Annotated in this window: 48 protein-coding genes (2 of these 48 cut by a window edge); 33 read left to right on the forward strand and 15 right to left on the reverse strand. The window is 53.7% G+C overall.

Going from position 1 to position 57,671, the window contains the following annotated elements; translation table 11 throughout:
* Positions 1 to 1,053 carry the 3' portion of a mechanosensitive ion channel family protein gene (locus IEV97_RS09650; protein WP_188501306.1) on the forward strand. It extends 621 nt beyond the left edge of the window, so the window shows 1,053 of its 1,674 coding nt (coding positions 622–1,674); the start codon falls outside the window, past its left edge; its stop codon occupies positions 1,051 to 1,053.
* A gap of 17 nt (positions 1,054 to 1,070) precedes the next feature.
* Here IEV97_RS09650 and arsB read toward each other — a convergent pair whose 3' ends face one another.
* Entirely contained in the window at positions 1,071 to 2,114 is a 1,044-nt protein-coding gene (gene arsB, locus IEV97_RS09655) for an ACR3 family arsenite efflux transporter (protein WP_188501307.1), read from the reverse strand.
* A 284-nt stretch (positions 2,115 to 2,398) separates the two neighbouring features.
* Between arsB and IEV97_RS09660 the strand changes: the two genes are divergently transcribed.
* Positions 2,399 to 2,656: a hypothetical protein gene (locus tag IEV97_RS09660; protein ID WP_188501308.1), complete on the forward strand. Its 258-nt coding sequence runs from the start codon at positions 2,399 to 2,401 to the stop codon at positions 2,654 to 2,656.
* Between the two features lie 27 nt (positions 2,657 to 2,683).
* Here the strand turns inward: IEV97_RS09660 and IEV97_RS09665 are convergent, their stop codons facing one another.
* Positions 2,684 to 3,382, reverse strand: coding sequence for a hypothetical protein (locus IEV97_RS09665; protein ID WP_188501309.1), 699 nt, complete (start codon positions 3,380 to 3,382; stop codon positions 2,684 to 2,686).
* 109 nt (positions 3,383 to 3,491) lie between these two features.
* Complete coding sequence (locus tag IEV97_RS09670) at positions 3,492 to 4,514, reverse strand: alcohol dehydrogenase catalytic domain-containing protein (RefSeq protein WP_188501310.1); 1,023 nt, start codon at positions 4,512 to 4,514, stop codon at positions 3,492 to 3,494.
* A gap of 175 nt (positions 4,515 to 4,689) precedes the next feature.
* Here IEV97_RS09670 and IEV97_RS09675 point away from each other — a divergent pair, with 175 nt between their 5' ends.
* Positions 4,690 to 5,193: an ExbD/TolR family protein gene (locus IEV97_RS09675; RefSeq protein WP_188501311.1), complete on the forward strand. Its 504-nt coding sequence runs from the start codon at positions 4,690 to 4,692 to the stop codon at positions 5,191 to 5,193.
* A gap of 80 nt (positions 5,194 to 5,273) precedes the next feature.
* On the opposite strand, the gene IEV97_RS09680 is transcribed toward IEV97_RS09675, so the two are convergent.
* Entirely contained in the window at positions 5,274 to 5,885 is a 612-nt protein-coding gene (locus tag IEV97_RS09680; protein ID WP_188501312.1) for a hypothetical protein, read from the reverse strand.
* Positions 5,886 to 6,211: 326 nt separating this feature from the next.
* Between IEV97_RS09680 and IEV97_RS09685 the strand changes: the two genes are divergently transcribed.
* From IEV97_RS09685 to IEV97_RS09720, 8 genes are all read left to right on the forward strand, one after another.
* Positions 6,212 to 6,784 (forward strand): RNA polymerase sigma factor, encoded by a 573-nt coding sequence (locus tag IEV97_RS09685; RefSeq protein ID WP_188501313.1) that lies wholly within the window; start codon positions 6,212 to 6,214, stop codon positions 6,782 to 6,784.
* The gene (locus IEV97_RS09690) at positions 6,771 to 7,517 is read left to right on the forward strand and encodes a carboxypeptidase-like regulatory domain-containing protein (RefSeq protein WP_188501314.1); all 747 of its coding nucleotides are present in this window, start codon (positions 6,771 to 6,773) and stop codon (positions 7,515 to 7,517) included. The genes IEV97_RS09685 and IEV97_RS09690 overlap by 14 nt, the downstream gene beginning before the upstream one ends.
* 236 nt (positions 7,518 to 7,753) lie before the next feature.
* Positions 7,754 to 9,316 (forward strand): GAF domain-containing protein, encoded by a 1,563-nt coding sequence (locus IEV97_RS09695; RefSeq protein WP_229733882.1) that lies wholly within the window; start codon positions 7,754 to 7,756, stop codon positions 9,314 to 9,316.
* Between the two features lie 34 nt (positions 9,317 to 9,350).
* On the forward strand, positions 9,351 to 13,463 hold the full coding sequence (locus tag IEV97_RS09700) for a chemotaxis protein CheB (protein ID WP_188501316.1): 4,113 nt from the start codon (positions 9,351 to 9,353) through the stop codon (positions 13,461 to 13,463).
* Positions 13,464 to 13,497: 34 nt separating this feature from the next.
* Positions 13,498 to 13,794 carry an antibiotic biosynthesis monooxygenase family protein gene (locus tag IEV97_RS09705; RefSeq protein ID WP_188501317.1) on the forward strand — a complete coding sequence of 99 codons (297 nt, stop codon included), beginning with the start codon at positions 13,498 to 13,500 and terminating at the stop codon, positions 13,792 to 13,794.
* Positions 13,795 to 13,842: 48 nt separating this feature from the next.
* A complete protein-coding gene (locus tag IEV97_RS09710) occupies positions 13,843 to 14,346 on the forward strand; it encodes an ankyrin repeat domain-containing protein (RefSeq protein ID WP_188501318.1) in 504 nt (167 codons plus the stop codon).
* A gap of 33 nt (positions 14,347 to 14,379) precedes the next feature.
* Positions 14,380 to 16,923, forward strand: a complete 2,544-nt coding sequence (gene hrpB, locus IEV97_RS09715; RefSeq protein ID WP_188501319.1) for an ATP-dependent helicase HrpB — start codon at positions 14,380 to 14,382, stop codon at positions 16,921 to 16,923.
* Between the two features lie 197 nt (positions 16,924 to 17,120).
* Positions 17,121 to 17,351: a hypothetical protein gene (locus tag IEV97_RS09720; protein WP_188501320.1), complete on the forward strand. Its 231-nt coding sequence runs from the start codon at positions 17,121 to 17,123 to the stop codon at positions 17,349 to 17,351.
* A 543-nt stretch (positions 17,352 to 17,894) separates the two neighbouring features.
* On the opposite strand, the gene IEV97_RS09725 is transcribed toward IEV97_RS09720, so the two are convergent.
* From IEV97_RS09725 to IEV97_RS09735, 3 genes are all read right to left on the reverse strand, one after another.
* Positions 17,895 to 19,295, reverse strand: coding sequence for a M16 family metallopeptidase (locus IEV97_RS09725; RefSeq protein WP_188501321.1), 1,401 nt, complete (start codon positions 19,293 to 19,295; stop codon positions 17,895 to 17,897).
* Between the two features lie 5 nt (positions 19,296 to 19,300).
* Entirely contained in the window at positions 19,301 to 20,755 is a 1,455-nt protein-coding gene (locus IEV97_RS09730; protein WP_229733883.1) for a M16 family metallopeptidase, read from the reverse strand.
* 183 nt (positions 20,756 to 20,938) lie between these two features.
* Positions 20,939 to 21,496 carry a fasciclin domain-containing protein gene (locus IEV97_RS09735; protein ID WP_188501322.1) on the reverse strand — a complete coding sequence of 186 codons (558 nt, stop codon included), beginning with the start codon at positions 21,494 to 21,496 and terminating at the stop codon, positions 20,939 to 20,941.
* A gap of 102 nt (positions 21,497 to 21,598) precedes the next feature.
* On the opposite strand from IEV97_RS09735, the gene IEV97_RS09740 reads away from it, so the two are divergent.
* From IEV97_RS09740 to IEV97_RS09750, 3 genes are all read left to right on the forward strand, one after another.
* Entirely contained in the window at positions 21,599 to 23,212 is a 1,614-nt protein-coding gene (locus IEV97_RS09740; protein WP_188501323.1) for a class I SAM-dependent methyltransferase, read from the forward strand.
* Between the two features lie 10 nt (positions 23,213 to 23,222).
* Positions 23,223 to 23,672, forward strand: a complete 450-nt coding sequence (locus IEV97_RS09745) for a GNAT family N-acetyltransferase (RefSeq protein ID WP_188501324.1) — start codon at positions 23,223 to 23,225, stop codon at positions 23,670 to 23,672.
* A gap of 381 nt (positions 23,673 to 24,053) precedes the next feature.
* Positions 24,054 to 25,985 (forward strand): M13 family metallopeptidase, encoded by a 1,932-nt coding sequence (locus IEV97_RS09750; RefSeq protein WP_188501494.1) that lies wholly within the window; start codon positions 24,054 to 24,056, stop codon positions 25,983 to 25,985.
* Positions 25,986 to 26,108: 123 nt separating this feature from the next.
* On the opposite strand, the gene IEV97_RS09755 is transcribed toward IEV97_RS09750, so the two are convergent.
* Positions 26,109 to 27,626 (reverse strand): malate:quinone oxidoreductase, encoded by a 1,518-nt coding sequence (locus IEV97_RS09755; protein WP_188501325.1) that lies wholly within the window; start codon positions 27,624 to 27,626, stop codon positions 26,109 to 26,111.
* 302 nt (positions 27,627 to 27,928) lie between these two features.
* Here IEV97_RS09755 and IEV97_RS09760 point away from each other — a divergent pair, with 302 nt between their 5' ends.
* On the forward strand, positions 27,929 to 28,936 hold the full coding sequence (locus tag IEV97_RS09760) for a hypothetical protein (RefSeq protein ID WP_188501326.1): 1,008 nt from the start codon (positions 27,929 to 27,931) through the stop codon (positions 28,934 to 28,936).
* Here IEV97_RS09760 and IEV97_RS09765 read toward each other — a convergent pair.
* Positions 28,933 to 30,465 (reverse strand): sensor histidine kinase, encoded by a 1,533-nt coding sequence (locus tag IEV97_RS09765; protein ID WP_188501327.1) that lies wholly within the window; start codon positions 30,463 to 30,465, stop codon positions 28,933 to 28,935. The two genes, IEV97_RS09760 and IEV97_RS09765, sit on opposite strands and share 4 nt — an antisense overlap.
* Positions 30,466 to 30,479: 14 nt before the next feature.
* Entirely contained in the window at positions 30,480 to 31,634 is a 1,155-nt protein-coding gene (locus IEV97_RS09770; protein WP_229733884.1) for an acyl-CoA dehydrogenase family protein, read from the reverse strand.
* A 394-nt stretch (positions 31,635 to 32,028) separates the two neighbouring features.
* On the opposite strand from IEV97_RS09770, the gene IEV97_RS09775 reads away from it, so the two are divergent.
* The 5 genes from IEV97_RS09775 to IEV97_RS09790 all read left to right on the forward strand — a co-directional run bounded on the left by IEV97_RS09775 (position 32,029) and on the right by IEV97_RS09790 (position 38,141).
* Complete coding sequence (locus IEV97_RS09775; RefSeq protein WP_188501329.1) at positions 32,029 to 34,536, forward strand: penicillin-binding protein 1A; 2,508 nt, start codon at positions 32,029 to 32,031, stop codon at positions 34,534 to 34,536.
* 25 nt (positions 34,537 to 34,561) lie between these two features.
* Positions 34,562 to 34,684 (forward strand): hypothetical protein, encoded by a 123-nt coding sequence (locus IEV97_RS20140; protein ID WP_262890290.1) that lies wholly within the window; start codon positions 34,562 to 34,564, stop codon positions 34,682 to 34,684.
* Positions 34,685 to 34,840: 156 nt separating this feature from the next.
* Positions 34,841 to 35,515 (forward strand): response regulator transcription factor, encoded by a 675-nt coding sequence (locus tag IEV97_RS09780; RefSeq protein WP_188501330.1) that lies wholly within the window; start codon positions 34,841 to 34,843, stop codon positions 35,513 to 35,515.
* Complete coding sequence (locus IEV97_RS09785) at positions 35,515 to 36,789, forward strand: sensor histidine kinase (RefSeq protein ID WP_188501331.1); 1,275 nt, start codon at positions 35,515 to 35,517, stop codon at positions 36,787 to 36,789. Before IEV97_RS09780 ends, IEV97_RS09785 begins: the two co-directional genes overlap by 1 nt.
* A 62-nt stretch (positions 36,790 to 36,851) precedes the next feature.
* On the forward strand, positions 36,852 to 38,141 hold the full coding sequence (locus IEV97_RS09790; RefSeq protein ID WP_229733885.1) for an SdiA-regulated domain-containing protein: 1,290 nt from the start codon (positions 36,852 to 36,854) through the stop codon (positions 38,139 to 38,141).
* 39 nt (positions 38,142 to 38,180) lie between these two features.
* Here IEV97_RS09790 and IEV97_RS09795 read toward each other — a convergent pair whose 3' ends face one another.
* From IEV97_RS09795 to IEV97_RS09805, 3 genes are all read right to left on the reverse strand, one after another.
* Positions 38,181 to 39,002, reverse strand: a complete 822-nt coding sequence (locus tag IEV97_RS09795; protein WP_188501332.1) for a phosphatase PAP2 family protein — start codon at positions 39,000 to 39,002, stop codon at positions 38,181 to 38,183.
* Between the two features lie 122 nt (positions 39,003 to 39,124).
* Positions 39,125 to 39,985: an aminotransferase class IV gene (locus IEV97_RS09800; RefSeq protein ID WP_188501333.1), complete on the reverse strand. Its 861-nt coding sequence runs from the start codon at positions 39,983 to 39,985 to the stop codon at positions 39,125 to 39,127.
* Complete coding sequence (locus tag IEV97_RS09805; RefSeq protein WP_188501334.1) at positions 39,969 to 41,105, reverse strand: DmpA family aminopeptidase; 1,137 nt, start codon at positions 41,103 to 41,105, stop codon at positions 39,969 to 39,971. The genes IEV97_RS09800 and IEV97_RS09805 overlap by 17 nt, the downstream gene beginning before the upstream one ends.
* A 157-nt stretch (positions 41,106 to 41,262) precedes the next feature.
* Between IEV97_RS09805 and IEV97_RS09810 the strand changes: the two genes are divergently transcribed.
* From IEV97_RS09810 to IEV97_RS09820, 3 genes are all read left to right on the forward strand, one after another.
* Positions 41,263 to 42,030, forward strand: coding sequence for a S1/P1 nuclease (locus tag IEV97_RS09810; protein ID WP_188501335.1), 768 nt, complete (start codon positions 41,263 to 41,265; stop codon positions 42,028 to 42,030).
* 226 nt (positions 42,031 to 42,256) lie between these two features.
* Positions 42,257 to 42,448, forward strand: coding sequence for a cold-shock protein (locus IEV97_RS09815; RefSeq protein WP_007659836.1), 192 nt, complete (start codon positions 42,257 to 42,259; stop codon positions 42,446 to 42,448).
* A 154-nt stretch (positions 42,449 to 42,602) separates the two neighbouring features.
* Positions 42,603 to 44,261, forward strand: coding sequence for a M1 family metallopeptidase (locus IEV97_RS09820; RefSeq protein WP_188501336.1), 1,659 nt, complete (start codon positions 42,603 to 42,605; stop codon positions 44,259 to 44,261).
* Between the two features lie 288 nt (positions 44,262 to 44,549).
* Here IEV97_RS09820 and IEV97_RS09825 read toward each other — a convergent pair whose 3' ends face one another.
* On the reverse strand, positions 44,550 to 45,650 hold the full coding sequence (locus IEV97_RS09825; RefSeq protein ID WP_229733886.1) for a hypothetical protein: 1,101 nt from the start codon (positions 45,648 to 45,650) through the stop codon (positions 44,550 to 44,552).
* A 194-nt stretch (positions 45,651 to 45,844) separates the two neighbouring features.
* On the opposite strand from IEV97_RS09825, the gene IEV97_RS09830 reads away from it, so the two are divergent.
* The 5 genes from IEV97_RS09830 to IEV97_RS09850 all read left to right on the forward strand — a co-directional run bounded on the left by IEV97_RS09830 (position 45,845) and on the right by IEV97_RS09850 (position 50,607).
* The gene (locus IEV97_RS09830) at positions 45,845 to 46,366 is read left to right on the forward strand and encodes a DUF2911 domain-containing protein (RefSeq protein WP_188501337.1); all 522 of its coding nucleotides are present in this window, start codon (positions 45,845 to 45,847) and stop codon (positions 46,364 to 46,366) included.
* Positions 46,367 to 46,438: 72 nt separating this feature from the next.
* Entirely contained in the window at positions 46,439 to 47,293 is an 855-nt protein-coding gene (locus IEV97_RS09835; RefSeq protein WP_188501338.1) for a DUF4488 domain-containing protein, read from the forward strand.
* 77 nt (positions 47,294 to 47,370) lie between these two features.
* Positions 47,371 to 48,228 carry a restriction endonuclease gene (locus IEV97_RS09840; protein ID WP_188501339.1) on the forward strand — a complete coding sequence of 286 codons (858 nt, stop codon included), beginning with the start codon at positions 47,371 to 47,373 and terminating at the stop codon, positions 48,226 to 48,228.
* Entirely contained in the window at positions 48,221 to 49,732 is a 1,512-nt protein-coding gene (locus IEV97_RS09845) for a thymidine phosphorylase family protein (protein ID WP_188501340.1), read from the forward strand. The genes IEV97_RS09840 and IEV97_RS09845 overlap by 8 nt, the downstream gene beginning before the upstream one ends.
* Positions 49,729 to 50,607: a ribose-phosphate pyrophosphokinase gene (locus IEV97_RS09850; protein ID WP_188501341.1), complete on the forward strand. Its 879-nt coding sequence runs from the start codon at positions 49,729 to 49,731 to the stop codon at positions 50,605 to 50,607. The genes IEV97_RS09845 and IEV97_RS09850 overlap by 4 nt, the downstream gene beginning before the upstream one ends.
* Here IEV97_RS09850 and ppsA read toward each other — a convergent pair.
* The gene (gene ppsA, locus IEV97_RS09855; protein WP_188501342.1) at positions 50,604 to 53,012 is read right to left on the reverse strand and encodes a phosphoenolpyruvate synthase; all 2,409 of its coding nucleotides are present in this window, start codon (positions 53,010 to 53,012) and stop codon (positions 50,604 to 50,606) included. The genes IEV97_RS09850 and ppsA overlap by 4 nt on opposite strands.
* 311 nt (positions 53,013 to 53,323) lie before the next feature.
* On the opposite strand from ppsA, the gene IEV97_RS09860 reads away from it, so the two are divergent.
* The 5 genes from IEV97_RS09860 to IEV97_RS09880 all read left to right on the forward strand — a co-directional run.
* Complete coding sequence (locus IEV97_RS09860) at positions 53,324 to 53,761, forward strand: CBS domain-containing protein (RefSeq protein WP_188501343.1); 438 nt, start codon at positions 53,324 to 53,326, stop codon at positions 53,759 to 53,761.
* Positions 53,762 to 53,791: 30 nt separating this feature from the next.
* Positions 53,792 to 54,226 (forward strand): NADH-quinone oxidoreductase subunit A, encoded by a 435-nt coding sequence (locus IEV97_RS09865; RefSeq protein ID WP_188501344.1) that lies wholly within the window; start codon positions 53,792 to 53,794, stop codon positions 54,224 to 54,226.
* Between the two features lie 89 nt (positions 54,227 to 54,315).
* Positions 54,316 to 54,954, forward strand: a complete 639-nt coding sequence (locus IEV97_RS09870; RefSeq protein ID WP_188501345.1) for an NADH-quinone oxidoreductase subunit B — start codon at positions 54,316 to 54,318, stop codon at positions 54,952 to 54,954.
* Positions 54,955 to 55,506: 552 nt separating this feature from the next.
* Entirely contained in the window at positions 55,507 to 57,255 is a 1,749-nt protein-coding gene (gene nuoC / locus IEV97_RS09875) for an NADH-quinone oxidoreductase subunit C/D (RefSeq protein ID WP_188501346.1), read from the forward strand.
* Between the two features lie 43 nt (positions 57,256 to 57,298).
* Positions 57,299 to 57,671, forward strand: the 5' portion of a protein-coding gene (locus tag IEV97_RS09880) for a hypothetical protein (protein WP_188501347.1). It continues 155 nt past the right edge of the window; 373 of the gene's 528 nt are visible here — the first part of the coding sequence; its start codon is at positions 57,299 to 57,301; its stop codon lies beyond the right edge, outside the window.

Raw genomic sequence — 57,671 nt, forward strand, 5'->3', positions numbered from 1 at the left:
CATTGGCTGGGGTTACTGCTGATAGGAATTGTCTCCTATCTGCTTGCATGGGGCATCACTTCGGGGTTGATTTTTGTGATCGGCTACATCTGGCGCAGAACCCGCAACGAGCCGACGTATGGTTTTATCAGCGCCTTCTCATTGCCGGTGCGGCTATACCTGGCCGCTCTCCTGTTGGTATACCTGAGCCAGCGACTGGGCATTTCGTTCGTGCTGCGACAACGCTTCAGTGAGTTGACCATCATTATCGGCCTGATAGCGGTATTGCTGTTGCTTTGGCGCCTGGTGGATGTCATCACCAGTTTCAGTAAGCGACGCCTGGTGGAACGCCACAACATGGGGGGCATCTCCATTGTGCTTTTCCTGCAGCGCGGAGCCAAGATCGCCTTGGTGGTGTTCGGTGTTATTTTCATTCTCAGCACCCTGGGCTTTGACGTGACCACAGGTTTGGCCGCACTGGGTATTGGCGGTATCGCGCTGGCGCTGGGTGCCCAGAAAACGGTGGAGAACTTTGTCGGAAGCGTTACGCTTATTGCCGACCAGCCCATCCGGGTGGGCGATTTTTGCAAAGTAGGTGACACGAGCGGCACGGTAGAGCAGATCGGCATGCGTTCCACTAGGCTGCGCACCACCGAGCGCACCATAGTCACGATTCCGAACGGGGACTTTTCTTCGCAGAAGATCGAGAACTTCGCCCACCGCGACCGCTTCCTGTTCAGCCCTACCCTACGACTACGCTATGACACCACGCCGCCTCAGATACAGGCCGTGTTACGCTCCCTGCGGGAAACACTCTCCGCGCATCCTAAAATAGAGAAAACCAGTGCACGCGTTCGCCTCACCGAGATTACGGCAGATGCCCTGAAAGTCGAGGTGTTTTCATACATCCTGACCAGAGACTTTAACGAACACCTGGAAATCAAGGAAGGACTCCTCATTACCATGATGGATGCCGTCAATAGCAAAGGCAAGGGCTTTGCACTGCCTGTTCAGCAACTGCTGGTCAGCAATGATGGTGCAGGTATGGAAGAGGGAAAAGATAAGGCCTCTTGAAGACGGGCTAATGAATTCTAGAACTTGTTTTTGTTCGCATAGGCCACCAGCGAGAGCATAACCGGCACTTCCACCAGCACGCCCACCACGCATACCAGCGCAGCCGGGCTGTCGAGGCCGAAAAGCGCGATGGACACCGCCACGGCAAGTTCAAAGAAGTTACTGGCCCCCACCATGGCTGCTGGCGCGCACACGGCGTAGCCCAGTCTGAGCTTACGACCGCTGTACCAGGTCAGGAAAAAGATGAAGTAGGTCTGCAGGATAAGCGGTATGGCAATGAAAACGATGATGAGCGGATTGTTGAGAATGTTAACGCCCTGGAAGGCGAAAAGCAAGATCAGAGTGAGCAACAGGGCGAGCACGCTCATGGGCTTGAGCCGGGGCAGAAACTCCCTCGTAAACCACTCCTCCCCTTTCGATCTGATCAGGGTACGGCTCGTCAGAAAACCCGCCACGAGCGGCACCACCACATAAATGACGATGCTCAGAAACAGCGTATCGTAAGGCACCGTTACATCCGTAATACCCAGCAACAGGCCCACGATCGGCACGAAGGCCACCAGGATGATCAGGTCGTTGACAGACACCTGCATGAGGGTATAGTTCGGATCGCCGTCGCTTAGGTAAGACCACACAAAGACCATGGCTGTGCAGGGGGCCGCCCCCAGAATGATGGCACCTGCTATGTATTCCCCAGCCTGCTCTGGCGTGATGAAGGCGGAATAGAGGTTGGAAAAGAAAAGCCAGGCAAAAAAAGCCATGGTAAAAGGTTTGATCAGCCAGTTCACGATCACGGTGAGCACAATGCCGGTTGGCTTGCGACCGATGCGCTTGAGGCTGGTGAAGTCAATCTGCAGCATCATCGGGTAGATCATCAGCCAGATCAGGATGGCGATGGGAATATTCACCTGGTACACCTCCATCCTACTGAGCACCTCCATCTGGTCTCCGGCCACATAACCGATCAGGGTGCCACCCACAATACAGAGGATCACCCAGATGGTGAGGTATTTTTCAAAAAAGGCAATCTGCTTTTTGGGTTGTTGGGTTGGTTGTGCCATGCTGCTGTCCGTTCAGGTATACGCATCGTAATATTACGATAATAAAATCAACTGCAAAAATTATTTAGCAGCTTTTCTTGCCTGACAGAAATTACAGCTATATGGTACCTATCTATGATTGAGTAGGGAAATTTGAAACAATTAGGAAGCGGGCTCCGGTTTTTGAGAAAAATCGTTTTAATTAAAGAAATCAAATTTTCAGATATAGGAGCCTGTTGCTGAACGCGCGCTCCTTTAGCTGATGGTTTGCTTTCTTTAAATGACAACTTTTAGCCGAAGTTTCCATGATCATCACCTCTATTCTTACTTTCATTGGCCTGCTGGGTACGCTGGCCATTGTAGCCTACTTGCGTCAGGTGGAAGACGCGATTGACGAAATGCAGGAACAGTTCGAAGTGCCCGTCTGCCCGGTTTGCCACCTCCCCCACCCGCCGGAGCAGGATGAACGGATGCATACTGGCCAGCTGCACCGCCTCAGCAATTATTACAAGCGCCGCAAACTCGCCTCCAGAGGTATACAGGGTGTACGCCAAGGCATGTAGCAAAAAGTATCTGCCTGAGCAGGGTGCCTATACCTCTCCCGAGAGTTCTTTGGAAGTATACTTGACGTTGTTGCGGAAGAGCTGGCTAAAGATAGCCTGGAAAAGTGGTGTGGGAACGTGCTCTTCGTCGAGCTGCAGCGTGGCCAGCAGGCGCATGACCTCCTGCAGTTTGCCGAGCTTGCATGGCTCGTTCATGTGGTTGAGTTCTTCCTTGCCAAACAGGAAGGTATTGGCCAGGCGATCGTCGGTGCGCTCAATGTAATCCATCACCTCGTATACCCGGGCAGCAAGCTCGGACAGCATCGTGTCGTTGGTCACGCGGTCGAATTTCCAGAGGTAGGGCACGATGGGCGCCCCCAGCTGCTGGCTTCGCTCGATATCGGAAAGTCGCTTGTAAAGCAATAGCGCCAATACCACGTTATTACAGCAATCTTTACGCTGGCCAAGCTCACGGAACAGACCAATAGCCCGCTGTACGGTGCTGAAAACGTGCTCGACTATCTGTTGCTCGTCTTTCCGCCAGTTGCTCATGTGTACCAGGTCGTCGGTCATGTTGAAGTATCCCGGATTCTGGTAAACTGCCTCTTCCACGGACTGCACCATGGCCTCGAAACCAGCGGTAGCTTTGAGCAAGCGGTTGAAGCAAATAAAGTAGGCGATCTGATGGGGGGTCATGGGCACCTGCCGAAAGCGAAGTGTCGTTTTGATGGCCTCAGGAATGTTCATAGAAGTGACCCATTAAAGGTTAACGAATCCACCCGGCAGGAAGGAGTAAATCAAATATAATGCATTCATAATCAGTTATTCAATACCCAGAAGTGGGTATTTTTGGAGCTCATACAGTCACGACCACTTTCCCCACGGTTTTGCCCTGCTGAAACAGGCGGATGGCCGCGTGCATGTCGTCGAACGCAAACGTGTGCCCCACATGCTGCGGTGCCAGTTGCAAGGCCTGCAATCCCTGCAGTAAGTCATGCATCATATCGGTCTGCTCGTAGAGGTAGATCAGGTTAAAGCCCATCAGCGATTTGTTTTCGGTGGGGAGCCTGAGCGGGTCTATTTTTGGGCGGCGCAGGTATTTCCAGAAGAGGCGCGGGTAATTCGGCTTACTGCCGTGGCTGCTGAACGAGGCATTGCCGTAGACCACCATGCGCCCCATCGGCGCCAGCGCCTTCCAGCCCTGCTCAAGTATACGTCCGCCGATGCACTCCATGATCAGGTGGAGGGGGCGACCGTGCAAGCTGTGCATGAGCTTGTCATAGAAGTCACTGTCCCGCAAGATCACATCGCCGTAGTGCTCGTGCTTTCGCAGAAAATCCACCTTATCCGGCCGGCCCACGGTGCCGATGGTATAGGCCCCCACCTTCTGGCAGATGCGGTTGGCCAGGATGCCCACGCCGCCTGCCGCACTGTGTATGAGCACGTTCATGCCCGGCTTCAGGTTACCCAGCTCGGTGAGGGCGTAATAGGCGGTGAGCCCTTGCACCAGGAAGCCGGCACCCTCCTCAAAGCTCCAGCGCTCGGGCAGCGGCAGCACATAGCGGTGGTGACTGTTGATGTGCGAAACGTAGCCACCGAACCTGGTGGCGCCCATCACCCGGTCCCCGACCTGCCAGTCGCCAGCCTCCTCTCCCACCGCCACGATCTCGCCCGCAAACTCCAGCCCAGGTATAAACGAGCCGCTGGGGGTGGCACTGTAGAGGCCCTGCATGGCAAAGATGTCGGCAAAGTTGAGCCCGATCGCCCGCACCTGCACGCAAACCTCATCCGGTCCGGGCGACTCAAGTGATTCCTTTCGCAGCTCCAGGTTACGGATAGAGCCAGCCTTTGTCATGCGGTATACCTGTCGGTCGATCATTGCCTTGTATGAGTTAAAGTTGTCTAAACGCTGCTTACGACAAACAGCCGCCGCCGTAAGGTTAATGAAAAAAATGGATAGGCCGTGTGGAATCCGGGGCTTTGCTGCATCTATTATACAAATGCAGCAGAGGGACTGTCTGCAACGTCAACCCTAATCGGAAAGGAGCCGCACCATGGCACAGGTACAGGAAAAACAGAACCCGGCAAAAGGCAGTAGAAAACGCGCACGCAACAAAGGCTTTCACCTCGACATGACGCCCATGGTGGACCTGGCCTCGCTGCTGATGACATTCTTCATGCTCACCACCACGTTTGCCAGATTTCAGACCTTGGAGATCAATATGCCCACTGCGCAAGGCCCTGACACGCCTGTAGCTGGCAAAAATGCGCTGAACATTGTGCTCGACGAAGCAGACAAGGTATACTACTTCTTCGGCTACCCGGGCGATGCACCCGAGGTGAGGCAAACAGACCTTTCCACTACCGGACTCCGGCAGGTGTTGCTGGGTGAGCAGGTGAAGCGCAATCCGAACATGGTGGTGCTGGTGAAAGCGACGAAAAGCTCCCGTTTCAAGAACCTGGTGGACGCGCTCGACGAGCTGAAGATCACGGACACCCGTAAATACGCCCTGGTGGAGCTGCGCGAAGAAGACAAGGCTTTACTGGCCACCCGGTAAGCAAAAGCCCTGCTGCACTAAGGGGCAGCAGGGCTTTCACAAGATATGCATTACAGGTATACCTTTAACGGAAGTTCCCCTTACTCCGCTGGTCCCGTGGCATAATTGCAGCTAACGGTCGGGTTAAAGGGGAAGTGCATTCCGGAAGGGTTATGCTTCCATACCCAGGCATGCAGCTGGTAATTGTCAAAAGGAAGTGGGTTTGTCGGTGAGTTGATGTACACGTCGAAAACCTGATCGCCCAGCATCGGTGTCGTGCTCTGCCCCCACTCGTCAGCCCGGATGATGAACTCCACCCCAACGAGCTTCAGACGGCCATTTTTCTGCGGTTCGTACAGCAAGGCCTCGGGTTGGCTGGGGTCGAGCACACCATCCAGCAGGAGCGGATTTACATAATGATAGCCCATACCGCCCAGCACCGGATGGCTGACACAAGGACTAAAAGGTACGTAGCCGTCTTCCATGGCCTCTTCGACACGGTGGTAGCGGGCGGTGGCACTGCGAATGTCGTCCAGCACTTTGTTATGCAGGGCCGAATTAGGTCGTTTGGGCCCTGCATTGGCTTCTAGTTGAGCAGCAAGCGGCTCAGGTGTATCCAGACTTTCACTGTCACAGCCCAGGAACAGAAAGGCCGAGACAAATAACAGGAAGGATACCAATGTTTTGAACTGGTGTTGAGATGGTGTGAGCATAGTTTGGAGAGAATAGAACTAAATAATGGTGAAAAGCAGTAATTCCCTACAAAGCAAAAGCAAGACTAAGTCTGGCAGATGCAAGTAGTGCCTTGGTATAAGCAAGCGGGTGATGGAAGGATAGCCGGTATGCTACCCGGGTAGCGGGTGGAGATAGCGTTGTGAATACTTAGAGCGTACGAATAGAAAATAAAGATAGTAACATGTTTTCATTAATAATTTTTATTTAAGCAAAGAGACTGCGGAAAAGCAAACATCCTTCAAATAAATCATGGTGCATTCAACAATATTTACTTTATTGAATATACGTTAAGCCCTCACCTGCTATGTTTTTAAAGTTCTTCTCGAAATCCCGTTCCACTGATGACCTGGAGCTAGTGCGGCAATACCGCCGGACCGGTGACCTGGACGTGATCGGGAAACTCTTCGAGCGGCACACGGAGATGGTATACCTGATCTGCCTGCGCTACCTCGGGGAGGAAGAGGACAGCAAAGACGCCACCATGCAGGTGTTCGAGCAGTTGATCGTGGCCCTAAAGCGGCATGAGGTGAGCAACTTTAAATCGTGGCTGCACTCTCTCACCAAAAACCACTGCCTGCAACTGCTGCGCACCAACCGCCTGAAAGAAAAAGTGAACCAGGCCCTGCCACGCGAGCAACACACCCTGCCCCAAGGCGAAACACCTCAGGCGGACCTCGACTGGCAAGCGCTCGAACACGGACTCGTACACCTCCCCGCCGAGCAGCGCACCTGCATCGAGCTGTTTTACCTGCAGCAGAAAAGCTACCGCGAGATAGAGGAGATAACCGGCTGCGACCTCAAACAGGTAAAGAGTTACATACAGAACGGGCGTCGGAACCTTAAAATTTACATTGAAAAAAACCATGCGCAACGATAAAATACAAACAAGCGAATGGGGACTGGAGGAACACCCCTCCACAGAGCTGCTGCGGCAATACGAGGAAGGCTCGCTGCCGCCGGCTACCAATTACGAACTCGAAAAGCACCTGCTCGACTGCGAGATGTGTGAGGATATACTGACGGGCATGTCGCTCTCTGACCGGAACCGGACAAGCCAGGCTCGCTACCGCATCTGGCAGCGGGTGCGCACCCGCCTGCGTCGCAAGCATCGTCCCAGAACAATCCTTAGCCTGGCAGACTGGCGGGTGGCTGTGGGCGTGCTGATGATGTTTAGTTCGCTGGGCCTTATCCTGTTTTACGCTTACACACGCACGGCCGCTCAGGAAAAAGCAGCCATACATGCGGCCGGGATACTGCCCCCTAGTCCGGAGGAGCTGCTGGCCCGCACGATCGATGCGGCAATCGTGCTCGACATTCCGGCACCGCCTGTCAGTAACAGCGACCTTGAAAACGGCAGTCAGAAAGCCCTGTCTGAGTTTAGTCTGCAAGGGCAGGTGCTCAATGCAAACGGACGAGGTATAGCACAGGCTACCATTCGGGTACAGGGCAGTCCTTGGGAAACCATGAGCGACGACAAGGGCTATTTCAGGCTCTCACTTGCTGCCGGCAGCCATACCTTACTTGTCAGCAGTCCCGGCTTCGCTTCGCAGACCTTTAGTGTTGCAAGTCCTGACAAAACACTTCAGCTGCGCCTCGAAAACAAGCGGTAGATTAACAACCAGCATGCGTAACAACGCATGTCCCTTTTTGCTTTTTCATTAAGTCAAAATCAAACATAGACAGCATTATGATGTAACCCTTCGCGTTTAAATTCAGTATTTCCATCATGATTTTAGGGTAAAAACACTTAAATTACACCCTGAAAACCTTTGCCAGAAGAATATAGACTCCAAGATTGCTTAGATTCATGTTCCTCTACCACCCCTGGCGGAGGACTTGGAATACTATGGAAAATAAAATATCTGCGCTGCAAAACGGTGGCGAAAAAAACTATGATTCTGACTTCTGCGGAAGCATTCCGCTGCACCAGATTAACCTGATACAACCGCACGGCCTGCTGCTGGTCCTGGACAAATCACTACACATCAGGCAGGTAAGTGAAAACAGTGTCGACCTTCTTGGCCTTGCGCCCGATTCGATGCTGGACCAACCGCTTTCCGCTTTCGTACCCGGAAAAGAGCTGGCAGATCTTCAACTCAAAATCACCCGTGAACAGGAGTCAGAACTGGACCAGGTGGACATCCCCTTTTCGCTCACCTTCAATACGGGAGAGAGCAGTAGCGCCTTTACGGCCACCGTACATCCGGAGGCAGAGCAGATACTGATTGAAATGGAGCCAGCCCGGCGTGAGGACGATGTATCCTTCCTGGCTTTTTTCCAGCAGATCAAATACATCACATCCCGCATCAAGCAAGCCGACAGCACCGAGGCGATCGCGCAGATAGTGGCCGATGAGTTCAAGCTTTTTACAGGCTTCGACCGGGTGCTCGTCTACCGCTTCGATCCCCAGTGGAACGGCACCGTAATCGGCCAGGCCAAAACGGAGGACATGAGTGATCTGCTGGGGCTTCGGTTTCCGGCATCTGATGTGCCCAGGCAGGCACGCGACCTCTACTTCAAAAACCCATACCGCCTCATACCTGCCCGCGACTACGAACCGGTACGCCTCCGCCCTATCCTGAACCCCATTACACGGCGCTTTACAGACCTGACCAGCTGCAACCTGCGCAGCGTGGCCGGCGTGCACCTGGAATACATGGGCAACATGGGCATTTCGGCCTCCATGTCGGTACCGCTTATTATGGGAGGCAAATTATGGGGACTGATCTCCTGCCACCACAAAGCCCCGAAATACCCCAGCTACCAGGAGCGCACCGCTATGGAACTGCTTTCCACGATCGCAGCGGTACGGCTGGGTGCCTACGAAAAGGAACAGCACGCCACGATGCAGGCGCATATGCGCGGACAGCACGCCACGATGCTGGAGCAGCTCTTCAACCAGGATTTTTTTGCCGAGGCACTCCTGTTTGGCCAGCCAAACCTGTTAGAACTATTGTCGCTGGGCGGTGCAGCCGTGTTGTATGAAGGCAATGTGCAGACAGTGGGCAACACCCCCCCCGTTCCAAAACTAAAAGAACTTGCATCCTGGCTGCGGCGCAACAGCTCCGATAAAACGTACGTAACCAACTCGCTCCCACAGGCCTATCCGAACAGCAAAGAATACAAGGACCAGGCAAGCGGCTTGCTTGCGCTACCTATTAACCCTGACCAGGGAGAGTACATTCTGTGTTTTCGGGGAGAAGTGCTGCAAACCGTCAACTGGAGCGGCAACCCTGATCAGGCCATCCGGATGGAACCGGACGGCAAAAGCTATCATCCGCGCAACTCGTTTGCACTTTACCAGCAAACGGTGCAGCTAACCTCCCTCCCCTGGGGACAGGAAGAGCTGGAAGCCGCCGAAGCGCTGCGCAGTGCTGTGCTCAGCAAGATCATCCGCGAGAAGTATTAAGAGAACGAATTACCTTTATTACGGCTAACACAGCATGTTGCAGCAAGCAGACAATAAGCAGGAGCAAAAAATAATCCCCAGGCCTGCCGATCATTACCTGATAGGCATAGGCGCCTCTGCAGGAGGCCTGGAGGCGATTCACAAGCTCTTTGACCATTTCCCCGGGAACTCCAGCTTCTCTTTTGTGATCATACAGCACCTTTCGCCTGACCATAAAAGCCTGATGGCCGAGTTGCTGTCCAAGCATACCAGCATGCAGGTGCGGGAAGCGGAAGACAATACGTTTACCCGGCCAAACTGCGTATACGTGCTGCCTAGCGGCAAGCAGCTGAGTCTGCAGAACGGACGCTTGCGCCTGACCGAGAAGCCCCGCAACCGGGAACCCAACTTTGCAGTGGACACCTTTTTTGAGTCACTGGCCGTGGACCGCGGCCCCAATGCCATAGGCATTGTGCTGTCAGGCACCGGAACCGATGGCAGTAAGGGGGTGCGCGCTATCAAGCAGGCCGGTGGGCTGGTGGTGGTGCAGGATCCGGAAAGCGCGAAATTTGACGGCATGCCCCGCAGCGCCATTGACACAGGAGAGGTAGACTTTGTGCTTCCGCCGGATCAGATTCCGCATGAGATCATAGAGTACACCCGCCGTACACCGCTGGTCAAGAGCATCATCCAGAACGGCAAGCAGCAGGAGCAGCTCGATGAAGAAGCAGTGCTGAAAGAGATTCTGGACCTGGTGTGCAGCCACACCCAGATTGACTTCACGCATTACAAAAAGCCCACGCTGAATCGCCGCATCCAGAAGCGGATGCAAACCCTCAAGCTGAACAGCCTGCAGGAATACCTGGACTACCTGCACGCTAATCCGGCCGAGATCAAGATACTTTGCCAGGAATTCTTTATCAACGTGACCAGCTTCTTCCGAGACCCGGAGGCCTTTCATCAGCTGGAGAAAAAGGTAATTCCGGATATTCTGAAATCAAAAGAAGAAGGTGAACCCATCAAGGTATGGATAGCGGCCTGCAGCACGGGCGAAGAAGCCTATACACTGGCCATCCTTTTTCAGGAGGCGTCCCATAAACTAGGCCGCCCGCTGGATGTCAAGCTCTTTGCGACCGACGTAGACCAGCAAGCCCTTCAGAAAGCCTCAAAAGGAGCCTACCCTGCCAACACCATCCGGAAGCAGGTATCAGAAGCACGCCAGCAGCGTTTCTTTCAGAAGACGGGTAACAAATACGTTGTAAGTGATGAGATACGCAAGATGGTGATCTTTGCACAGCACGACCTGCAGAAGGACCCGCCTTTCAGCAAGATCGACCTGATCACCTGCCGCAACATGCTCATCTACCTCAACCCGAGCTTGCAGTACAAAGTACTCTCCCTGTTTCCCTATGCCCTCAACATGGGCGGTTATCTCATGCTGGGCCCAAGTGAGCACATCGGGGATATGCAGGAATACTTTGAGGAGGAAAACCGCAAATGGAATATTTTCCGAAAAGTGAAAGACCGCAGCAGCCTGCAGCGCAGCTATGGCGTTACCGACTACCACACTAACAGCATGCAGCAAAGCCAGGCCAGTCAGTTCAAGACCACGCAGCTAAACCGCTATAACGAGGCATTTATGGATGCCCTGGCAGAGGACTTTAAAGTCACCGCTCTGTACGTAGACACCAATTACCAGCTGCTGCACGGCATAGGCGACATTAATCGTTTTCTAAAATTTCCGGACAAGCGCCTGCACTTCAACCTCATCAAGATGGTGCCGGAAGAACTGGCCGTGGTGCTGAGCGTGAGCATCCGCAAAGCCATCAAGACCAAACGCAGTGTGGTAGGCCGGCAGGTAGCCGTAAAGTTCGGCAAGAAAGAGCGTCTGATCCATACCTCTGTGCGCCCTGTCACGCTCGAAAAAGGCCAGCCGCCGCTTATCCTGGTCTTGCTGCAGGAGATGGGCGAAGTGAGTCCGCAGCCCAGGTTGAGCGAGACGCCGCACCTCTCAGACGCCGACTACTACCAGCAGCTGACGACGCTGGAGACGGAACTGCGCGAGACACGCGAAAGCCTGCAAATGACCGTACAAGACCTCAGTACGGCTAACGAAGAGCTGCAGTCAAGCAACGAAGAGCTGATGTCGAGCAATGAGGAGTTGCAAAGCTCGAACGAGGAAATGCAGTCACTCAACGAAGAGCTGCACACGGTTAACTCCGAGCACCAGCTTAAAATAAAGGAACTGCAGGAACTCAACGAAGACCTGGACAACTATTTCCGCAGCTCCAACGTGGGCCAGCTCTTTGTGGACCACAGCCTGGAAGTGCGCAAGTACACCCCTTCCGTAGAGCAGATCGTCAACATTATTGGTGGAGACATCGGGCGGCCGGTGTACCACCTGTCGCACAGCCTGAAATATGCGCGCCTGTTCGATGATATACGTCAGGTAAACAATACATCGCAGGGGATAGAGCAGGAAGTAGAGACCGAAAACGGACGCTATTACCTGATGCGCATTATCCCTTACCTGAAGCGGGACGGCAACAAAGACGGGGTTGTGATCAGCTTTGTGGATGTCACCACCCTTAAAACGCTGAGCAGTGTGGTACAAGGTGTGCTCGACAGCTCGCTTAACAGCATCATGGCTATGCAGGCCGTGCGCGACAACAAGGAGCAGATCAAGGATTTCAACTGGACCCTGCTCAACAAGAAAGCGGAGGAAATGCTTGGTGAGTCGAGCGCGAACCTGATGCAGGGAAGTGTGACAGCAACTATACCGCATTTGCGCGACACCGGCCTGTTCCGCAAATTTTGCCAGGTGGTGGAAACCGGCAAACCGCTGCACATTGAGCAACTGCTCATTTTAAATGAGCAGAAAGCCTGGTACGAGATTGCCGCCGTGAAAATGGGAACAGGCATAGCCGTTACCATGGCGAACATCAATGACAAAAAGCGCAGCGAGGACCAGACGCTGGCAGCCTACGAAGAACTCAAAAAAGCAGAAGAAAACCTGACCGTACTCAACAACCAGTTGGAGCGCCTGGTGGAGGATCGTACCCGTGAACTGGCAGAGAGCGAAGAGCGCTTCAGGCTGGTGGCCATGGCGACCAACGACGTGGTTTGGGACTGGAACCTGGCTGCCAACGAGATCTGGTGGAGTGATGGGCTTTATAAAATGCTGGGTTTTGACGAACAGGAGATATCGGGTGGGCTGGAAGGCTGGTTCTCCAAACTGCACCCCGATGACCGGAATGAGGTGGAGCGCAGCGTGAACGACGCCATCAACAACGGCAGAAAGCAGTGGAACGCCGAATACCGCATCCAGCACAAAGAGGGCAGCTATACCTATGTTTCGAACAGGGCTTATATCCTGTACAACGAGTACCAGATGCCCTACCGGATGATCGGTTCGTTTATAGACCTTTCGGACCTGAAACTGGCACAGGACGAACTGCAGCAAACCAACGAGCACCTGATGCGCGTGATCGACGACCTGGATACCTTCGTGTACACGGCCTCGCACGACCTCAAGTCGCCTATCGCCAACATTGAAGGCCTGATGCTGGTGCTGGAGGAACAGATACGGGAAGCGGAACCTTTACCTGGGGAACCGACAGATCCGCTCTTCGTTATGATCAAAGACTCGATCATCCGATTCAAAAATGTGATCCGCGACCTGACGGATATCGCCAAAGTGCAGCGCGACGTGGACGGCGAGTCGGAACCACTCCAGATCGAAACAGTCTACAACACGATCTTTGAAGGACTTCGGGGAGAGGCCGAACGCAAACAGGCTATTATCGAAACGGACTTCTCAGAAGCACCCAATATCAGTTTCTCTAAAAAGAACCTGAACAGCATTCTATACAACCTGCTGAGCAACGCACTGAAATACAGCTCCCCCGACCGCAGGCCGCACGTCAAGATCAAGAGCAGCCAAAAAGGGAAAAAACTTGTGCTGAGCATAGAGGACAATGGATTGGGTATCAGCAAAGAAAGCCAGGGCAAGATGTTTACGCTCTTTAAGCGCTTCCACTCCCACGTAGACGGCACCGGTATGGGGCTTTACATCGTGAAGCGCATCATGGACAACTCCGGCGGGCAGGTGCACGTGAAAAGCGAACCAAACAAAGGTACCACCTTCACCCTCACTTTTCAGCAGTAAGAAGGCGGACATCCACCAAATTTAAAAACGAACTATGTATATAGCCATGAGCCAGTTTGAGGTTGCCAACGGAATGGCAGCCGATGTGAAGGAAGCATTTGTGAACCGACCGCACCTGGTCGACCACGAGAAGGGCTTTCTGGGCATGAAGGTGTTCACTCCGCAGGAGAACGAAAACGAGTTTTGGGTGATGACCACCTGGACCGACGAGATCAGTTACAGGGAATGGTACAAGGAGCACATGAAGGCCTCACACGAAGGTATACCGAAAGGCTTGAAACTGGTGCCCGGTAGCCTCAAAGTACGATTCTTTGACCTAGTGAGTGACTAAATCAGATTTTTATCGTAGGAAAGGCAAAGACCAAAAGCCCTTGTCCCGATGACTTTCTACTCTACAAGACCTGTTGACATCCTGTTTGATGCCGCCCGGCGCGGCGACCTCATGCTTCTGAAACAACTGATTGATGAGGGCGTTGACGTAAATGAACCGGGGCCCCGCGGCTTCACGCCCCTGATCATTGCCACCTACAACAACCAGCCCGTAGCTGCCCGCATGCTGCTGGAAGCCGGCGCTGACGTAAACGCACAGGACCTGTCCGGAAATACCGCCCTAATGGGCCAGTGCTTTAATGGATACGAAGGTATAGCCGAGCTATTGCTGGAATACGGCGCGGACCTCGACCTGCAGAACGGCAGTGGCGGCACCGCCCTGATGTTTGCCACTATGTACGGCCGTACCAACATGGTTAAGTTTATGCTCGAGCACGGCGCCAACCGGGAGCTACGCGACATCCGCGGCCTGACAGCCCAGCAAATGGCCGCCCAGGTCGGAAACGAAGAAGCGCTGAAGCTTTTCGAAGCCTCCACAAAAAGCGCTACCTGATAAGTTTATTTATTTTTCGGAAATTGCGGCGACATGTCGCACGCCCTTTCTATACCTGAATTGCCGGAGCTCCCTGTAAAGGAAGCCCTTCCCAGCCTGTTGCAGGCGCTCGCTGCCACCAATCGTGCTGTGCTGGAAGCCCCTCCGGGAGCAGGAAAGACCACACTCGTTCCCCTTACTTTACTCCAGGCAGACTGGCTGCAGGGCGGCAAGGTGCTGGTGCTGGAGCCCAGGCGACTGGCAACCCGTGCCGCTGCCCAGCGCATGGCCGACCTGATGCAGGAGCCGCTGGGCCAGACCGTAGGCTACTGGGTGCGCATGGAGCATGTCGTGTCCTCCCGAACCCGCGTGGAAGTAGTAACAGAAGGCATCCTGACACGCATGCTGCAGGAAGACCCTGCCCTGGAAGGTGTTTCCGCCATCCTCTTCGACGAGTTTCATGAACGTAGTCTGCAGGCCGACCTTGGCCTGGCGCTGGCGCTGGACGCGCAGGCCGTCCTCCGCCCCGACCTCCGCATTGTGATCATGAGTGCCACCCTCGATGCGACAGGTATAGGCAAATGGCTGCAGGCCCCCGTCATCCGGAGCGATGGCCGCCTCTACCCTGTCGAAACGCACTACCTAAGCCCAGCTGAAATTGCCGCAGCCGGCACACGGCCTGCTGAGCGTCTGCAGCAGCTGGTACCCAAAGCCATTTTCAGAGCATTGCGTGAAGAACCTACCGGCGACGTATTGGTCTTTCTGCCAGGTATGGGTGAAATGCGCCGGGTAGCAGAGCAACTGGAAAGCAGGCTGCCAGGCGATGTGGAACTGCACCTACTGCACGGCGATCTGGCGCTTAGCCGTCAGATGGCCGCCATCCAACCCTCCCCTTCCGGCCGCCGGAAAATAGTGCTGGCCACCAGTATTGCCGAAACCAGCTTAACCATAGAAGGCGTTAAAATTGTCGTGGATGGGGGCTTCGCACGCGTGCCTCGTTTCCTGCCCCGTACCGGTCTCACCACGCTGGTCACCACGCCGGTATCCAAAGCAGCCGCCGACCAGCGCCGCGGACGTGCCGGGCGATTGGGGCCGGGTGTCTGCTACCGACTATGGTCCACTGCCGATCAGCTGCAGCTCCCTGAGCGGCAGGACCCTGAAATCTGCGAGGCAGATCTGTCGGGTGTGGCATTGGAGCTGTCCTTGTGGGGTGTAAAAGACGTGACCACCCTGCAGTGGCTGGATGCACCACCCGCAGCAGCCCTTTCCCTGGCACGTGACCTGCTTTTGCGACTGGAAGCCATTGACAGTTCAGGTCAGGCCACAGCCCATGGGAAGGCCATTGCCTCTATGGGACTTACGCCTCGCCTTGGGCACCTGGTGATCCGGGGGCACGAAATGGGTCTGAGCGAAACGGCCTGCACCCTGGCTGCGCTGCTGGCTGAGCGTGACATCATCCGGGCGCAACAGCCCTTCAGCACGCCACTGCCCGATCTGGCGCTGCGGCTTGAGCTACTGGCAGGCAAGCGTCCTCCTATACCTGGCTTTGTGCGCGACGAAAATGCCATACGGCGCGTGCAGGAACAGGCCCAGCACCTGCGCCAGCGACTCCGTGCCCCAAAAGGAAATATCGAAGTGCATGCGGCCGGCCTCCTCACCGCACTGGCCTACCCCGACCGGCTAGCGCAGCGCGAGAGCACGGGCAAGGTACGGCTGATCACTGGGCAAATTGCCTCACTCCCCACCGAGTTATTCTCGGAAGCAGCCTACTACGGCATAGCCCACCTCGATGCGGGGCAACATCCACGCATTCTGCTGGCTGCGCCGCTCAGCAAGGACGAAGTGCTCGAACATTTCGAAGCACAGCTCATAAATACCGAAGAGGTTCGCTGGGACGATGCCGGCGGCCGTGTGCATGCCCGTCGCATCGTCAAACTGGGCGCGCTGGTGCTAGAAGAAAAGCAGTTGACACAACCTGATCCGGAGCAACTGGCAGCTGCTCTCCTACAGGCTTTACAGGACAAAGGTATAGCACGCCTCCCCTGGTCAGATGAAGGAGTTCGCACCCGCCAGCGGATCACGTTTCTACAACAGATTGCACCGGACGAGTGGCCGGATGTATCGGACCAGGCGCTGGAAGAGACTATAGTGGAATGGCTCCTGCCGCACCTGGCAGGCTTGCGCAGCATGGAGCAGGTCAGTCGACTTGATTTCAATAACATCTTACTATCGATGCTAACCTGGGAACAGCAGCAGGAACTGGACAAGCTGGCTCCCACCCATCTGCAGGTACCAAGTGGCTCCCGCATCGCACTGGACTATGCCAACCCCGACACCCCAGTACTCGCTGTACGCCTGCAAGAGGTTTTTGGTCTGCTCGACACACCCCGGATTGCGGCAGGCAAGGTACCGCTGCTCATGCACCTGTTATCTCCCGCTTCACGCCCCGTACAGGTTACCCGTGACTTGCGCAGTTTCTGGAATGCCGGTTATTTTGAGGTAAGAAAAGACCTGCGCGGGCGCTATCCCAAACATCATTGGCCAGAAGATCCGCTGAGTGCTATACCTACCCGCAGCATAAAAAGGAAAGGTAGCTAAACTATACATGGTGGGCTCCTGAAACGGGCGGGAACATTGTGAGTCCTGCTTTAAATAGAACATTATCAAGAACATACAAACTAAAAAGCACTGACTTACAACCTTTTACACCAGCAATACCGTACAATTAATCAATATATGTTCTGCTTAACTTAAAGGCGAACATTGTATTATAACCAAGTTAAAACTATAAGACCATGAAAAAGATATTATATACAGGTTTCGGTATACTGTTTGGCACAATGGCTTTAGTAGCCTGCGATAACACGGACAGGACTGGCACAACAGAAAGTGATACTGAAAGAGTAGTCGACCGGGACTCTGTAGCCACCGAGTATGAAGTGACAGAAACCGTTGTGGATTATGACACTACTAAGAACACGAAAAAGGTGGATGTCGATCGTGATAAGGAACGGGATAACAACTAAAATTAAAATATTTTTTGGGTAAACGTAACCCTGCCTGAATAGCCGCCGTATAAAAGAACGGCTAAAAGTTGAAAAGTTAATTGTTACAGACTAATCTTTTCAATATAGAAGAGCTCCTTTTCGAAGGAGCTCTTCTTTTTTTGTCCGGTCTATACTGCCTCCGTATAGTTCTCCCCGTTTTCACTGATAGCCTTATTCGACAATATACAATATAGGCGCAAAGCTGAATCATAAGCATTTCTATCAGCTGGATGTGATGGATAACAGCTTAAAGCCAACTTCTGCGATATATCTTGGCAAGCCTGGCCTACACACTTAATGACCAAATAAAAAATATTTTTAAGAATTCTGTAACATCCCCAAAACTGCTCCCGTATAAATGAATGGCTAAAAGTTGAAAAGTTAATTGTTTTAAAAACTAATCTTTTCAATAGAGAACAGACTCCTGATAAAGGGGTCTGTTCTTATTTTATACCTACCCCAATCAAAAAGGGGGGCCCTGACTATAGTCAGGCCCCCCTTTTTATGTTATGCCTTGTTTTATTAAAGCGCATTCTTTTTCAATTCTGCCTGGAATTTCTTCAGCTGGGGGTCAATCACTTTCTTATCCCCTACTACCACCAGGGTCATGTTCTTAGGTGCCATGTACTTTTGGGTGGTTTGCTGTACCTGCTGCGGGGTGATGGCATGAATGTTCTGTACCTGGTTTTCCAGGAAAGAATCTGGCAAACCGTGCAGTTTCAGAAAGTTAAGCTGCGACACGATGCCCCAGGGGGAAGAATTACGCAAAACAAACAGGCCAGCTTCGTAGTTCTTGATGCCTTCCAGTTCTTCCGGCTCAGGGGCCTCTGTAGCCAGGCGATTGATCTCATTCAGTATCTCGCGAAGTGAGTTGCCCGTGTGCTCGGTGGTCACGTCGGCTACCTGCGCCCAGTCGCCCACCCGGTAGCGCGCGGCCAGCGTACTGTAAGGAGAGTAGGTATAACCTTTGTCTTCGCGGATGTTGCGGGTGATGCGGGAACCAAAGGAACCGCCCAGCAGGGAGTTTGTCACACGCAGCGCCATGTAATCGGGATGGGAAGGATCCACCACTGGCAGACCAAAAACAATGGTAGACTGCGGGGCTCCCGGCCTGTCGATGACGATCATTTCGCTCTTGGTGACAGGCTTTGCAACGGTGATCTGAGGGGCTGCCCCTTTTCGCCAATCGCTTAGCTGACTGGTAAGCGCCTCCTTCATGGCACCCTGGTCAAACTTACCGGCCACGTATACCGTGGTGCGGTCGGCACCGAACTGCTGCTCGTAAAACTGCTGCACCTGCTCCCGGGTAAAGCCATCAATCATTTTATCAGTCGGGAAATCGCGGCCATAGGGGTGGTTAGGGTATAGCGCGCCTCTAAACTTCGACTGCGCGATGGCGCCCGGTTGCTGGCGCAGGAGATTGTTCTGTCGCTTGAAGTCGTTTTTGATCCGGGCCATCTCGGAGTCCGGGAAAGCCGGGTTTTTGAGCAGATCCGCCATGATCCCGACCAGTTGAGGGCCATATTCCGACAGTGCTGAACCGGAGATAAATGTCTCGTTCGGACCTACGCTCACTGAGACCGAGCCACCCAATCGGGCAACTTCCTGGGCAAGCTGCGTTGCGTTGCGCGTCGCAGTGCCTTCCTGCATCAGGTTGCCTACAATATCGGCCAGACCGTTTTGCTGGGCCGTTTCGTGGACGTTTCCTACCTGTACCACCATGCTGACCACCACTTTCGGTACGTCGCCATAAGGCACCATGACAGCAGACAGGCCGTTGTCCAGCTCAAATTCCTGTTTGGCGGGCAGTTTAAAATCCCGTGGCTTGCCCCCTTCTGGTGGCGTCTGCTTTTGAGCGGCGGCTATACCTGCTGTCAGGGTCAGGATAGCGCTCAAGGCTATTGAGAAGATCTTTCTATTCATGGCGCTTAGCTTTTTGCAAGTGGGTTAACAACAAGAACAGTGCGGTTGGTCGGACGCAGGTACTCCTCGATGGTCTTGCGGAGCAATTCAGGCGTCACTTTCCGGAACTCTGACTCCAGCCGGTTGATGCGGGCCGGATCATCGTCGAACAAAGCAAAGGTGGCCAGCAGATCGGCTTTGCCGAAACCTGAGGAGGCGCTTACCTGATCGTAGAGGGAAGAGCGTATCTTCACAATCGCCAGGTCAATCAACTCCTGGTCAATTCCTTCCTGCTGCAGCTTCTGAATCTCTGCGTCCAGCACTTTCACGATTTCATCGGATTTCACATTCTGGTCATGGATCAGGCTGCCCATCCAGAGCATCGGGCCGTTGTAATTATACATATTGCCCAAAAAGGCGTTGATGCCGCCATCCACAGAAGCGGTATAGCCCCGCTCCTGTACCAGCGCCTGGTACAGACGACTGTCGTTGCCCTGCAACAGGATCTGGTCAAGCAGCCCCATGGCGTAGTACTCCGGAGAGTTGCGCTCGGGCATGTGGTAGGCAAAAGCCAGGGCCGGGCGATTTGCGAGTTTGTCGTCTTTGGTGAAGCGCTGCTCTTTTTCCTGGCGCGGTTCGGTAAGGTCGACGGGTGCCGGTAAGTTGACGGAAGGTATGCCGCCAAAGTACTGCTGAATCCAGTTTTTGGCATCACCCGCCTCAAAGTCACCCACCACGACGAGTACGGCATTGTTTGGAGAGTAGAACGTGTCAAAAAAGGACTGCACATCCTTGAGCGTGGCTGCATCCAGGTCTTTGAGGTCGCCATAAAAGTTATGTGCATTGTACCAGTTCTTGTTGGCATACTGCGGCATGTCGAGCCAGGGAAAGCCACCGTAAGGCTGGTTGAGTACGTTCACCTTCACTTCGTTTTTCACCACGCCCTGCTGGTTGGTCAGGTTCTCCTGGGTGATGTTGAGCCCCTTCATGCGGTCAGCCTCAGCCCAGAGCATGGTTTCCAGCTTATGCGCCGGCACGATCTCAAAGTAGTTGGTGAAGTCAAAACGGGTGGAGCCGTTCAGGATGCCACCGTTTTTCTGAATGAGCTGAATGAACTCCATCTTGCCCAGGTTATCGGAGCCCTGGAACATCATGTGCTCAAACAGGTGGGCGAAACCAGTGCGGTCTTTGGGCTCGTTCCGGAAGCCGATGTTATAGTACACGGCGATGGTAGCTATGGGAGCCGTCTTGTCCTGCGACAACACGACCTTCAGGCCATTGTCCAGGGTATAGTAGTCCACCGGGATCTGATAGGCTGATTCGGTCCCCGTATTCTCCGGGGTTGCGGGGACGCTCTCCGCTGTTGCCGTAGTGGTATCTGGAGACTGGGTCGTGGTCCGCTGTCCGCAGGCACTCCAACTGAGCAGCAATGCCAGGGCGCCCCATCTCACATAGTTTTGAAAAGGTGTGTGATTCATCATGCGCTGATTTTAAGGTGGAAACTTAGATAAGCCTTAATTCAGGAGATAGTACGTAAACGAACTAAAATATATGCCAAAAAATATGGTTAATTTTAAAATAAGCCTTGCACTATATAAAAAAGAAAGCCTGTGCATAAATCTCTTATGCACAGGCTTTACCTTCTTGCTAAGCGATAAAATTCTTTATTCCGGCAACAAGACCTGGTCTATTACGTGAATGATACCGTTTGAAGCAGGTATAGAAGCAATGATCTTGACGCCGTTGACAGTTGGCTGATCGCCTTCCAGACCGAGATTCACGCGACCACCGTTTACCTGGCCAAGCGTCATGTCGTTGTCAAAACGCTCAGCAGGGATAACACCCACGTACACGTGGTATTGCAGGATGTTCCGTAACTTACTGCGGTTCTCTGGTTTCAGAAGGTCGTCTACTGTGCCTGCCGGCAATTTATCGAAAGCGGCATTGGTAGGCGCAAATACTGTGAACGGGCCTGCATTGGTCAACGCATCCACGAGCCCGCCGGCTTTTACGGCGGCTACCAGCGTAGAGTGGTCCTTCGACCCGGCTGCGATCTGCACCACGTTCTGCTGCGACTGGTCATCAGCTACGGCAGACTGGCCTGCGGCTTGTTCGGTTTCTGCTTCAGGGGCCGCTACAGCCGTCTCGGGCTGGCTCTCCGTATTGCACGAGGTCAGCAGACCAAAGGCAATAGCTATCAAGGCAACATGTAAACTTTTCATTTTCGTTAGGTGGTTTAGTTTGATGATACAATATTCCGTAATTTCCATTGTCATAAATATGATGGTGATTAGTCTAAAAGATGATATTGGTTACTATTTTCTATGAGAAGCAAAAATGAACTGCGTGAGACCATTTTCCGTCACCTGGATGGTATTGTAACAGCACCGACGGCCTACACGCTTCACAAGCACGGCGTGCTGGATTACTTGCTGCAACAGCAGAAAGCTAGCCTGGAGGAACTGGCAACCCGGTTCAAGGCAAACGACGGCTACCTGAATGTGGCGCTGCGCGTGCTCTGCTCGCAGGGTTGGCTGGAACAGGAACTGGACAATGCCACCGACCAGGTCACCTACCGCGTGGCCGACCGCGGACGCATGGCTTTTCCACTGGTATACCTGTATGAGGATGTCGTGAAGCTCATGCAGTTATCCGGCAACTACCATCCTCGCAAATTTGAAAAGGAACCGTATCAGCTTTGGGCGCAGGTGGCTGACCGGTACAAAGAAGGGTATGGCCTTAACCTTTCAGACAACCCGGAAGAGCGCACTGTGCAGGAGCAGGTACTGAAGCACATCGAAGGACTGCTGATGGGCCCGACCATTGTGCTGCTGGGCATGAACGGCATGTTTCACAAATACTTTATGGAAAGCCGCTTCAGCCCGGAGGAATTTCACGAAAACCACGAAGACTTCCGCAAGATACTGGACCTGTTCGCCCATTTGGGCTGGTTCCGGAAGGTGCGTGACCAGTATGAGTACACGGACGAAGGCATTTTCTTTGCCAAGCGGGGCAGCGCCTACGGGGTAACGGTCTCTTACATCCCGACTTTCCGCCACCTCGACGAGCTGATCTTCGGCAATCCAAACATTCTCTGGGACAAGCCGGAAGGCGCGCCCGAACTGCACGTGGACCGTGAGATGAACGTGTGGGGCAGCGGCGGAGCGCATGCCACTTACTTCAATGTGATCGACGAGATCATCATCGAGCTTTTTAACCGGCCCATCCACGAGCAGCCGAAAGGTATACTGGACATGGGTTGTGGCAACGGCGCCTTCCTGCAGCACATGTTTGAGGTGATTGAGCGGCAGACCGCCCGTGGAAAAATGCTGGACCAGTACCCGCTCTTTCTGGTGGGGGCCGATTATAACCAGGCAGCGCTTAAAGTGACCCGGGCCAACCTGATCAAAGCCGACATCTGGGCCAAGGTGATCTGGGGTGATATCGGACGTCCGGACCTGCTGGCCCAGGACCTGCGCGAGAATTACAACATCGACCTGAAGGAACTGCTTAACGTGCGCACCTTCCTCGACCATAACCGCATCTGGGAGCGGCCTGCCCAGCGCACCGAAAACAGGCAGAGCCAATCGACCGGCGCCTTCGCTTTCCGGGGCCGGCGCATAAGCAACAATGAGGTAGAGGATAACCTGCTGGAGCACCTCAAAAAGTGGACACCCTATGTGGATAAGTTCGGCCTGCTGACCATGGAACTGCATACCATCCCTCCTGCCCTGGCGGCAGCAAACCTGGGCAAGACAGCAGCCACTGCCTACGATGCAACGCATGGATTCTCAGACCAATACATTGTGGAGGTGGAAGTATTCCATAAAGTAGCAGGGGAAGCCGGCCTGCACCCTGACAAAGGGGCTTTCCGCCGCTTCCCGGACTCTGACATGGCGACCATCAGCATCAACCTGCTGAAAGGCAGAACACAGTGAGGCTATCCCTATGTTGACCATCCGCAAAGCCGAACTGAGCGATCTCAGAGCCATCAAATCCATCGACCAGCTGTCATTCGGTGCCGATAGCTACCCGCTTTTCGTGCTGCGCCAGTTCTACGATATCACGGGCGACTACCTGTTAGTTGCAGAAACGGATGGCGCTGTAGTGGGCTATATGCTGTCGCACCTGGACGTCGAAAAGAAAGCGGGTTGGCTGCTCTCGCTGGGGGTGTTGCCAGCGCACCGGGGCAAGCGCATCGGGGAAAATCTGATGACTGCCACCATGGCCCTGATGGAAGCCAAAGGCGTGAGGGCGCTATACCTGACCGTGCACCCTGACAATGCCACCGGCATCAGCATCTATACCCGTCTTGGTTTTAGCGTGCAGCAGGAAGTTCCGGACTACTATCTCGACAACAGCCCGCGCCTTTTCATGAGCAGACAGGTAAAGCTGTAGCTATACCTGCGGGCTCCCAGGTGAATGGCACCAAAATTGACTCCTAAACTTTAAACCGGCTTATGGTGTTACAGGAAAGCAAGGCCTTAACACGGGCTGTCCAAAAAATAAACATCATTTTTTCGCTTATTTGCCTTATTTTAGGCCATTCAAAAAAGCCCTGTAAGCAGGACTTCTTTTTGAGCATTTTAAAACAATCAATCTAACATGAAAAACACAAAAGACACTACTAATCTGTCTCAGACTAAGGGAGAGTCGTCTGTCTGGAAAAACCGCCTGAGAATCTTACTCTTCGGTGCGGCCACTTTCTGCGCACTGGAGGCTTCGGCCCAGAACGGCGGCAAGCCTGCCGGCCAGGACAAGTTCATCGACAAGTCCAACATGGACACCAAGGTGAAGCCCGGCGACGATTTCTATACCTACGCAAATGGCGTTTGGCTGCAGAAAAACCCGGTACCTGCCAAAGAAACACGCTGGGGTAGCTTCAACCAGCTGCGCGACTTCAACATCATCGCCGTTCGCACGATCCTGAACGATGCCGCTGCCAAAACAAGCGCACCGGCCGGTTCGGTGGAGCGCCGCGTGGGTGACTTCTATGCCGCCGCTATGGACAGCGCAGCGATTGAGAAGCTGGGCTATACCCCTATCAAAGCTGATCTGGAGCGCATCAAAGGTATACAGGATGTGAACGGTGTGCTGCATGAAGTAGCGACACTGCGCAGCACAGGAGCAGCTGCCCCTATGTTTGGCTTCTATGTGGGCCAGGACCGTAAGAACGTGGAAGTGATGATTCCGCAACTGAGCCAGGGCGGCACCACCCTGCCTGACCGCGACTACTACCTGAAGAACGACGCCCGCACCACTCGCATTCAGGATGCCTACAAAACCTACATCACCAAACTCTTCACCCTGACCGGTGTTGATCAGGCTACTGCTCAGAAGAACGCCGAGACGATCTTCAACATCGAAAAGCAGATGGCAGCCGCGCAGATGGCCCGCGTGGAGATGCGTGACCCGCACAAGACCTACAACAAGTTTGCCGTAGCCGACTTCAGCAAAACCACGCCGAATATGGACTGGAAATCGCTGATGGCAAAGATGAAGGTTAGCGGTGAGGATACCGTTCTGGTGAACAACCCGAAATTCTTCACAGAGCTGAACGGCATGCTGACGGCTACCCCGGTAGCTGACTGGCAGACCTACCTGCAGTGGAACGTGCTGAAATCAGCAGCTCCATACCTAAGCTCGGATTTTGTGGACGCAAACTTCGCCTTCACCCAGATCCTCTCAGGCCAGAAGGTGCAGACACCACGCTGGCAGCGTATGTCACAGCTGACAGATGGCACTATAGGTGAGCTTCTTGGCCAGCTGTACGTGCAGAAACACTTTAAGCCGGAAGCAAAGGCGCGCATGGACGAAATGATCGCCAACCTGATCAAAGCCTACGAGATCCGCATCAAAGGACTGGACTGGATGTCTGCCGAAACAAAGGAAAAGGCACTGGCCAAACTTGGTACTTTCCGTCCGAAAGTGGGTTACCCTGAGAAGTGGAAAACGTACGATGGACTGGAAGTGAACCGCAATACCTTCTTCCAGAACGTGCGCAACGCCGGCCAGTGGGGCTACAACGACATGATCAGCCAGCTGGGCAAACCGGTTGACAGAACCAAGTGGGGTATGACGCCTCCGACCGTGAACGCCTACTACAGCCCGGTGATGAACGAGATCGTGTTCCCGGCTGGTATCCTGCAGTTCCCGTTCTTCGACCCGAACGCGGATGATGCGGTGAACTACGGTGGTATCGGTGCTGTGATCGGACATGAGATCTCCCACGGTTTCGACGACTCCGGTAGCCAGTACGACAAAGACGGTAACCTGCGCAACTGGTGGACGGCCGAAGACCGCAGCCGCTTCCAGGCAAAAGCCGATCAGCTGGTGCAGCAGTTCAACGACTATACCGTACAGGACACCATCCATGTGAACGGAAAGCTGACACTGGGTGAAAACATCGGTGACCTGGGTGGCCTGAGTGCCGCTTACGAAGCCTTTAAAATGACCAAGCAGGGCAAGTCTAAGAAGAAGATTGACGGCTTTACGCCAGACCAGCGCTTCTTCCTGGCCTGGGCACAGGTATGGAGAACGAACATCCTGCCCGAGACGGAGGCGCAGCTGATCCTGACGGACACGCACTCACCGGGTAAGTACCGCACCATTGGTGCACCCGTGAACATGGACGCCTGGTACAAGGCCTTCAAAGTGAAGCCGGGTGACGCGCTATACATTGCGCCGGAAGACAGAATCAGAATCTGGTAACCAGCGCATCGCTCAATTCAAAAGCCCTCCCGATCGTCATGATCGGGAGGGCTTTTTTTTGGGAATTTTATGGCCAGTAACCAGCGTCAGCAGGTATAGCGTTATCAGATTGTCAAGCTATACCTACTTATCCACCGTATGCTGCAGGCCAAGCACCTCGCTGGTCCAGCTGCGCACCTTGCGGAGCAGTGCCTCATTCTCTGCCAGCGATTCGCCGTAGGACGGAATCATGCGCTTTAGTTTCTGCTGCCATGCCGCTGACTGCATCTTTTCAGGAAAGCAGCGGTGCAGCAGGCTGATCATGATCGAAACAGCCGTGGAAGCTCCCGGAGAAGCACCCAATAGTGCTGCCAGCGAACCGTCGGCTCCCGCTACGATCTCAGTCCCAAATTCCAGCACGCCCCCGTGCTTCGGGTCTTTTTTGATGACCTGTACACGCTGCCCGGCCACTTCCAGTTGCCAGTCCTCGCTTCGCGCCTCCGGGTAGTACTGCCGTAGTGCCTCCACCCGCTCATCAGGCGACTGCCGTACCTGGTCAATCAGGTATTGCGTGAGCGGGATGTTCTTGATTCCTGCCGATAACATCGGGTGCAGGTTATTTACTTTAAGAGACAGCGGCAGGTCAAAGAACGAACCGTTCTTCAGGAACTTGGTGGTGAAGCCGGCATAGGGCCCAAACAGCAACTCGCGCTTGCCATTGATAAAGCGGGTATCCAGGTGGGGCACCGACATGGGCGGCGAGCCAACTGAGGCTTTGCCGTATACCTTGGCACGGTGCTGCTCTATCACAGCCGGGTTGATGCACTTGAGCCACTGCCCACTTACCGGGAATCCACCGAAGCCATCGCTCTCCGGTATACCTGACTTCAGCAGCAAGGGCAGGGAGCCACCACCCGCACCAATGAAGACGAAATTTCCCCTTACCCTATGCTTCGTACGGGTCTCACGGTGCCGGATGCGGACACTCCAGCGGTTATCGGGGCGTTGCTTCAGCTTGCGCACGTCGTAGCCAAAATACAGGTGTACGCCTTCCATCTTGCTGAGTCGCTCAAACATCGAGCGGGTCAGAGCGCCGAAATTCACGTCCGTGCCCAGGTCCATCCGGGTGGCAGCCACTTTCTCGAGCAGGTCGCGACCTTCCATCACCAGCGGCATCCAGGACTTGAGTACCTCTACATCCTCTGTATACTCCATCCCTTCAAAAAGATGGCAGGCAGTCAGGGCAGTATGGCGTTTTTTGAGGTAGTTGACATTCTCATCACCCCACACAAAACTCATGTGCGGGATGCTTCTGATAAAGCTGTCGGGTAGGTTCAGTTTACTTTCCTGAATCAGGTAGGACCAGAACTGCCGTGAGATCTCAAACGATTCAGATATACTGACAGCCTTCGTGGTGTCGATGCTGCCATCGGCTTTTTCCGGGGTATAGTTCAGTTCACAGAAGGCGGCGTGGCCGGTCCCGGCATTGTTCCAGGCGTCGGAGCTTTCAGCGGCCGCTTCATCAAGCCTTTCAAGTACTGTGATCCGCAGATCGGGTTGCAGCTCTTTTAGCATCATACCCAGCGTGGCACTCATAATCCCAGCGCCTATCAGTACGACATCCGTCTCCGACATATCGGGCAGTCTACGATCTGTTTCCATAAGAACTTCAGTTTAGGGTTTAGTAGCTATACTACGTAACACGTAGTGCAGGGTACGCTGGCCGAAGATTATCCTGCTTTTTTTAAGCGCTATCTAAGTGGCCAAAGTATATGAATCATGGGTAAACAGCATGTAATCAACAGTGAACGATGGAGGACCTACCCCTGCTGCAAGCACTTGACAAGATTTCATAAATTACTTGAACTCAAATACTTATATTACAGTTTCTAAAGCACTGAATTCCAAACCGCGCTGCTTATACCTACTGACAGCATTCCTGTCTGATGAAACAAATGATAAATATGAGTACCATTAATCCGAATATTCCATTACCTCCTTTTGCTGGTTTCAAAAAGCCCTTTTCACCAGCAAACGAGCATGACACTGATATTCTTTCCGTATGTTTTTGCCCGCAGCTAAAGCTGCTCTGCGCCAAATGGGACCGCTTTACTACTTCTGCTGAACTCAGGCAGTCGGTTCGTTTGCTTGCCCGTGCTGCCGCCATTCTCAAAGCAGAGCTTTTGCTGGTAGAGATTCCGGCGCAGTACTATGCGTCGGCGGAGGACCAGCAATGGGCCAAAAAGTTCACGCAGGAAGCCCTTAATTATACCTCCATTCTGCGGGTGGCCCGTGTAGTGCCGGCTGAGCGCAATAGTACGGTGCGGCAGGCACTGCGTTCGCTGGGCGAGATGCCGTATGAAGCGAAGGTATTTGATGACCGGGAAGCCGCCTTACGCTGGCTGCTGCGTGAGAACTACGAGGTAGTCGCGAACGAAAAGTTCATCCAGATTCCGCTACACTTCAACCTCAAACTCATACGTGCCGGGTTGAAGAACCGGGCCCAGGCGACTGTAGCGGCAGCCCCCGCACAACGAGGTAACCCTGCCAGCGAGACTGAAGCCCTGCCGGAACTGTTCACCATCGAAACAGAATTTGTGGCGATCGCGCTGCACAAGACAAAAAACTTGATGAACATACGCTGGAAGAAAGCGCCCCATAGCCGACAGTATCGCTATGGCATGCTGAAGGCGGCGCGCGCTTTGATAGAGCACCGTTTCGAGCGCTTGCTGCTCAATAACCAGCGCATGGGCGTGCTTACGCTGGAAGACCAGGGCTGGCTGATCGCTTCTGCCCAGCAATTGCTCCCTAAAACAAATCTGCGAAAACTGGCCGTGATCACATCGGCAGATGCACTACAGCAGATGAGCAGCGAAAACATTGGTAAAAAATTGAAGCAGGCCGCGCTAAGCCACCAGATCCATTACTTTCTGGCAGAAGAGGACGCGCTCGAGTGGCTGGTGGAGGACTAGTCACGCCTAGGCATAGGCAGTGTTACGGTAAAGGTGGTGCCTTCTCCTTCCCTGCTCTCAACATGTACTGTGCCCCCGCTGTTGCTTACGATGCGCTTGACTATGTAGAGACCAATACCGCTCCCCTGCACGTGCATGTGCATCCGTTTAAACAACTGAAAGACCCTTTCCTGCCGACCTGCCGGAATACCGAGGCCATTGTCCTGCACACTTAGTTGGAAACGATCACCTTTTATAGCGGCACGAATATGAATCCGTAACTGACGTTCCGGATCCTTATACTTGATGGCATTGCTCATTAAGTTGAGCAGCACACTTTTAAAATTCTTTCGTGAAAAAATAATGGCAGGAGCCTGCTCTGTGTCCACTTCGATCAAAGCACCTGCCTTTTCAATTTCGGGCTGAAGCAACTGCTGAATGTCAGCTACCATGTCTGCCACCTTAAGTTCGGTCGCTTCCTGTCCAAAACTGCGCTGAATGCGGGCGACCTCGGTCAGGTCTTCTATGGTGACCTTAAAGCGCTCCACGGAACGGCGGATGTGATCCAGTTCAGGCACCTCTCCCAGTTGTTCCTGGCTCAGGCTATCCTCCAGCAAATTGACAAGACCTTCGATGTTCAGGATAGGCGATTTGAGGTCATGCGACGCTGTGTACACAAAGGTATCCAGGTCCTCGTTCACGCGCTGGAGTTCTTTGTTGAGCTTTTGCAGTTCGTCTATGTGCGCCATCGTGCGCTGCCGGGCCTGCGTGGCCTCCGTCACATCGTTCACAATGGCAATCTTGTAGTGCGAGGCGCTGTTTGCATCAATATCGCCGATCGAAATCTCCAGAAACTTTCGCTTTTCACCTGTTCCCATCTCAAAGATGCGCTTCTGCTTGCTGTGATAGCCATCCGCTATAAAATCCTGCAAGGCGACGCGTTCCAAATCAGGGAAATGCGCCGCAAAGGCAATCCCCTGGATCTCTTTATCGGAAAGGCCCAGCAGGCGCACAATGTAATTGTTGACATTGAGCACGGTGCCGTCTTTTGCCAGTAAAGCGGCTCCGATCGGGGCTTCATCCAGTACGCGGGTCATGTAGCTGACCCGGACCTTTTCCATGTAGTGGGGTGAGAAAGCAGCGGCAGAAGAGCTGGCGGAACGGATGCGCACATAGCTGCGCCTTTGCTCGGTGCGCTGAACCGCATCCTCCAAGATCGGAACCAGGCCGGTGCCGAGTTCGTTCGCCACTGCCTGTATCGTAGGGCCTACAAAGGGAGCGAACTGCAGCGCGCTCTTCACTTTCTGATGGTTTGCCTTGTCGTTGATGAGCAGAATGGAGATGGCTTTGTCCTTCGAATAACACTGTTGCGCTATCCGGACAGGGTTCACGACCTGCTCCCCCATCAGCAGCGTGTCACATGCGGTCAGGTCGACCTTGTTGTCGACAATAGCCCCTTCGGTGATGGGCTGCAACTCAATTTCCACCAGTTGCTTCTGGAAGAGATGCAGGGTATCCTCATGCAGCCCGATGTAGTATACACACTTCATTTTGGCCGGCATCATTAACTATCCAGGATGGGTTGCTCAAGCAACGCCCTTCCGAGCCAGGTATACAAAAGATCGGTGGTGGGTGCCATCACGTGGGCGGCCCGGGCATCGCGCAGTAACACGTCAAGGCGGGAGTTATCACGGTAGGCGATGCCTCCAGCCAGGGTCATGGCCTCGTTCACTACGTCCACTGCACAATTCGCCACCTCTGCCTTTGCCGACAAAATAGGCAGCATTGCCCCCGGATCACCCAGGTCCGACAGTTCGGTGGCATGGTAGATAAGTCGACGGGTGCGTTCTATCTTAGCCCACAGCGTACCCACCCGGTGCTGGAGCAAAGCCAGCTGCGACAGCGACATGCCACTGTGGCGGTGCGTGCGATCCATGAGGTGTTGCCGGACATTGTCAAAAGCAGCCTGGGCTATACCCAGGTAGGTGCCCGACATGGCCGTGAGGAAGTAAGGTGCCACAACCTGAAAAACGTACCAGAGCTGATCGCCATGTTCGCCCAGCAAGTTCTGAGCAGGCACCCGCACGTCATTCATGGTCAGGCTGCGGGAAGAGTTGCCACGCATCCCCAGTCCTTTCCAGTCAGCGCCCCACTCCAGGCCATTGCGATCTTTTTCAACAACCACGCAGGAGAACTCGTGCAAGGTGGCATCGGGCTCTATTCCCATGGTAGACAGGACATAGGAGTCTGCTTTGCCACCGTTTGTCACAAAGGTTTTGCTCCCGCGGATCAGGTATTCGTCATCCGGCTGAAGCAAAAGCTGCGTTTGCGGGAAATAGAAATGCGAACCTGTGCCGGGTTCACTCAAGGCCAGCGTGGTCAGGTGCTCGCCGGCGGCGATCGGCTGCAGAAACTCTTTGCGCTGCTGGTCGGTAGCCTTCGCCGCGATCACTGCCGTTCCGACGCAATGCATTCCAAAGCACAGGGCCGTGGAGGCTGACACACTGCCAATGGTTTCGCAGGCACGCGCCAGTGCGTACAGCCCCTGCCCCATCCCACCTTCATGTGTTGGCACTACCAGCCCGGCAAGCCCATTGCGCTGCATCGCTCTTATGCTTTCCTCAGGCCACATCGCATCCCGGTCCACCCGCGGTGCCTCTTCCCGTATGACGGTCTGCGTGGTCTGGCTTACCAGTTGCAGTATTTGATCTAAATTCATGTAATGGCGCATAGGTTCGTGGTCTTCAGGTATAGCATACAGGGATGCTGGAAGCCATTAGGACAAATTTACCGATAAATTGGGGCTATAACTAATTTGCATCTTCTTGCGGTTAAGCCCATTATTACGCTGCTGCAGGGCCCAAAACACGTACTGCCATTTTTAGAAACAGGTTTACGGAAGATCCCCCTGATCCGATGTGAGCTTATATCCTATCGTCAAATTGAATAATATGCGGTCTGCTGGCGTTGTAATCCGAAACCTTGCGGCAAAACCGGATGTCCTGGAAAGTTTTTTTCTCGTATGGCCTCTGAAAAACAAGGCCAGGTATGGCGTGGTTATTGCCTGCCTTTTGGCTGCTGCTGCGACAGCGGTTGCGCAAAACTAACCTTATATGAAGCGATTGCTTGTAAAGCTAATAAAATTAATCACTTACGGTCTTCTGGTGCCTGTACTCAGCTTTCTGGGGACGCAGTTTCGTCTGTTTTTCAAGAGCCAGCAACCAAAACTCACCGCCACCTATTGGCAGCAGAAAGGGCAGGCGATACGCCAGTTTAACCCCTTTAAGCCCAAGATGTCAGACGTACGGGCCATCCTGCGTTTTGGCTTGAAGAGCGCCCTCTTCCTTGTACTCGCTTTCACCATCTTCTACCTGGCCGTGTTTACAGGTATAGTGGGTGGCGCCATACCTTCGCGCGCGCAACTGAAAGCGATCCAGAACAACACGGCCTCCGAGGTATACTCAGCTGACAAGGTGCTGCTGGGGCGCTATTACATTCAGGACCGCACCAACATCCGCTACGACGACATTGCGACCGTTGCCATCGATGCCCTGGTCGCAACCGAGGACGTTCGCTTTTATAAGCACAACGGTGTGGATGCCCGCAGCATGGCTCGCGTACTCGTGAAGACGCTGCTGATGGGCCAGGAAAGCGCTGGCGGGGGCAGTACCCTGAGCCAGCAGCTGGCCAAGAACCTCTTTCCGCGTAAAGGTCGCCGCCTCTGGGAAATGCCTATTAACAAGCTGCGCGAGATCATCATCGCCCGCAAGCTCGAAAGCATCTACTCCAAGCAGGAGTTGCTGGAGCTATACCTGAATACGGTGCCCATGGGGGGCAACCTCTACGGTATCGAACGGGCCTCCCGCCGCTTCTTCAACACAACCGCCGATTCGCTTAAGACGGAGCAGGCCGCCGTGCTGATCGGTATGCTAAAGGCCACGACCAGCTACAACCCACGCCTGTATCCGGAGCGCTCGCTGCAGCGCCGGAATGTGGTGCTTAACCAGATGGCCCGGTATGAGTATCTTACCACACAACAGGCTGACTCTCTGAAGAAGATACCCCTCAAGCTAAACTATCGCTATACCACCCACAACGACGGGGCGGCACCTTACTTTCGGGAGCAGCTGCGTCAGGAACTGGTGCAATGGGCAGCCACCCAGCGCAAGCAGAACGGCCAGCCTTATAACCTCTACACCGACGGACTGAAGATCTACACCACCATCGACTCACGCATGCAGCGGCACGCCGAGCAGGCGGTGCGTAAAAAAATGGCCCAGCTACAGCAGCAGTTCGACGCGCACTGGAAAGGCCGTACGCCCTGGGGCTCCGATGCCTCAGTCATTCAGCTGGCCATGGAGCGCTCTGATCGCTACAAGAAACTGAAGGCGGGCGGTGCGGATGAAGCAGAAATACTCGAAAACTTCCGGCAGCCCCTCAACATGCAGGTCTTCAACTGGAAAGGCACCACCACCAAGCCCATGACACCGATGGATTCGCTCCAGTATTACCAGCGTTTCCTGAACACGGGACTCCTGTCGATGGAGCCGGCCACGGGGTTTGTGCGTGCCTGGGTAGGCGGCATCGACCACCATGCGTTCAAGTATGACCATGTGCGCTCCCGGCGCCAGGTGGGCTCTACGTTCAAGCCTTTTGTGTATGCGGCGGCGCTGGAGAAAGGTATAAACCCCTGCGAATACTTCCCGAACGAACTGACCACCTACCCCGAATACGAGGATTGGTCCCCGCGAAACTCCAACGGCCAGTACGGCGGGGAGTACACTATGCGGGGTGCTTTGGCGCAATCGGTCAACACCATCTCGGCGCACCTGATCCTGGAGACCGGGGTGGACCGCACCGTGGCGCTGGCCAAGCGCATGGGCATCCAGCAGGACCTGCCCCGCGTGCCTTCGCTAGCCCTGGGCACGGCAGACCTCTCGCTGCTGGAAATGGTGAGCGCCTATGCGGCATTTGCGAACGGCGGCTATAAAACAGCTCCTATTTACATTGATCGGATTGAGGACCGGCAGAGTCGCGTCATTCACCAGCACCGCAGCCGAAGCGGCACCCAGCGCGTGCTCTCACGCGACAACGCGGCCATCATGCTGCACCTGCTGCAAGGCGTGGTGGAAGAAGGCAGCGCGGCCCGCCTGCGGACAGAGTATGGCCTGCGCATGGACATTGCCGGTAAAACAGGAACCTCGCAGGAGCACGCCGATGGCTGGTTCATAGGCATCACCCCGGAACTGGTGACGGGCGTTTGGGTTGGGGCGGAGAGTCCGAAGGTCAGGTTCAGGACGATCGCCGAGGGGCAGGGATCGCGTACGGCCATGCCAATCTGGGGCGAGTACATGCGTCGCGTGGCGCAGGACAAAGCGTTCGCCAGTCTGCGTACCGGCCGATTTGCACCGCTTCCCTCCCACCTGCAGGGTATGGTCAGCTGCCCGTCTTACCGCGAAGGCCCGCCTGAACCGGAAAACATCTTTGACCGGATCGCAGACACGGTTGTGAAAACCTACGAAGACTGGAAAAACCAGGCGAAGAGCAACCGCGAAAGAAAAAAGGAAGAGAAAAAGCGCAGACAGGAAGAGAAAAAGAACCGGAAAATCCGCTGGTTTTAATCCAGGCATGTGGCCTAGACCTGACATGCCTTCACGGGTCATTACTACTTTCAGGACAAGCAGGTATGCTGCTCTGAACCCGGATATGATTGACCTATACCTGTTCAGTTCGCATGCTTGCTCTTCCACAAACGAGGAAACGGTGTAAGCTGATAGTTCTTCAATCTAGGGGCTTTTGCTATACCTTGGCATGGGCTGATTCTGAAAAGGCTATACCTGTGCGTATGCTTCTACCTGCCTGGCAAAAATCGAAACAGATTGTCTTCAGATTCTTTGCGTATAATGCGTGAAATAAGCCAATCAGATGAAACTGCTGATCATAGAAGACGAGAAAGCCCTGAATGCCTCGATGGTGTCCTACCTGCAACAGGGTGGCTATACCTGCGACACAGCCCTGAACTACCACGACGGTTCCCGCATGCTGGCCGACCAGCACTATACCTGTGTGCTGGTAGACCTGACCTTGCCGGGCGGCAACGGACTGGACCTGGTGAGAGTGCTCAAGAAGAACAGTCCGGATACGGGCATCATCATCATATCCGCTAAAAACGCCCTCGACGACAAAATCACCGGACTGGAGTTGGGTGCGGACGATTACCTGACCAAGCCTTTCCACTTGTCAGAGCTCAACGCCAGGCTGCGCTCCGTCATCCGTCGCCGGAACTTCAACGGGCAGAAAGTCATCCGGATCGGAAATCTGGAAGTGTTCCCGGAGTCAGCCGAAGCGCTGGTGCAGGGGCGCAAACTCACCCTGACGAAGAAAGAGTATGACCTGCTGCTCTACTTTGTCACGAACAAAAACAGGGTGCTGACCAAAGATTCTATTGCCGAGCACCTGTGGGGCGACCACATCGAATCACTCGATTCGCTCGACTTTGTGTACACGCATATCAAAAACCTGCGCCGCAAGCTGGTGGAGGCCGGTAGTGAAGACCCGATCACGACCGTGTATGGGATGGGCTATAAATTCAGCATCTGATGCGCATTCTCACCAAGACCAGTCTCTACTACCTGCTGGTTTCCGTTATCGTGTTTTTACTGGGCGGCCTGAGCTTTTACAAGATCCTCCAGACCGAAATATATGACGAGGTAGACGACCAGCTCTTCACCGACAAAGAGAACATCATAGAATACATCCGGAGTCACAACGAACTGCCCAATGTGACGTCCGGTATATCGGAAGCCATTATCGTCAGGGAAACGAGCGCCCATGCCGGCGCCCTCGAAGCGCTGTCGGACACGCTGATCTTCAGCACTTACGATGAAGAGTACGTGCCCTTCCGCAAGCTCACCTTCACCACCTACCAGGACGGCAAACCCTTCGAGTACACCATCCTGAAGTCACTGATGGACTTTGAGGACCTGTTTGAGAGCACCATGCTGGCGATGGCCTGGATCTTTGTGTTGCTGCTCATCGGGCTGGCCGGGGTGAACTACTTCATCAACAAATACAATTGGCGCAACTTCTACGACACCCTCGAGCGGGCCAAGCGCTACAGCCTGACGCAGCGAAAACCCCTGCTGCTGAAACCAACCGATACCCAGGAATTTCAGGAGCTCAACGAGGTGCTGCAAGCCATGACCGGCAAAATCCACAACGACTACCTCAACCTGAAAGAGTTCACAGAGAACGCCTCGCACGAAATACAGACGCCGCTGGCCATCGTGAGCAGCAAACTGGAGCTCTTCATGCAGTCCGACAACCTGACACAGGCGCAGGCAGCCATGCTGGAAGAGATGCATGCTTCCATCAACCGCCTGTCACGGCTCAACCGCTCCCTGATCCTGCTCACCCGCATCGAGAACCAGGAATTTTCAGAGAACGAAATCATCCCTTTGCACGAACTGTTGCAGGAGCAGCTCGACCAACTGCACGAGATGATGCTGATGCATGACATACAGGTAGAGATCGAGGACATGCAGCCTGTTTTTGTGGAGATGAACATCGGCTTATGCGAGATTCTGATCTCCAACCTGCTGCTCAACGCCATCCGGCACAACAGCACAGGCGGCATCATCCGGATCAGCCTGCGGGCAGATGAGCTTTGCATCAAGAACTCCGGTGAGCCCCTGCAGGAAGAGCCCGTGACTTTATTTGAGCGCTTCCGGAGTGGTAACAAGCTCTCCGGGTCGATGGGAATTGGACTGGCCTTGGTCAGCAAGATCAGCGAGCTTTACCAACTCACGCCTTCCTATACCTACGAAGAGGGCCTGCACGTGCTCCGGCTGAGGTTTCAAAAAAATATTACCTAAAATCCGGTTTCTTCAGAATTGCTTCAAATTCGGTCAGTACACCCTATCAGATACACGAACGAATGATGAAGTTAAAAATGAAACATACTTATTTATGGGCGATGGTGCTTGTAGCGGGCACCACCCTAAGCAGCTGCGACCAGATCTGGTCTGCCCGAAACGTGCCGGATGCCGTGAAGGTGAAATTTGTGGAGAGTTACCCTACCATTAAACAGGTGGACTGGGAGCGAATGGACAGCCTGTACGAAGCCGAATTCAAGATCAGCGGCCGGGAGCGGAAAGCCCTTTTCCGGAAAGACGGCACCCTCATCAGCTATACCGAGGAGATCGAAGAACAGTACCTCCCCAAAACGGTAGTGGCGCAACTGCAGCAGGAATTTGACCGCTACAAGATAGAGGAAGTACATCGGGTGCAGGAAGACAACGTGACCAGCTTTGTGGTGGAGCTCGAAAAAAGTGGCCGCGACATCTGGCTGCGATACAACGAAGCGGGTGAGTTACTTGAGCAATCTACGATTCCCAGTTCCAGGATTCTGAGTCAGTCTGCTTCCCTCCTGCCTATGACTAACAAAGAAGCGACAACGGAAGACCTGGGTATGGCAGATACGCGTTGGGAGCTACCTGCTGAACTACGTGAAGTGTCAGGCATCTCGATGCTTTCAGATGGTACTATGGCCTGTGTGCAGGACGAGGAGGGCAAGATTTTCATCTATGACCTGGAACAGGAAGCGATCATCCGGGAGATTCCGTTTGCAGGGCCTGGTGACTACGAAGGTATAGCCATAGCTGGCGAGAATGCCTACATCGTGCGGAGCGACGGCACACTCTTTGAAGTAGCCGGATTTAAGGGCCAGAAGCCGGATGTGAAGGTATACGAAGCGTCTTTTCCAGCAACGATCAACATCGAAGGCCTTGCTTATGACCAGGAACAGAACCAGCTCCTGCTGGCTCCCAAAGGGCACGATCCGAAACTGAAGATGCAGAAGGGTATTTACGCTTTTTCGCTGGACTCCAAAAGATTTGTGTCAGAACCTGTCATCAGCATTTCACTGGATCAGGTAGCGCCTCCGAAGAAAGGTAAAAAACAGAAATCGGACTATGATGTGCTGCAGCCTTCCTCCCTTGAAAAGCACCCGGCTAACAACACGCTATACCTGCTCGATGCGGTCAACAACCGGCTGTATGCGATGGCGAAGGATGGAAAGCTGACCCGAACCCTGGAGCTGGACGAATCGCAGCTCCGGCAGGCGGAGGGCCTCACATTTGACCAGGACGGCGCCATGTACATTGCCAGCGAAGGCGGCAAAAAAGGAAAAGGGGTCATTCTGAAATACACCAAAAGCCTCAACTAACTCATATCGCCCGGCACCTTAAGTGTCGGGCGATTTGCTTTAATGCAGCTGCCATACCAGGGCAATACCGCCGGCCCCGCCACCGTAATAAGGCATCATGACCAGTTTATTTTGTTGCCTGCTGTGAAAACTGCGGTCTATGATTTCCTGAAGTCTGGGGTAAACCAGGTATACAAGCTCTGCCGACAGGATCCCTATACCTGCTCCGGCCAGCACATCGGATAGCCAATGTTTATCGTTGAGAATGCGCAGTGTACCCGTGGCCGTGGCTGCGGAATAAGCCGCTATGCTATACCAGATGCTGCGCCCACCATACTCCTTGTGAAAGAAGGTAGCGTACGCGAAAGCCTTGCTGGTGTGTGCTGAGGGAAAGGCATCGTTGTTGGAGCCATCCGGGCGGTTAATGGCCGTGATGGACTTGAGGTTATTGGTAATGACCCTGTTGATAAAATGCGTCATGCCCAGCAGTAAGGCCTGTTCGGCATAATGGTGCTCCCCTTTTACGCCCGCCAGGTTAAGCCCAACTGTCAGCGCCAGAGGCGTGTGGTAAAGGTAATCATCCACGCGGGTGTTGTAATCGGCGTATCCGCGCTGCACGACCCGGCGCAGGCCGCGGCTCCCTTCGAAAAGCCCTTCATCATCCATGTGGGTCACCCCCAGCCCGATCAGCAAAACCGGCACCGCGGCTTTTCTGGCGAACACGCTGAGCTTTCTTCTGTCAGTCACCTGCGCGGTCGTGTCAGTCAATTGTTCAACAACAGCGGTATCCGGAATGTGGGGAAGTGTGTTTTGGGGCTGGTGAGCGAACACCGGGGGAAGCGCCAGCCAGCTCAGGAAAAAGCAGTAAACGTATTTCTTCATAGCAAAGGCCTTTTCTCTACTATATACCAGCCGATTCTGAAGAAAATCTGATTTTAACTAAAAAAAAGCCGCTGCCTATCAAATAGGCAGCGGCTTTTCAAAGGCATATGCGTTCTGAGCGATCAGTTGCCTCTCAAAGCGGCCACTTGCTCTTCTTCCAGGTCCACCAGATCTTGCAGTAACTGCAGGCTCACCTCCCCCGGCTTGCCTGAGCCGATCAGCACATCATCCACCCGCACGATGGGCAACACGCGTTTGGTCGTGCTGGTCAGGAAACACTCTTTAGCCTGCAGCACTTCCTCTAAGCGGATGTCGCGCACTTCGGTCTTATACCTGCGACCGGCCAGCGTCAGCACATTTTTGCGGGTGATTCCCTTTAAGATATTTTTGGCCGGCGTGACCACGGTATCGTCGTGCGTTACGAGGAAGAAGTTGCAGCGCGGAAACTCAGAAACAATCCCGTTTTTAGCATACAGCACCTCTTCCGCCCCAACGGCCTTTTGCTCCTGCAGCAGGCGTATACCCATGGAGTAGTTGATCGTTTTTACTTCCGGCACCTCCCGCACATAATCGTGCGTCATGATCGTTATACCTTTGGCCACTTTATCGGCGGAAGGCAGGGTGAGTGGAAGCTGCGTGATGAGCAGGTTGGGATTCAACGGTGTAAAGCCGTCCTCGGAGTAGCCGCCGGTCAGGATCATTTTTATACCTGCTTCCGGCAACTGGTTGCGGTCTATCAGATCGGCGATCACCTGCTTCAGCTCTACCCTGGACAAGGGCACCTCCAGGTGCATCAGCTGCGCCGACTGGTAAAAGCGGTCGAGGTAGTGGTCCAGAAAAAGCGGACAGCCCTGCTGCACTTTCACAAAGTCAAACACTCCGTAGCCGCGCTGCACGGACAGGTCACTGATGTGTAGTCGTGCCTCACTCAGTGGTACGATCTGGTCCAGGTTGTAGGCGAAAAGCTTATCGTTTGATGCCATTGTGTTTCTTAAATAGTTTGATAACTGGTTCGATTGGGAGTGCTTCTACCGTATTATTATTGTGGCCCTTCATGGTCTCCGCCCGGAAAAGCGAATTGATGATCGCTTCTTCTGTTGCCTCGACCGTAGCCATAAAGAGCGGTGACATCTCGTCATTCCGGAGGAGCGTGAACGTCTGTGTTTTTTCTTCTGAACTGTAAGGTATACGCAAGCCTTCGTTGGTAGAGAAAGCGATCACATAATCGCCGCTCCCATTGGAAGCGATCCCTCCTGTTTTGGCCAGCCCGAGCATGGCCCGCTTGGCGATGCGCTCCAGGTTGCGGGCGTCTACCGGCGCATCCGTGGCCACCACGATCATGCAGGAGCCGTCCGCACTTTCCAGCACCTGCTTGCTGTATGAAAACTTGCCCAGCTCCTCTCCCACCGGCACACCGTCGATTTGCAGCACACCTCCGAAATTGCTCTGTACCAGCACCCCCACGGTATAGCCGCCCAGACTAGCGGGCAGTTTGCGCGATGCCGTACCGATGCCGCCTTTATACCCAAAACAAACCGTGCCGGTACCTGCCCCCACATTGCCTTCGGCCACCGGTCCGCCTGCCGCCTGTCTGATCGCCTGCAGTACATGCTCTTCTTTCACATGCCTGCCCCGGATATCGTTCAGGTAGCCGTCGTTCGTTTCGCCCACCAGCGCATTCACCGACTGTACCGCCTCGTTACCGGACTGCTGCAAGGTATAGCCGACCACCGCATTCATGGCCGTGCCCACTCCGAGCGTGTTTGTCAAAGTGATGGGAGATTCCAGGTTGCCTAGTTCCTGTACCTGCGTGCTGCCGGCCAGTTTGCCAAAGCCGTTACCAACGTAGACCGCTGCTGGCACTTTATTCTGAAAGAGGTTGCCGTCATGCGGCAGAATGGCCGTCACCCCGGTTCGGATGTTATTTCCCTGCACAATGGTCGTATGCCCCACCCGCAGCCCCGCTACATCGGTAATGGCGTTGTGCGCACCGGGTTGCAGCACACCGATCCGGATGCCGTAGTCACGGGCGCGTTTGCGGTCCTGCCCACTTGCATTTACCAGCACTGCCATCATAAGGAATCCTGTCAGGAGTATTTTCATAGCGGACATCTAAGTCTAAATACGAGCTTTCACAACCGCCACAAACAACCCAAACGAAAGCCAGAAAAGCCATTCCTTAAAAGAAATAAGCTTTAGTCTACACAATTAAGCAAAAAAGCCTTTGTTTTGCAGCATTAAAAATCCAATAATTTTATCGATGAAAAAAATAGTTTGTATTCTGCTATTTATACCCCTTTTTGTATCACAGGCCATGGCCTGGGGGCAAAACGGACACCGCGCCGTGGGCCTGATAGCAGAGCAGCACCTGAAGAAAAAAGCGCAGAAGAAAATCAACAGGATCCTGGCAGACAATTCCCTGGCGGAGGTGTCGGTTTGGATGGATGATATCAAGTCGGACGCAGCCTACAACCACACGCATGACTGGCACTGGGTAACGGTGCCGGGCGGCAAGAAATACGAAGAGACCGAGAAAAACCCGAACGGTGACATCATCATGAAGATCGAGGAGTTGGTGACCGTACTGAAAGCCGGCAACCTGACGGCCAAGCAGGAAGAAGAGTATCTCAAGTACCTGGTGCACCTGGTAGGTGACCTGCACCAGCCGCTGCACGTGGGCAAAGAAGGCGACACCGGCGGGAACGCAGTAAAGGTGCAGTGGTTCGGGCAGCCCTCCAACCTGCATCGGGTATGGGACAGCGATATGATCGACGGCAAGAACCTGAGCTTTACCGAACTGGCCAGATTCGTTGGCACGCCTTCTAAAGAGCAGGTGAAAGCCTGGCAAGCTACGGGCGTGCGCGACTGGGCGTACGAGTCGGTACAACTAAGAGAGCAGGTATACAGCTTGCCGGAAGATGGCCGCCTGGGCTACCGGTATAGCTATGACAATTTCAGCACCGTGGAGCAACGCATCCTGCAAGCGGGCATTCGCCTGGCGGGTCTGCTGAACCAGATCTACGGCTAAACAGTACAACGTTTATACCTTAAAAAAATCCGGCAGCTACTCCATGTTGCCGGATTTTTTTATGCCTTTTTCTGAACGACTATGCAAGCGAGAAACCAAATTGAAAAAAATAATAGGCCTTGAGCGTGCGCAGAAGCATATTTTAAAATTTTTTGCAAAAAGTTGCAACATACTATGAACGTTTTACCGTTATGCAGTGTCTAACATGTATTAACAATAACATATCATGAGTAACGGAAAAGTAAAATTCTTTAATGAAACCAAAGGTTTCGGTTTTATCAAAGACAGTGAAACAAACGAAGAATACTTCGTACACGTAACAGGTTTGATCGACGAGATCAGAGAAAACGACGAAGTAACATTCGAAGTGAAAGAAGGCAAAAAAGGACTAAACGCGGTAAATGTGAAACTGGCTTAGTCTGGTTATATATAAAGCGTAAATCAAGCAAAGGGCTCCGCATCATGCGGGGCCCTTTGTCGTTTATACCTGTCCGCGCGACAATTGACGGACCATAGGCTGCTCTTTTTCGAAATTCTTCTTAATTTAAGCTTTCTGAATGAAAGCTATACCTATGAAAAACCTATCGGCCAGGCGCACACTTACCGGTGTTGTACTTCTGCTGGGACTCTGCAGCCTGGAGACGCAGGCGCAGCAGAAAGCTCCCACCTTTACCCGCCAGGACACCCTGCGGGGTACCATCACCCCCGAGCGGGCCTGGTGGGACCTCACCTACTACCACCTCGACATCCGTGTGAATCCGGCGGACAGCAGCATTCACGGCAAAAACACCATCCGCTATAAAGTGCAGGAGCCTTACCAGATCATGCAAATCGACCTGCAGCCTCCTATGCGTATGGAACGGGTGATGCAGAACGGAAAGCAGCTGAATGTGCGGCAGGAAGGCAACGCTTATTTTGTACAGTTGGTGGACGCGCAGCAAAAGGGCGCTCAAAACGAAGTGGAGGTATACTATGGCGGCAAGCCGCAGGTTAGCGAGAATCCGCCCTGGAGCGGGGGCATCACCTGGAAGCGCGATGAGCGCGGCAAACCCTTTATCGCCAGCTCCAACCAGGGAGACGGTGCCAGTCTGTGGTGGCCTTGCAAAGACCACATGTACGACGAGCCGGACAGCATGCTGATCAGTGTGGCCGTGCCCAAGGAACTGACCAATGTGTCGAATGGCAGGCTGCGCGGCATCGATAATAACCCCAATGGCACCCGTACCTTCCACTGGGCTGTCACCAACCCGATCAACAACTATGGCGTGAACATCAACATAGGCGACTATGTGCAGTTCGGCGAGAAATACCAGGGCGAGAAAGGGGTGTTGGACTGCGATTACTGGGTAATTCGTGATAATCTGGAGAAAGCAAAAGAGCAGTTCAAGGAGGTGCCGCGCACGCTGCAGGCCTTCGAGCACTGGTTCGGGCCCTACCCTTTTTATGAGGACAGCTACAAACTGGTGGAAGCGCCCTACCTGGGGATGGAACACCAGAGCTCAGTGACCTACGGCAATGGGTACCAGAACGGCTACCGCGGCCGCGACCTGAGCGGCACCGGGTGGGGACTAAAGTTCGATTTCATCATCATACACGAGTCAGCCCACGAGTGGTTTGCCAACAACATCACCTACAAAGACGTGGCCGACATGTGGGTACACGAAGGCTTTACCGCCTACTCGGAGTCGCTGTTCCTGGATTACCACTACGGCACGCAGGCAGGAAACGAGTACACCATCGGCAAACGAGCCAGCATCAAGAACGACCGTCCGCTGATAGGCCACTACAATGTGAACCACGCTGGCTCCGGCGACATGTACAACAAGGGAGCTAACATGCTGCACACCCTGCGCCAGATCGTGAACGACGATGAGAAATTCCGCGGCATCCTTCGGGGCTTGAACCGCGACTTTTACCACCAAACGGTGACTACGCAGCAGATTGAGAATTACCTGTCAAAGCACACGGGTCGTGACCTGAGCCGCTTCTTCGATCAGTACCTGCGCGACATCCGCATACCTGAATTGGAATACCGGGTGGAGAAGAAAAAACTCACGTACCGCTGGGCCAATGCCGTGGAAGGATTCGATATGCCGGTGAAGGTATACCTGAACGGCGTCGAAACCTGGCTGGAGCCGACAACCAACTGGAAAGAAATCAAGAAAATTAAAGCCGGCACCAAACTGACCATCGACCCGAACTTTTATGTGCAGGATGGGAAAGGAGCCTAGAAGTTTGAGAGTTTAGGAGTTTAGGAGGTTAGGAGGTTAGGAGGTGGAGAGTGAAGAATTGAAGAGTGAAGAATTGAAGAGTTTATCAAAACAATTATAAAGAAGGCCTGCCAGGTATACCTGGCAGGCCTTCTGAATTTAGTACGACGGCTTTCTAATCTAAAGTCAACGGCTGCATGTCTTGGTCTGACACGAGTAGGGAGCAAAGTCAAAGTATTTGAAAACATAAATACTGAGGCTACACAAACTCCTCAACTCTCTAACTCTCAAACTCCTTAACTCCTAAACTTACCTCACTCCCATTGCCTTGAGCTCTTTGTCGAGCCGCTGGTTCCAGCTGTCCTGTGCCGCTTTGTCGAGGCCGTGGCGGGTCTCGGAATCGTACTGGTCCTGCATCTGGTTCATCTCACGGAAAGATTCGATGAAGTGGTACTGGATATTGCTGTTGTAATCTGCCAGCGAGAGTTCTTCGGGTTTTATCTTCTGCTTAAAGCGCTCCGACACCAGTTTTACGATGTCAAAGTGCCTTTGCTCGTGGTTAAGGCCATAAGGATCTTTCGCATCTTCCTTTACCCAGGATGAGCTTTTGAGCACGTATACCTTCATGTCCAGATTCAGGTGAATGATGCCGTCGCGTACCTCCGTCTCGCCTTCGTAGGCAAAACTTGGAAACACAGTAGCTGAAAAGCGACTCGTTTTGTTGACATCCGCCTGAAAGTCATTCCAGTTGAGCGGCCGGTTCGGGTCGTAGAAAACCGTATCCTGGTCGGCAGAGGCAGCATAATCCGTAAAGCTCACTTTTATACCTTTGGCCAGCCTGGGATTGGTGTTGGCCTCGCGGTCCATCCAGGTATTGAGGTAACGTAAAGCTTCTACAATAGATTGGCGCATGGCGGGCTCTGTCACCTCGTTTCGTGTGGCTGACCGCTCGTAGCGTCCGCCGCCCTTGTACTGCAGCAGCGGCACCGCCTCCCCTTCCCGCTCCATTTCAAAGGACATGATCAAAGAAACATTCCCTGCTACACGACCAGCTGCCGCAGGTGTTTCCTTTACCTGCAATTCCTTCAGCCGGATGATAATGGGTCGTAGTGATTTGTCTGCAGGCAGGCTTTTTTGGATGAACGTGCGCAGCGCAACGGGTGCGCCGCCCTGCAGATCAACAGCCTGTACCTTGCCTTGGCCACCCACCGGCAGCAGGTAGACAACTGCTTTGCGGTCGCTGCGGTCATCTACAATATCGGCTATGTAAAACTCCCGGGGCGTAAACGGCAGCTTCTCGGCTCGCAGCACAAGAGGCTCTACGTTAGTGGCTATACCTGTCGCCTTTGCGTAAAAGAACACCAGCAACAGCAGCAACCCAGCCATGCCGGTATAAAGTTTTCTGGACATAAAATGCATGATCTGAAAAAAGGCTTTTTTTCTGAGGCTATACCTGTAACAGAAGCCAGGACCGCTTTCGTTCAGTCAGTTTGGTAGGGCTTTATCGTATAAAACCAGATGCAGTATTAAACTATTTTTTTGCAATCCAGTCTATTCTTTTGACTATCTTAGCCTAACCAATCAGGTATTCCTTTTATCGCTTTATGAAAACTTCATTTTATTTCCGTCATATACTACTAACTATCCTGGTGCTGGCTCCCTTGCTGACAATGGCGCAGAACGGCAACAGGAATAACCGCCCGAGCCCGCCGGCCACCGCCTCTGGCAAGATCGGCGATGCCCTAGTAACCATCGAATACAGCAGTCCGGCCGTCAAAAACCGCAGGATCTGGGGAGAACTGGTCCCTTACGGAAAAGTTTGGCGCGCCGGGGCCAACGAGGCCACTACGATCGAGTTCAGCCAGGATGTGCAGATCGAGGGAAGACACCTGGCCAAAGGCAAGTACAGCCTCTATACCATCCCCAACGAGAACAGCTGGACGGTGATTTTCAACAAAGCTACCGGCCAGTGGGGCACGGAGTACGACGAGCGGCAGGACGCGCTACGGGTAACGGTCAAGCCCCGCAGAGCTGCTAAAATGCACGAGCGACTGGCCTATGTGGTCGGTAAAAACGGCATCCTGATGCGATGGGAAAACCTGGAGTTGCCCGTTAAGATAAAGTAACCGCAATATCAAAGCCGCCTATACCTGGTATAGCGCGGCTTTTTTATGTCAAACCCATAACCGCAAGCATCCATGATAAAACTACTGAAGAACACCTCCGCTGCAGGACTCTCCTTTTTTCTCCTGATGAGCTGCGCCGGCACTGACGCAACTTCTACCAACAATGGAGACCAAACTGTATCATCTGGCAGTAGCGCTGTTGCAACAGGCACCGCCGCCAGCACCACTGCTGCTGCTACAGCTACAACTACAGAACATGCCATGCAGCAGGCTACGGAACTGGAAGGCGCCTGGCGCACAACCGACGGCCAAGGGAATGAAGTGGTGATGCTGGTACAAGACGGCTTCATGACGTTTGCCCGGTTCAACCAGCAAAACAAGCAGTTTCTGGGCACAACCGGTGGCACCTATACCTTATCCAACGGAAGGTTTGAATTCAAATACGAATTCAACACCATAGATTCGACCCAAGTAGGCACGAGCACTTCGGCGAACTACAGACTCAAAAAAGATCAGTGGATTTTGAGCAGGGACGGCTTGACAGACACCTGGAACCGCATCAACGAAAGCAACAGCAACTCGCCGCTGGCGGGCACCTGGCGCATTACGGGCCGCGAGCGCGACGGCCAGATGAACACTATGCGCCCCGGCCCGCGCAAGACATTGAAGGTGCTCTCCGGCACCCGCTTCCAGTGGATCGCCTTCAACTCTGAAACAGGTCAGTTCTCCGGCACAGGCGGAGGCACCTATACCGCCGAAAACGGCAAGTACACCGAAAACATCGAGTTCTTTTCGCGGGACAGCAGCCGGGTGGGGATGTCGCTTAGCTTTAACTTTGAGGTGAAAGACGGCAACTGGCACCACTCCGGCCAGAGCAGTACGGGTGCTCCGGTGAACGAGATCTGGTCGCGCATCTCGAAAGATTAATTTCAAAAAGGTATGGCAGGTATAAATTGGATATCTGCCTGGCTTTCCTGAAATTGATTCCTAAACAAGCACCCACCATGAAGGACACACTAGACCAGCTGGTCGTGACAAAAGCTTCAGGCGAGAAAGTACTTTTCTCTGTAGGCAAACTCCGGCTCTCGCTCCTCAAGTCCGGGGCTGATGAGGAGCAGGCTGACGAGGTCATCCGCCAACTGGTACCCGAACTCACGCCAGGCATCTCCACCAAAAAGATTTACCGCAAGGCCTTTGCCATCCTGAAGCGAATTTCCAGCACGGCCGCTGCCCGCTACAGTTTAAAGCAGGGCATCATGGAATTGGGTCCTTCCGGCTTTCCTTTTGAGAAGTTTGTGGCTGAAATCCTGCGCGCGCAGGGTTACCTGACAGAGATCGGTGTTTTCATAGACGGCCACTGTGTGCGCCACGAAATAGATGTGCTGGCGGTGAAGGATGGCAGGCGGGTGATGATCGAATGCAAATACCACAACCTGAAGCGCAACAAATCTGATGTAAAGATCCCGATGTACATCCACTCCCGCTTCAAAGACGTGGAGAAGGTATGGCCATCTGAGAATGAGTTTGAAATTCGCTTTCATGAGGTCTGGGTGATGACGAACACCCGCTTCACCGAAGACGCCATCCGCTTTGCGTCCTGCATGCAAATGAAGCTAATTGGCTGGGATTATCCGCATAAAGGGGGCCTCAAAGACATTGTGGACTCGTACCGACTATACCCGCTCACCACCTTAACCACGCTTACCAAAGCGGAAAAACAGCGGCTACTGGACCTGAAGATCGTGCTGTGCAGTGAGCTGCTGCACCACGAGGAACTCCTGCACCGGGCTGGTCTGAACGAGGAACGGGCCAAACGCGTGATGAAAGAAGTGGAGGACCTTTGCAACGGACGCTATGCCTGACAGCAACTCCAACATACTGCGCCTGCGCCGCCTGGGCATCGACACCCATACCGAAAACATCGTTTTCATGCGGGCCGACTGTCAGGTATGTCGGTCTGAGGGCTTCACTGCCAACACGCGGGTATCGGTGAACCATGGATCGCACCATATCATCGCAACGCTCAACGTCATCACCTCCGACATCATACAACCCGGGGAAGCCGTGCTTTCCGAGGAGGGATTCCGGCACCTGCATGCCCAGGAAGGCGACCTGATCACCGTCACCCATTTACGGCCTATCCTTTCGTTCAGCGAGGTACGGGCGAAGATGTTCGGGCGGAAGTTCAACGAAGAGGCCATCCAACGGATCATCGCAGACATCACGCAGGGCCTATACTCTAAAATAGAGATCGCTGCTTTTGTCACCGTTTGCTCCGGCGACAACCTGGGGTTGGATGAAGTGATCTACCTCACCCGCGCCATGATCGAATCCGGTTCACGCCTGCAGTGGAAAGAAAAAATGGTCGTTGACAAGCATTGCGTGGGCGGACTGCCGGGCAACCGCACCACTCCGATTGTGGTACCCATCCTTGCCGCCGCTGGCTTGACTATACCCAAAACCTCTTCCAGAGCCATCACCTCCCCTGCCGGCACAGCCGATGTCATCGAAACCATGACGCCGGTTGACCTGACGCTGGAGCAAATAAAGGAAGTCGTCAAGAAAGAGGGCGGCTGCATGGCCTGGGGCGGCGCTGTGAAGCTGAGTCCGGTGGATGACATTATCATCTCAGTGGAAAAAGCCCTCGACGTGGACAGTGCCGGGCAAATGATTGCCTCCGTCCTCTCCAAAAAAGCAGCAGCGGGTTCTACGCATACCGTCATCGACATTCCGGTAGGCCAGACAGCCAAGGTGCGGTCCAAGGAAGAGGCCTTCCTGCTGGAATACTACTTCCGGGCGGTAGGGCTGGCGATCGGGATGGAAGTGGAGGTGCTGATCACGGACGGAACCCAACCTGTGGGTAAAGGTATAGGACCAGCCCTGGAGGCATTGGATGTTTTGTCGGTGCTGCGCAACGAAGCGGCCGCCCCCACAGACCTGCGTGACCGGGCAGTACAACTGGCTGGTTTGACGCTCGAAGTGGCTGGACTGGCACCTAAGGGGGCAGGTTTTGAAAAGGCGATGGGGATTTTGCAAAGCGGCGCGGCACTTGAAAAATTCTACCGCATCTGCGCCGCGCAGGGAGGTTTCCAGGAACCTGTGGCCTCACCTTTACAGCATGAAGTAGTGGCCATGTCAAGCGGCGTGGTGCGCAGCATCGACAACCGGAAACTCGCCAAAGTCGCCAAGCTGGCGGGTGCCCCGAAATCACCGGGTGCAGGTATACGCTTTCAGGCTCCGCTTGGCAGGTATGTGAAAAAAGGGGAGCTGCTGTTCACGATCTATTCCGAGTCGCAGGGTGAGCTAAGCTACGCCCTTAATTACCTGCATAGCTCAGGCCATATTGTAGAACTGGTTAGCCCATGAAAACCCTCGTATTTGCCCTGCCCGGAAACGAAGCCCTTGCTGCAGCATTAGCAGTGCACTTACAGGCTGAGCGTGGAGAAGCCGTTATACGCCGTTTCCCAGATGGCGAGAGCTACGTGCGCATTCTGTCGGATGTGCAGGATCAGAAGGTCGTACTGGTCTGCACACTGCACCAGCCGGATCAAAAGCTGCTGCCACTTTACTTCATGGCCAACACCGCGAAAGAATTAGGCGCAGCCGAAGTTTGCCTGGTAGCCCCCTACCTGGCCTACATGCGGCAGGACAAACAGTTCCATCCCGGCGAAGGCGTGACTTCCCGCTATTTTGCCGACCTGCTTTCGGGCACCGTAGACAGGCTCTACACCATCGACCCGCACCTGCACCGCTTCCACCACATGAACGAGCTATACGCTATACCTGCACAGGCGCTGCATGCCGCACCTATTGTAGCTGCCTGGGTGAAGGCTCACATCGACAAGCCCATTCTGATCGGTCCGGATGAAGAGAGTTTGCAGTGGGTGAGTGAGGTGGCCGGACTGGCGGATGCGCCCTACCTGGTGCTGAACAAGACACGACTCGGCGACCGTGAAGTGCAGGTGACCCAACCCGAAATGGCCAGTTACCAGCAGCATACGCCCGTGTTGGTCGACGATATCATCTCCACGGCCAGAACCATGATCGAAACGGTGCAGCACCTGAAACAACTTACGCCACAGGCACCCGTTTGCATTGGCGTGCACGCTGTTTTCGCCGAGGGAGCCTATGAGGCCCTGCTTCAGGCAGGCGCTGCCCAGGTCATCACCTGCAACACGATTCCGCACATATCCAATGGCATTCAGGTCGACGCTTTATTAGCAGAGGCCATCCGGACTTAAGCCATCCCTTTTTTCTTCTCCGCCTCCAGCATGTTTTCCAGCCCTCTGAAAAAAGCATCCGGGTTAAAAGAAATGCTATCGATGCCATGCTCTACCAGGAAGGCAGCATAGGCGGGATAGTCACTCGGGGCCTGGCCGCAGAGACCGACTTTGGTACCCGTCTTCTTGGCTTTTTGCAGGGTCATCACAATAAGCTGCTGGACCGCCTGATCAAAGGGTGAAAAGATATCGCTGAGCAAACCCGAATCGCGGTCAGCCCCCAGGGTAAGTTGTGTGAGGTCGTTGGAGCCAATGGAAAAGCCGTCAAAATGCGCGGCAAACTCCTCGGCCAGTAAGGCATTGCTTGGGATCTCCACCATCACGTATACCTCCAGGCCGTTCTCCCCGCGCTTTAACCCATGGTCTGCCATCAGCCTGATCACTTTCTCACCTTCCTGCACGGTGCGGCAAAACGGGATCATCAGTTTCACATTCGTCAGGCCCATCTCTTCCCTTACTTTTTTCATGGCCCGGCATTCCAGCTCAAAGCCTTCCTGGTAAAGCTTATGGTAGTAGCGGGAGGCCCCGCGCAGTCCGATCATCGGATTGGCTTCGTCGGGCTCAAACTGCCGGCCACCCACCAGGTTGGCATACTCGTTCGACTTGAAATCACTCATCCGCACGATCACGTCTTTGGGGTAAAAGGCCGCTGCAATTACCGCTGTCGCCTCGGCCAGCTTGTCGACAAAATAGTCGGCCTTGTTTGGGTAATGGTGTGTGAGCTGCTCTATCTTTTCACGGGCCTCTCTATTCTCTACCTGGTCGAAATGTGTGAGCGCCATGGGGTGAATCTGGATGGAGTTGGTAATGATGAATTCCATCCGCATCAGCCCGACGCCATCATTGGGCAGAAAAGAATACTTAAAGGCTTGTTCCGGATCCCCGAGAATGAGCATCGCTTTGGTGTGGGGCTTACCGAGCTTGCTCATATCGGTCTTTTTCTCTTCCCATGCGAGTTTGCCTTCAAACACATAGCCCGTCTCCCCACCCGCTGTCGATACAGTTACCTCCTGCCCGTCTCGTATGGTTTTGGTGGCATCGTTGGTGCCCAGTACGGCCACGGCGCCCACTTCCCGCGCCACGATGGCGGCATGGCTGGTGCGGCCGCCCTGTTCGGTTATGATGGCGCTGGCTTTTTTCAGAATAGGGTCCCAGTCGGGATCGGTTTTGCGGGTTACGAGCACCTCGCCTGCCTGCAGTTTATCGCTCTCGGCGGGGGTGTGCAGCACGCGGGCTATACCTGACACAATGCGGTTACTCAAGCCTATACCTGAGCAGAGCACTTTGCCCTTTTCCTGCAAGGTATATTCTGTAAAAAACGCCGCGTTCTTGTGCTGGCTCTGTACTGTCTCAGGTCTGGCCTGCACTATGAAGAGGTCGCCCGAGAGGCCGTCTTTGGCCCACTCAATGTCCATGGGCTGCTGGTAGTGCTCTTCGATGCGCAGGCCCCATTTAGCTAGCTGCACCACTTCTTCGTCTGCCAGCACATATTGCTCCTGTTGTTCCGCGGGCGTGTCTAGATTGATGATGGCATCAGCCGGGCTTTGCAATTCACCCTCGGCTTTGTCAGCGTATACCATGGTTTTGGCTTTGCTGCCAAGTTTACGCGAAATGATGGATTGCCTTGCCTTGTCAAGCATCGGTTTGAAGACGATGAATTCATCCGTATTCACAGCCCCCTGCACCACATTCTCCCCCAGGCCCCAGGAGCCAGAAACCACTACCACCTTCTCAAACCCGGTATCCGGATCGAGCGTGAACATCACACCCGAGCAGGCTTTGTCTGAGCGCACCATGGTCTGTATACCTACCGAGAGCGCCACCTGCATGTGCTCAAACGCATTGTCCACCCGATACTTGATGGCCCGGTCCGTGAACAAAGAGGCATAACTGTGGTGACAGGCGCTGAAAAGATTCTGGAGGCCGCTTACGTTGAGGTAAGTTTCCAGCTGGCCGGCAAAGCTAGCGGTGGGCAGGTCTTCGGCGGTGGCACTGCTGCGCACGGCCAGCGAAATATGTTCGCCATACGCTGATTTCAAATAGGTATAGCCTTTCTCGATTTCTGCCTGAATCTCCTCCGGCAAGAGGGTACTCAGAATCAGTTCTCTTGCCTGCTTGCCCACTTCGGATAGGTTATGGAAATCGCTGGTGTCCAGTCTGTCGAGCGCCTCTGTTAACTGTGCTTTCAGATGTTGCTGCTCCAGAAGATGCCAATAGGCAGCCGAGGTGGTTGCGTAGCCATCGGGCACGCGTATACCTTCCGGGTTGAGCTGATTGTACATCTCTCCGAGAGAGGCGTTCTTTCCGCCCACTTTGCTGATGTCTTTGTAGCTGATGTCTTTGAAGAGCATGATGAACGGTTCCATGGCTGTGTGCGAATGAAGGTGAAACTTGGTAAAGTGAAATCAGAAATTCATCTACACTTCATAACGCAAGGCTATCTACTTGGTTTTGAATTACATACAAACCAATCTTATATAAATACCAGTCTGTTCATAATAGGCTATACCTCTTTTTGAGTCGTAACATCAGTTCAAGGAAGGAGAAGGTGACACCCCTAAATTCAGGGTTTATAATATTTTTAAGTACTATTTAAACAATTCTTTGTCCGGTTTTGAAACACTCTCGTATAACACCCTATCACTCAAGCATATATTACAAGCATACAGGAGGTTTTATGGGAACTGTCAGGCACTTACTCCAGAAAAAGGGAAATAGGGTTATCTCCATTTCCCCAGATAGCACTGTTTACAGCGCACTCGAAAAGATGGTGGCTCAAAACGTGGGCGCACTCATTGTGATGGATCATGACAAATTTGCCGGGATGTTCACTGAGCGTGACTATGCCCGTAAGGTGATTCTGAAAGGCAAGGCATCGCGCGACACCCTGGTGCGTGAAATCATGAGTGAGCACCCCGTTGTGGTGACACCCGACACGACCATCGACCAGTGCATGGCCCTGATGACTGAAAAGTATATCCGCCATCTGCCCGTCATGGACAAGCAACAACTCGTAGGGCTGGTGTCGATTGGTGACATCGTGAAGTGCATGATCGATGAGCAAAAGTGTATTATCGAAGACCTCGAGCATTATATAACCGGGCACCACGAGTAGTAGCCCGGATAGTATTGATTAGGAGAAACCATGCAGGAAACAGCTGAAACAACAACTTTACTGTGGCCATTGGCGGTCTATGGTGCCATCGTGCTCAGCCTGGTACTACTGATATTGGGCCTTTCTTATGTGCTCGGCCAGCGCGGTCACGGCCGCGCCATGGGTGAGACGTACGAAGGCGGCATCGTGAGCGCAGGCGGTGCCCGCATCCGTTTCTCCTCCCAGTTCTACATGGTCGCCATGATGTTCGTGATTTTCGACGTGGAGACCATCTTTATTTTCGCCTGGGCCATTGCCTTCCCCGAATTGGGTTGGTATGGCTATTTCGGCGTGCTCGTTTTTATTGCCATGCTGGTGGTGGTGCTGGTCTACGAGTGGCGAAACGGCGCGCTGGACTTCGGTCCGGACGGAAAGAAAATATTGGCCGCCTACAAGCGCATGCTGCAGAAGCCAAGCTTAAACTGAGCTTTTGACAAAGGACAAAGAAACTCTGATAAGGCCTGTACCTAATCGCATTAAGCTTTTGGGAAAAATGTAACGAAACACCCTACGATATGAAATGGTGGTTAAGCAAACCCGATGAGCCAGCCAAAGCCGTGACAGGCACCAGCTCTTACGAGGAGACCGTGCAGCAGAGCATCATGCTCACCACGCTGCAGGACCTGATCGGCTGGGGCCGGAAGAACTCCATGTGGCCCTTCCACTTCGGGCTGAGCTGTTGCTTTGTGGAGATGGCGACCAGCATGACGCCCAAGTATGACGTGGCCCGCTTTGGGGCGGAAGTTATCCGGGGCACCCCAAGAGAAGCCGATGTGATGATCATCGCCGGAACCGTCTTCATCAAAATGGCCCCCATCATCAAGCGCCTGCATGAGCAGATGATGGAGCCGAAATGGGTGATCTCGATGGGCTCCTGCGCCAACTCTGGCGGCATGTACGACATCTACAGCGTGGTACAGGGCGTCGACAAATTCCTTCCCGTGGATGTTTACGTTCCCGGCTGTCCTCCCCGTCCAGACGCCTTCATGGAAGGACTGATGCTACTGGCCGACCGGGTAGGTAAAGAGCGCCGCCCCCTCAGTTGGACCATCGGCGATCAGGGGGTGATCCGACCGGAAAAAATAGAAGTAAAAGCGGGCAAGAAAGAACGTTGGAGCCAGATGAATGAGTTTAGGTCGCCGGATGAAATATAGAAGTTTAGGAGTTTGAGAGTTTAAGAGTTGAGAAGACAAAAACCTGTAGGGACAGGTCGTGGCCTGTCCGAATCGTGCACAGGGTATAGTCTGTCTGAATCTTTGTATAGGGCCCCTACCCTAAGGATTTACAAGATTTAAGGATCAACAGGATTCTAGTGAACGCTTGACACACCCCTGCCCCTCTCAAGAGGGGATTTTGGGCTGCCAATGCTTTGAGGTATAAGTATTGTGGCAATAGCTATCGTCCACCGGCACGCATAGCTAGCATTCTTGCACTTGAAAAATGCAACAGAAAGCGGTGCCCGGTGCACAATTGACGATTTTTTGTTTGAGCGGTCAGCGAGTTCAAAATCGTCTTGATTTTTTGCTTACTTTTTTCATCAAGGAAAAAAGTGAGTGCCCGCCGCACAGGCGAAGCAATGAAACGAGGTAAGTAGCAATAAGCGACTGCAGTTGCAACGCTAGCAAGAGATAGTTATAAACTTAGCATTAAAAAGAAAGAGAGTACATGACTTAACATATTACATCAACTTCTTACAGCCTCCTCCCATGAACAACAACAGCGGCATACTGGAGCAACTCCGGTCGCGGTACGGCGAAGATACGTTCAAGACGCAGCCCACCAAGGATGACATCCTCACCCTCTGGCTTCCTGTGGACCATGTGCCGGAAGTGCTCAAATTCCTGAAGCACGACCTACCCCAACCCTTCCTCCTCCTCTTCGACCTGACGGCCATTGACGAACGCACCCGCAAACCCGAGAACGGCCATATACCTTATAGCTTCACGCTCATTTACCACCTCTTCTCTTTTGAGCGCAACACCTTTATCAGACTAAAAGCAGGCCTTCGCGAAGACTTCCCGAAAGCCCCTAGCATCAGCGGACTCTGGCAAAATGCCAATTGGTACGAGCGCGAAGTATACGATATGTTCGGCATCCGCTTCGAAGGACATCCGCACCTCTCCCGCATTCTGATGCCGCGCACGTGGGTCGGCCATCCGCTCCGCAAAGAGCATCCGGCCCGTGCCACCGAGATGGGGCCTTTCCAGCTTTATGACGACAAGATAGACCTCGAGCAATCGGCCCTGCAGTTCAAGCCCGAAGAATGGGGACTGGCTAAGCAGAGCGATGATACGGACTTCATGTTCCTCAACATCGGTCCGCAACACCCCGGCACGCATGGTGTATTGCGCATCGTCCTGCAGCTCGACGGCGAAGATATTGTGGACGCTATACCTGACATTGGCTTCCACCACCGTGGCGCTGAGAAAATGGGTGAGCGCCAATCCTGGCATACCTACATCCCCTATACCGACCGGGTAGATTACCTTGGCGGCGTGATGAACAACCTCGCCTACCTGCAGGCCGTGGAGAAACTGGCTGGCATTGAAGTGCCGGAACGGGTGAAGTATATCCGGGTGATGTTGTGCGAGCTTTTCCGCATTGCCAGTCACCTGGTATGGTATGGCACCTTTGCGCAGGACGTAGGCCAGCTCTCGCCAGTGTTTTACATGTTCACCGACCGAGAAAAGATTTTCGACATCATCGAAGGCATCTGTGGGGGTCGCATGCACCCGAACTGGTTCCGCATCGGCGGTGTGGCGCAAGACCTGCCCAAAGGTTGGGAACAACTAGTGCAGCGCTTCCTCGATTACTTCCCGAAGCGCATCAAGGAATACGATAACATGGTGATGAAGAACAGTCTCTTCAAAGCCCGCACGGTTGGCATCGGCATCTTCACCAAAGACGAAGCCATCGAATGGGGCGTGACCGGGCCAAACCTGCGAGCCTGCGGCTTCGAGTGGGACTTCCGTAAAATGCGCCCCTACTCCGGGTATGAAATGTTCGACTTCGAAGTACCCACTGCCACAAACGGTGATTGCTACGACAGGGCTGTGGTGCGGGTAGCAGAAATGCGCCAAAGCCTGCGCATCATCGAGCAGTGCGTGAAGAACATGCCGGCCGGTCCTTACAAATCCGACCATCCCATCACTACTCCGCCTGTTAAGCAAAACACCATGCACGATATCGAGACGCTCATTACGCACTTTTTGGGTGTGACCTGGGGACCTGTGATACCGCCGGGAGAGGCCATGAGCTGCATCGAAGCCACCAAAGGAGCCAACGGCTACTACTTGACCAGTGATGGTAACACGTCCCCTTACCGGGTACGCATCCGCACTCCCTCGTTCCCGCACATGCAAATGCTCCCCTACATCACACGTGGCTATACCGTAGCGGATTTGCTGTCGATACTGGGCGCCATGGATTATGTACTGGCGGATATTGATAGGTGAAAGTTTAGGAGTAATAGAGTTGAGGATTTCAAAAGTGTAAAACTTGAAAATAGGGCTTTGCATAGTGATTTGTTTGGCGACCATTGGGCTACAGGCGCAGGAGCTTGATGAAAATCAGGTAAAGCGGCTATACCTGTCCGTGACGGGTGGTGTGGGCTTGATGGGGCCACAAAGCGATATCGAAAACCAGATGCGGGCTTCCGGATTAGGTGATACGCAAACCGGTGGTTGGTTTAGTAGTGGCAGTACGGAGCATCCAAAAAGCAGCAAAATTCCTACACTCAGTTTAGCTGCCAACTACTGGCTGCAAGGGCGTCAAGGCATTGCTCTAGAAACAGGTTTGGTTGACTACATCGAAGTAAATGGATACGATGACATAGGCATAGGAAATTACATGTTTCTACGAAGCGCTATTT

The sequence above is a fragment of the Pontibacter amylolyticus genome (genome assembly GCF_014638845.1).
Classification (GTDB): domain Bacteria; phylum Bacteroidota; class Bacteroidia; order Cytophagales; family Hymenobacteraceae; genus Pontibacter; species Pontibacter amylolyticus.

Bases quoted from the DNA above. Each gene is read 5' to 3' on its own strand.
- IEV97_RS09700 (WP_188501316.1), top strand. From the start codon at position 9,351: ATGTTGCAGCAAGCAGACAATAAGCAGGAGCAAAAAATAATCCCCAGG.
- arsB (WP_188501307.1), bottom strand. From the start codon at position 2,114: ATGGCACAACCAACCCAACAACCCAAAAAGCAGATTGCCTTTTTTGAA.
- IEV97_RS09710 (WP_188501318.1), top strand. From the start codon at position 13,843: ATGACTTTCTACTCTACAAGACCTGTTGACATCCTGTTTGATGCCGCC.
- IEV97_RS09820 (WP_188501336.1), top strand. From the start codon at position 42,603: ATGAAAAACCTATCGGCCAGGCGCACACTTACCGGTGTTGTACTTCTG.
- IEV97_RS09795 (WP_188501332.1), bottom strand. From the start codon at position 39,002: ATGAAGAAATACGTTTACTGCTTTTTCCTGAGCTGGCTGGCGCTTCCC.
- IEV97_RS09815 (WP_007659836.1), top strand. From the start codon at position 42,257: ATGAGTAACGGAAAAGTAAAATTCTTTAATGAAACCAAAGGTTTCGGT.
- IEV97_RS09825 (WP_229733886.1), bottom strand. From the start codon at position 45,650: ATGTCCAGAAAACTTTATACCGGCATGGCTGGGTTGCTGCTGTTGCTG.
- IEV97_RS09730 (WP_229733883.1), bottom strand. From the start codon at position 20,755: ATGATGAATCACACACCTTTTCAAAACTATGTGAGATGGGGCGCCCTG.
- IEV97_RS09865 (WP_188501344.1), top strand. From the start codon at position 53,792: ATGCAGGAAACAGCTGAAACAACAACTTTACTGTGGCCATTGGCGGTC.
- IEV97_RS09840 (WP_188501339.1), top strand. From the start codon at position 47,371: ATGAAGGACACACTAGACCAGCTGGTCGTGACAAAAGCTTCAGGCGAG.
- IEV97_RS09680 (WP_188501312.1), bottom strand. From the start codon at position 5,885: ATGCTCACACCATCTCAACACCAGTTCAAAACATTGGTATCCTTCCTG.
- IEV97_RS09860 (WP_188501343.1), top strand. From the start codon at position 53,324: ATGGGAACTGTCAGGCACTTACTCCAGAAAAAGGGAAATAGGGTTATC.
- IEV97_RS09770 (WP_229733884.1), bottom strand. From the start codon at position 31,634: ATGAATTTAGATCAAATACTGCAACTGGTAAGCCAGACCACGCAGACC.
- IEV97_RS09690 (WP_188501314.1), top strand. From the start codon at position 6,771: ATGCGCAACGATAAAATACAAACAAGCGAATGGGGACTGGAGGAACAC.
- IEV97_RS09785 (WP_188501331.1), top strand. From the start codon at position 35,515: ATGCGCATTCTCACCAAGACCAGTCTCTACTACCTGCTGGTTTCCGTT.
- IEV97_RS09740 (WP_188501323.1), top strand. From the start codon at position 21,599: ATGAGAAGCAAAAATGAACTGCGTGAGACCATTTTCCGTCACCTGGAT.
- IEV97_RS09790 (WP_229733885.1), top strand. From the start codon at position 36,852: ATGATGAAGTTAAAAATGAAACATACTTATTTATGGGCGATGGTGCTT.
- IEV97_RS09830 (WP_188501337.1), top strand. From the start codon at position 45,845: ATGAAAACTTCATTTTATTTCCGTCATATACTACTAACTATCCTGGTG.
- IEV97_RS09755 (WP_188501325.1), bottom strand. From the start codon at position 27,626: ATGGAAACAGATCGTAGACTGCCCGATATGTCGGAGACGGATGTCGTA.
- IEV97_RS09870 (WP_188501345.1), top strand. From the start codon at position 54,316: ATGAAATGGTGGTTAAGCAAACCCGATGAGCCAGCCAAAGCCGTGACA.
- IEV97_RS09805 (WP_188501334.1), bottom strand. From the start codon at position 41,105: ATGAAAATACTCCTGACAGGATTCCTTATGATGGCAGTGCTGGTAAAT.
- IEV97_RS09725 (WP_188501321.1), bottom strand. From the start codon at position 19,295: ATGAATAGAAAGATCTTCTCAATAGCCTTGAGCGCTATCCTGACCCTG.
- IEV97_RS09835 (WP_188501338.1), top strand. From the start codon at position 46,439: ATGATAAAACTACTGAAGAACACCTCCGCTGCAGGACTCTCCTTTTTT.
- IEV97_RS09695 (WP_229733882.1), top strand. From the start codon at position 7,754: ATGGAAAATAAAATATCTGCGCTGCAAAACGGTGGCGAAAAAAACTAT.
- IEV97_RS09810 (WP_188501335.1), top strand. From the start codon at position 41,263: ATGAAAAAAATAGTTTGTATTCTGCTATTTATACCCCTTTTTGTATCA.
- IEV97_RS09800 (WP_188501333.1), bottom strand. From the start codon at position 39,985: ATGGCATCAAACGATAAGCTTTTCGCCTACAACCTGGACCAGATCGTA.
- IEV97_RS09670 (WP_188501310.1), bottom strand. From the start codon at position 4,514: ATGATCGACCGACAGGTATACCGCATGACAAAGGCTGGCTCTATCCGT.
- IEV97_RS09845 (WP_188501340.1), top strand. From the start codon at position 48,221: ATGCCTGACAGCAACTCCAACATACTGCGCCTGCGCCGCCTGGGCATC.
- IEV97_RS09660 (WP_188501308.1), top strand. From the start codon at position 2,399: ATGATCATCACCTCTATTCTTACTTTCATTGGCCTGCTGGGTACGCTG.
- nuoC (WP_188501346.1), top strand. From the start codon at position 55,507: ATGAACAACAACAGCGGCATACTGGAGCAACTCCGGTCGCGGTACGGC.
- IEV97_RS09745 (WP_188501324.1), top strand. From the start codon at position 23,223: ATGTTGACCATCCGCAAAGCCGAACTGAGCGATCTCAGAGCCATCAAA.
- IEV97_RS09675 (WP_188501311.1), top strand. From the start codon at position 4,690: ATGGCACAGGTACAGGAAAAACAGAACCCGGCAAAAGGCAGTAGAAAA.
- IEV97_RS09720 (WP_188501320.1), top strand. From the start codon at position 17,121: ATGAAAAAGATATTATATACAGGTTTCGGTATACTGTTTGGCACAATG.
- IEV97_RS09750 (WP_188501494.1), top strand. From the start codon at position 24,054: ATGGACACCAAGGTGAAGCCCGGCGACGATTTCTATACCTACGCAAAT.
- IEV97_RS09735 (WP_188501322.1), bottom strand. From the start codon at position 21,496: ATGAAAAGTTTACATGTTGCCTTGATAGCTATTGCCTTTGGTCTGCTG.
- ppsA (WP_188501342.1), bottom strand. From the start codon at position 53,012: ATGGAACCGTTCATCATGCTCTTCAAAGACATCAGCTACAAAGACATC.
- IEV97_RS09780 (WP_188501330.1), top strand. From the start codon at position 34,841: ATGAAACTGCTGATCATAGAAGACGAGAAAGCCCTGAATGCCTCGATG.
- IEV97_RS09685 (WP_188501313.1), top strand. From the start codon at position 6,212: ATGTTTTTAAAGTTCTTCTCGAAATCCCGTTCCACTGATGACCTGGAG.
- IEV97_RS09765 (WP_188501327.1), bottom strand. From the start codon at position 30,465: ATGAAGTGTGTATACTACATCGGGCTGCATGAGGATACCCTGCATCTC.
- IEV97_RS09705 (WP_188501317.1), top strand. From the start codon at position 13,498: ATGTATATAGCCATGAGCCAGTTTGAGGTTGCCAACGGAATGGCAGCC.
- IEV97_RS09850 (WP_188501341.1), top strand. From the start codon at position 49,729: ATGAAAACCCTCGTATTTGCCCTGCCCGGAAACGAAGCCCTTGCTGCA.
- hrpB (WP_188501319.1), top strand. From the start codon at position 14,380: ATGTCGCACGCCCTTTCTATACCTGAATTGCCGGAGCTCCCTGTAAAG.
- IEV97_RS09760 (WP_188501326.1), top strand. From the start codon at position 27,929: ATGAGTACCATTAATCCGAATATTCCATTACCTCCTTTTGCTGGTTTC.
- IEV97_RS09665 (WP_188501309.1), bottom strand. From the start codon at position 3,382: ATGAACATTCCTGAGGCCATCAAAACGACACTTCGCTTTCGGCAGGTG.
- IEV97_RS09775 (WP_188501329.1), top strand. From the start codon at position 32,029: ATGAAGCGATTGCTTGTAAAGCTAATAAAATTAATCACTTACGGTCTT.
- IEV97_RS20140 (WP_262890290.1), top strand. From the start codon at position 34,562: ATGCCTTCACGGGTCATTACTACTTTCAGGACAAGCAGGTATGCTGCT.